This window comes from Methanoplanus limicola DSM 2279 (assembly GCF_000243255.1).
Lineage (GTDB): Archaea > Halobacteriota > Methanomicrobia > Methanomicrobiales > Methanomicrobiaceae > Methanoplanus > Methanoplanus limicola.
The window spans coordinates 2,264,388-2,322,058 of record NZ_CM001436.1 but is presented as its reverse complement, the minus strand read 5'-3'; the positions used below and the strand labels follow the sequence as shown (position 1 = coordinate 2,322,058).

The 57,671-nt window shown below is 42.6% G+C and carries 42 protein-coding genes and 1 pseudogene (3 of these 43 running past the window's edge); 19 read left to right on the top strand and 24 right to left on the bottom strand.

Going from position 1 to position 57,671, the window contains the following annotated elements; genetic code table 11:
- Positions 1-7: the 5' end (the start) of a type II toxin-antitoxin system MqsA family antitoxin gene (locus METLIM_RS10885; RefSeq protein WP_004078500.1), read on the bottom strand. Its footprint begins 239 nt before the window's first position; the window shows 7 of its 246 coding nt (coding positions 1-7); it begins with the start codon at positions 5-7; its stop codon lies beyond the left edge, outside the window.
- Positions 1-317, bottom strand: the 5' portion of a protein-coding gene (locus tag METLIM_RS10880; protein ID WP_004078499.1) for a DUF4258 domain-containing protein. It extends 4 nt beyond the left edge of the window; the window shows 317 of its 321 coding nt (coding positions 1-317); it begins with the start codon at positions 315-317; its stop codon lies beyond the left edge, outside the window. The genes METLIM_RS10885 and METLIM_RS10880 overlap by 11 nt, the downstream gene beginning before the upstream one ends.
- Before the next feature lie 446 nt (positions 318-763).
- A pseudogene (locus METLIM_RS17430) lies at positions 764-859 on the bottom strand (type II toxin-antitoxin system HicA family toxin); the annotation flags it as partial.
- 555 nt (positions 860-1,414) lie between these two features.
- Between METLIM_RS17430 and METLIM_RS17180 the strand changes: the two are divergent.
- Positions 1,415-1,627 carry a DUF1016 N-terminal domain-containing protein gene (locus METLIM_RS17180; RefSeq protein ID WP_217177975.1) on the top strand — a complete coding sequence of 71 codons (213 nt, stop codon included), beginning with the start codon at positions 1,415-1,417 and terminating at the stop codon, positions 1,625-1,627.
- Positions 1,627-2,499, top strand: a complete 873-nt coding sequence (locus METLIM_RS10875; protein WP_342633017.1) for a PDDEXK nuclease domain-containing protein — start codon at positions 1,627-1,629, stop codon at positions 2,497-2,499. The genes METLIM_RS17180 and METLIM_RS10875 overlap by 1 nt, the downstream gene beginning before the upstream one ends.
- 584 nt (positions 2,500-3,083) lie before the next feature.
- Here the strand turns inward: METLIM_RS10875 and METLIM_RS10870 are convergent.
- Positions 3,084-4,526 carry an ATP-binding protein gene (locus METLIM_RS10870; RefSeq protein WP_004078498.1) on the bottom strand — a complete coding sequence of 481 codons (1,443 nt, stop codon included), beginning with the start codon at positions 4,524-4,526 and terminating at the stop codon, positions 3,084-3,086.
- A 673-nt stretch (positions 4,527-5,199) separates the two neighbouring features.
- The gene (locus METLIM_RS10865) at positions 5,200-5,559 is read right to left on the bottom strand and encodes a hypothetical protein (RefSeq protein ID WP_048145918.1); all 360 of its coding nucleotides are present in this window, start codon (positions 5,557-5,559) and stop codon (positions 5,200-5,202) included.
- A 198-nt stretch (positions 5,560-5,757) separates the two neighbouring features.
- Here METLIM_RS10865 and METLIM_RS10860 point away from each other — a divergent pair, with 198 nt between their 5' ends.
- Positions 5,758-6,051 (top strand): hypothetical protein, encoded by a 294-nt coding sequence (locus tag METLIM_RS10860; protein ID WP_004078497.1) that lies wholly within the window; start codon positions 5,758-5,760, stop codon positions 6,049-6,051.
- On the opposite strand, the gene METLIM_RS10855 is transcribed toward METLIM_RS10860, so the two are convergent.
- The 4 genes from METLIM_RS10855 to METLIM_RS10845 all read right to left on the bottom strand — a co-directional run bounded on the left by METLIM_RS10855 (position 6,048) and on the right by METLIM_RS10845 (position 8,008).
- Positions 6,048-6,272: a hypothetical protein gene (locus METLIM_RS10855; RefSeq protein ID WP_157202296.1), complete on the bottom strand. Its 225-nt coding sequence runs from the start codon at positions 6,270-6,272 to the stop codon at positions 6,048-6,050. The two genes, METLIM_RS10860 and METLIM_RS10855, sit on opposite strands and share 4 nt — an antisense overlap.
- 227 nt (positions 6,273-6,499) lie before the next feature.
- On the bottom strand, positions 6,500-6,676 hold the full coding sequence (locus METLIM_RS17720; RefSeq protein WP_083824960.1) for a type II toxin-antitoxin system HicA family toxin: 177 nt from the start codon (positions 6,674-6,676) through the stop codon (positions 6,500-6,502).
- Between the two features lie 34 nt (positions 6,677-6,710).
- Positions 6,711-6,932 (bottom strand): type II toxin-antitoxin system HicB family antitoxin, encoded by a 222-nt coding sequence (locus tag METLIM_RS10850; protein ID WP_004078495.1) that lies wholly within the window; start codon positions 6,930-6,932, stop codon positions 6,711-6,713.
- A 290-nt stretch (positions 6,933-7,222) separates the two neighbouring features.
- Complete coding sequence (locus METLIM_RS10845) at positions 7,223-8,008, bottom strand: hypothetical protein (protein ID WP_004078494.1); 786 nt, start codon at positions 8,006-8,008, stop codon at positions 7,223-7,225.
- Between the two features lie 224 nt (positions 8,009-8,232).
- Between METLIM_RS10845 and METLIM_RS16210 the strand changes: the two genes are divergently transcribed.
- Both METLIM_RS16210 and METLIM_RS10835 read left to right on the top strand, forming a co-directional pair.
- Positions 8,233-8,433, top strand: a complete 201-nt coding sequence (locus METLIM_RS16210) for an antitoxin VapB family protein (RefSeq protein WP_083824992.1) — start codon at positions 8,233-8,235, stop codon at positions 8,431-8,433.
- Positions 8,430-8,843 carry a type II toxin-antitoxin system VapC family toxin gene (locus METLIM_RS10835; RefSeq protein WP_004078492.1) on the top strand — a complete coding sequence of 138 codons (414 nt, stop codon included), beginning with the start codon at positions 8,430-8,432 and terminating at the stop codon, positions 8,841-8,843. Before METLIM_RS16210 ends, METLIM_RS10835 begins: the two co-directional genes overlap by 4 nt.
- A 130-nt stretch (positions 8,844-8,973) precedes the next feature.
- Here the strand turns inward: METLIM_RS10835 and METLIM_RS10830 are convergent, their stop codons facing one another.
- The gene (locus tag METLIM_RS10830) at positions 8,974-9,624 is read right to left on the bottom strand and encodes a hypothetical protein (protein WP_004078491.1); all 651 of its coding nucleotides are present in this window, start codon (positions 9,622-9,624) and stop codon (positions 8,974-8,976) included.
- 350 nt (positions 9,625-9,974) lie between these two features.
- Between METLIM_RS10830 and METLIM_RS10825 the strand changes: the two genes are divergently transcribed.
- From METLIM_RS10825 to brxL, 9 genes are all read left to right on the top strand, one after another.
- Positions 9,975-12,455 (top strand): hypothetical protein, encoded by a 2,481-nt coding sequence (locus METLIM_RS10825; protein WP_004078490.1) that lies wholly within the window; start codon positions 9,975-9,977, stop codon positions 12,453-12,455.
- Positions 12,456-12,641: 186 nt separating this feature from the next.
- Positions 12,642-13,331, top strand: a complete 690-nt coding sequence (locus tag METLIM_RS10820) for a hypothetical protein (protein ID WP_157202294.1) — start codon at positions 12,642-12,644, stop codon at positions 13,329-13,331.
- Positions 13,328-13,876: a BREX protein BrxB domain-containing protein gene (locus METLIM_RS10815; RefSeq protein WP_004078488.1), complete on the top strand. Its 549-nt coding sequence runs from the start codon at positions 13,328-13,330 to the stop codon at positions 13,874-13,876. Before METLIM_RS10820 ends, METLIM_RS10815 begins: the two co-directional genes overlap by 4 nt.
- Before the next feature lie 2 nt (positions 13,877-13,878).
- On the top strand, positions 13,879-17,346 hold the full coding sequence (gene brxC, locus METLIM_RS10810) for a BREX system P-loop protein BrxC (RefSeq protein ID WP_004078487.1): 3,468 nt from the start codon (positions 13,879-13,881) through the stop codon (positions 17,344-17,346).
- A 71-nt stretch (positions 17,347-17,417) separates the two neighbouring features.
- Positions 17,418-20,756 carry an Eco57I restriction-modification methylase domain-containing protein gene (locus METLIM_RS10805; protein WP_004078486.1) on the top strand — a complete coding sequence of 1,113 codons (3,339 nt, stop codon included), beginning with the start codon at positions 17,418-17,420 and terminating at the stop codon, positions 20,754-20,756.
- Between the two features lies 1 nt (position 20,757).
- Positions 20,758-21,789 (top strand): PDDEXK nuclease domain-containing protein, encoded by a 1,032-nt coding sequence (locus METLIM_RS10800; RefSeq protein WP_004078485.1) that lies wholly within the window; start codon positions 20,758-20,760, stop codon positions 21,787-21,789.
- Between the two features lie 68 nt (positions 21,790-21,857).
- A complete protein-coding gene (locus tag METLIM_RS10795) occupies positions 21,858-23,552 on the top strand; it encodes a DUF2254 family protein (RefSeq protein ID WP_048145914.1) in 1,695 nt (564 codons plus the stop codon).
- Between the two features lie 32 nt (positions 23,553-23,584).
- Positions 23,585-25,942: a BREX-1 system phosphatase PglZ type B gene (pglZ, locus tag METLIM_RS10790; RefSeq protein ID WP_004078483.1), complete on the top strand. Its 2,358-nt coding sequence runs from the start codon at positions 23,585-23,587 to the stop codon at positions 25,940-25,942.
- Between the two features lies 1 nt (position 25,943).
- The gene (brxL, locus tag METLIM_RS10785) at positions 25,944-27,995 is read left to right on the top strand and encodes a protease Lon-related BREX system protein BrxL (protein WP_004078482.1); all 2,052 of its coding nucleotides are present in this window, start codon (positions 25,944-25,946) and stop codon (positions 27,993-27,995) included.
- 41 nt (positions 27,996-28,036) lie between these two features.
- Here the strand turns inward: brxL and METLIM_RS10780 are convergent, their stop codons facing one another.
- A complete protein-coding gene (locus METLIM_RS10780) occupies positions 28,037-29,422 on the bottom strand; it encodes a hypothetical protein (RefSeq protein ID WP_004078481.1) in 1,386 nt (461 codons plus the stop codon).
- 333 nt (positions 29,423-29,755) lie between these two features.
- Here METLIM_RS10780 and METLIM_RS10775 point away from each other — a divergent pair, with 333 nt between their 5' ends.
- Positions 29,756-31,099, top strand: coding sequence for an ATP-binding protein (locus tag METLIM_RS10775; protein ID WP_004078480.1), 1,344 nt, complete (start codon positions 29,756-29,758; stop codon positions 31,097-31,099).
- A gap of 310 nt (positions 31,100-31,409) precedes the next feature.
- Here the strand turns inward: METLIM_RS10775 and METLIM_RS10770 are convergent, their stop codons facing one another.
- Both METLIM_RS10770 and METLIM_RS10765 read right to left on the bottom strand, forming a co-directional pair.
- Positions 31,410-31,877 (bottom strand): hypothetical protein, encoded by a 468-nt coding sequence (locus METLIM_RS10770; protein ID WP_004078479.1) that lies wholly within the window; start codon positions 31,875-31,877, stop codon positions 31,410-31,412.
- A 124-nt stretch (positions 31,878-32,001) separates the two neighbouring features.
- The gene (locus tag METLIM_RS10765) at positions 32,002-32,454 is read right to left on the bottom strand and encodes a hypothetical protein (RefSeq protein WP_157202293.1); all 453 of its coding nucleotides are present in this window, start codon (positions 32,452-32,454) and stop codon (positions 32,002-32,004) included.
- Between the two features lie 13 nt (positions 32,455-32,467).
- Here METLIM_RS10765 and METLIM_RS16675 point away from each other — a divergent pair, with 13 nt between their 5' ends.
- The 3 genes from METLIM_RS16675 to METLIM_RS16670 all read left to right on the top strand — a co-directional run bounded on the left by METLIM_RS16675 (position 32,468) and on the right by METLIM_RS16670 (position 35,531).
- Positions 32,468-32,755: a hypothetical protein gene (locus METLIM_RS16675; RefSeq protein ID WP_157202292.1), complete on the top strand. Its 288-nt coding sequence runs from the start codon at positions 32,468-32,470 to the stop codon at positions 32,753-32,755.
- A gap of 182 nt (positions 32,756-32,937) precedes the next feature.
- On the top strand, positions 32,938-34,446 hold the full coding sequence (locus METLIM_RS10760; protein ID WP_004078477.1) for a PEGA domain-containing protein: 1,509 nt from the start codon (positions 32,938-32,940) through the stop codon (positions 34,444-34,446).
- Positions 34,447-34,616: 170 nt separating this feature from the next.
- Positions 34,617-35,531 (top strand): tetratricopeptide repeat protein, encoded by a 915-nt coding sequence (locus tag METLIM_RS16670; RefSeq protein ID WP_004078476.1) that lies wholly within the window; start codon positions 34,617-34,619, stop codon positions 35,529-35,531.
- 537 nt (positions 35,532-36,068) lie between these two features.
- On the opposite strand, the gene METLIM_RS17425 is transcribed toward METLIM_RS16670, so the two are convergent.
- The 11 genes from METLIM_RS17425 to METLIM_RS10695 form a co-directional block, all read right to left on the bottom strand.
- A complete protein-coding gene (locus METLIM_RS17425) occupies positions 36,069-36,194 on the bottom strand; it encodes a YgiT-type zinc finger protein (RefSeq protein WP_245543523.1) in 126 nt (41 codons plus the stop codon).
- Positions 36,195-36,326: 132 nt separating this feature from the next.
- Entirely contained in the window at positions 36,327-37,994 is a 1,668-nt protein-coding gene (locus METLIM_RS10745) for an AIPR family protein (protein WP_004078475.1), read from the bottom strand.
- Positions 37,995-38,098: 104 nt separating this feature from the next.
- Positions 38,099-39,847, bottom strand: coding sequence for a sensor histidine kinase (locus METLIM_RS15720; RefSeq protein ID WP_052300909.1), 1,749 nt, complete (start codon positions 39,845-39,847; stop codon positions 38,099-38,101).
- Positions 39,840-40,877, bottom strand: a complete 1,038-nt coding sequence (locus METLIM_RS10735; protein WP_004078473.1) for a uroporphyrinogen decarboxylase family protein — start codon at positions 40,875-40,877, stop codon at positions 39,840-39,842. The genes METLIM_RS15720 and METLIM_RS10735 overlap by 8 nt, the downstream gene beginning before the upstream one ends.
- Positions 40,874-41,563, bottom strand: a complete 690-nt coding sequence (locus tag METLIM_RS10730; protein WP_004078472.1) for a cobalamin B12-binding domain-containing protein — start codon at positions 41,561-41,563, stop codon at positions 40,874-40,876. The genes METLIM_RS10735 and METLIM_RS10730 overlap by 4 nt, the downstream gene beginning before the upstream one ends.
- Positions 41,564-41,673: 110 nt before the next feature.
- Positions 41,674-42,282, bottom strand: coding sequence for a response regulator (locus METLIM_RS15715; RefSeq protein ID WP_004078471.1), 609 nt, complete (start codon positions 42,280-42,282; stop codon positions 41,674-41,676).
- On the bottom strand, positions 42,279-46,607 hold the full coding sequence (locus METLIM_RS10720) for a PAS domain S-box protein (protein WP_217177971.1): 4,329 nt from the start codon (positions 46,605-46,607) through the stop codon (positions 42,279-42,281). Before METLIM_RS10720 ends, METLIM_RS15715 begins: the two co-directional genes overlap by 4 nt.
- Before the next feature lie 320 nt (positions 46,608-46,927).
- Complete coding sequence (locus METLIM_RS15710) at positions 46,928-49,096, bottom strand: hybrid sensor histidine kinase/response regulator (RefSeq protein WP_004078469.1); 2,169 nt, start codon at positions 49,094-49,096, stop codon at positions 46,928-46,930.
- A 2-nt stretch (positions 49,097-49,098) separates the two neighbouring features.
- Complete coding sequence (locus METLIM_RS10710; RefSeq protein WP_004078468.1) at positions 49,099-52,617, bottom strand: PAS domain S-box protein; 3,519 nt, start codon at positions 52,615-52,617, stop codon at positions 49,099-49,101.
- Positions 52,618-52,840: 223 nt separating this feature from the next.
- Positions 52,841-56,566: a PAS domain S-box protein gene (locus METLIM_RS15705; RefSeq protein WP_004078467.1), complete on the bottom strand. Its 3,726-nt coding sequence runs from the start codon at positions 56,564-56,566 to the stop codon at positions 52,841-52,843.
- Between the two features lie 82 nt (positions 56,567-56,648).
- Positions 56,649-57,068: a universal stress protein gene (locus METLIM_RS10695; RefSeq protein WP_004078466.1), complete on the bottom strand. Its 420-nt coding sequence runs from the start codon at positions 57,066-57,068 to the stop codon at positions 56,649-56,651.
- A 382-nt stretch (positions 57,069-57,450) separates the two neighbouring features.
- Here METLIM_RS10695 and METLIM_RS10690 point away from each other — a divergent pair, with 382 nt between their 5' ends.
- On the top strand, positions 57,451-57,671 hold the 5' portion of the coding sequence (locus METLIM_RS10690) for a SulP family inorganic anion transporter (RefSeq protein WP_004078465.1). Its footprint extends 1,219 nt past the window's final position; 221 of the gene's 1,440 nt are visible here — the first part of the coding sequence; its start codon is at positions 57,451-57,453; its stop codon lies beyond the right edge, outside the window.

The following is a 57,671-nucleotide window of genomic DNA, read 5'->3' as shown; positions in this document are numbered from 1 at the left end:
GAATCATTATTTTTTCTCCTTATTTTTGGGTTAATCCAGTGTAACTCATCAGGGAGGTAAACTGTAATTATCCTTAAATGGTCTTCACATATGCCTGTAACTAAATGGTATGGCTGGTCGTATATATATCCTAACATGAGAACTGATGGGCAGGGTTCATCATCAGGGTATTCTTCAATTATCTCACCTTTCATTAATAATTTAATTATGCCGGCGGTAGAAACTCTCCTTTCAAACATCCTTGTTCTTGCATGATTTGAAATAATGAATGAGTCCTCTGTTAGAAATCTGTTTATTTTTGAAGAGTAATCCGGCATCCCATCTCCTTTATTATACTATATTGTATTGAATATGTGATAAAATCTGTCATTATCAAAATTTTTGTTTCCCGTTTTCCGGACTATTGGTATCTCTGACAGACTCATTTTATTAAAGATGATTTGAGAGCTATAATTTTGTGGTGATGTATGTATTTCGATCATTTATCCGGTTAAAACCCCGTATGTCTTCTTCCGGGTCTGTTTAAGTCCGGAGATTTCTCAGGGGTTTATAAGGATCCTGGTGCCTGTCATATCTGCGGGAAGAGACAGGTGAGGTTTTCTGTGTGAGGAGTTTCGGGTTAATGTCTGTGATTCCTGTCTGGTGAGGATTATGAAGGATAAGGGATGGTACAGGGGGAGATGAATTCCGGCTTAAATTTTGTGTTTATAATAGTCACTCATGATCAATGGCTCACAGATGATGGATGAAAAATAGAAGTTTTTCATAGGATTTTTAGGAATTGTTCCTTTGTAAGCCCGGCCTGTCTGAGAATACTCTTTAATGTTCCCTTTGCGATTTCCCTGTGGTTAGGTATGGTGAGCCTTCTGTATGGTTCTTTATCCTATCTCAGGATAATATGGCTGTCGGTCTGATGGTCTATATTATACGATAATAAATTTCTGATGCAGACATTATTGCCGGAAATCTGAGCGGGTGGAGGAGAATAAGCCGGTATTGGGAAGTAAGATTGCCCGGAAATTAAGGGCTAAACTATGGGATAAATGACTTGGAAGCTATAAGTCGCCGCATATATATTCATACAATCTGAGGAAGAACCAAAATTAATCCTGCGGATGAAAAGAATTATTTTATGATAACGTCAGATATTTACTATATCAGGAGGAATGATTGTAGCTGCTGCAATCATAAGTCCGGGTGTCCTGAGATGGGTACGTTAACATCCTGACTATTAAGGTTTAGTTAATAGTGCGGGTGTAAAAACTGAACAGATTCTTTTATGGGGGAAGGCAGGAAAAAACCCAACTTTCAGGCAGACAGAGGAAACGGCAAAATAAGTGGTCTCCCGTCAGGTCTTATTTTTTGCCTGTTCCTAAGCGAAAACTGCAATAAAGAGTATTGGATTTGAAGAAATATGACTGATAAGGAAGATAAAATAGTATCCCCGGGTTTATACTCAGAGATTAATAATTGTGCTCTGTTGGATGATTTAAGGGATTTAATTATTGATGCAAAACAATCTGCTTATTCAGTTGTTAATGCCACCCAGACTTTACTTTACTGGAAGATAGGCAGACGAATAAATAACGATATTCTTTCAAACGAACGTAATATGGCCGGCAGGTAATTTATGAACTCTCTCTTCCTCTGAGTGCTGAATTTGGCAGGGGTTTTTCGATGGGGAATTTAAGGAGAATGATACAATTTTCAGAGGTATTTCCGGATGAAGAAATTGTCGCATCACTGATGCGACAATTGAGCTGGACTCATTTTACAGTGTTAATTCCGATAAAAAATGATATTCAGCGGGATTTTTATTCTCAGATGTGCCGTATTGAAAACTGGTCTGTCCGCACACTCAGAAAAAAAATTGATTCTATGCTCTTTGAAAGAACTGCAATATCAAAAAAGCCTGATGAACTGATTAAGCAGGAATTAGAAGCGTTAAAAGAGAAGGATGAGATAAAACCCTGTCTTGTATTAAAAGATCCTTATCTTTTAGATTTCCTTGATCTAAGTGATACATATAGTGAGAGTGACCTCGAACAATCAATTCTACGTGAAATAGAACATTTTGTACTTGAGCTTGGTTCCGGGTTCACATTTATTGAACGGCAAAAGAGGATGATCATAGATGGAGAGGATCATTATCTGGATTTATTATTCTACCACAGAAGACTGAAGCGTTTAGTTGCAATAGAGTTGAAGATTGGGAAATTCAAAGCAGGATATAAAGGTCAGCCTGAATTATATCTCCGCTGGCTGGAAAAGTATGAGATGATTGATGGTGAAAAAACACCGCTTGGAATAATTCTCTGCTCAGAGGGTAAAAAAGAATCAATTGAACTTTTAGAACTGAATAAATCAGGTATTCATGTTGCAGAGTACCTGACGGAATTACTTCCACCAGATATATTAAAACAAAAGCTTGATAGTGCAATAGCGAATGCAAAAAACAAATCGTTGCTTAAATCGCACCTGGGCCTGAAAGGAAGATGAAATCACAGTAATTAGGAGTTTTTAGAAGATAAACTGTTTTGCATCCGGATAATGCCGGCACTTATTATAGTCATCCGCAGAGTTCTTAAAAAGGTAATTTTGGCATAAATCAGGCTGTTATCTCTACGGTTTCTTCGTAGATTGATGGCGGAATTGGCTCGTTATTCTTCTTTAAGCTTTCTAAGTATCCTTTGGCGGCGTCTTTAATATTTTCGAGCGCTTCAGTTCTGGTTTTGCCTATGAGATATGCATCCCGGAAGTGACGGACATTTTGGCTACAAAGATTTTAATCTTCGTCTTCTTCTATGATAATTCTGAATTTCATTATATCTCTGATACTCCTTTTTCATTTTCAGGTCGTTTGTGATTTAGAGTATGTTTTTCCGGTATGTGTAATCAAACACATTTTCTGTTGTAAATGTATTATTATGACTTATATGATAATAATTTTCTGATGCAGACATTATCGCCGGAAGTCTGAGCGGGTGGAGGAGAATAAGCCGTTATTGGCTTTATTTGGGTCTTAAAAAAATGAGGTTATTTCGGGACTTCTCTGTATTATACATGAATTGTCCCGGAAAAAACTACTCTAAGGCCTTTCTGCATAAAATCTCAATGTCGTTTATGTCAAGGAGGATTATGTTTTCAGCCTCTTTTTCTCTCCCGGAAATTTCGGTCTGTTCTGATGTTTCCCATGTCCCATTATTAAATGACCGGGCAACGATACAGAAATATTCTGTCCGGTTATCTCTGTTCCATGATACTTTCTGCGATTTCTCTTTTAGTTTCCGGATGAGAACATCTGCTTTTACATTGTCCTGCCATTTGTATTCACAGAAGAGGATTTTATTTTCAGTCTCTGAGTAATAGATCCCGTCAATCTCTTCGCCTTTGTGCCACCAGCTGCCCCATCCGGTGAAGAAGAAAGGCAGGACATCTCTGCCGTTTACTGAGAGGAAAATATCTTCTGCTATCTCTTCAAAACGGAGTCCTGTGTAATCGCTGAGATATGGCATGACCTGTTTTTTAACCGCAGCATCGCCTAAATCACGTTCGATCAGCATAACATTTGGGTATGCAAACCGAAACCAGAATAAGAATAGGTTATCTTTGATGTAGTAAAGTCCTCTGTGACTCCTTTTAGAGACTGTTGCCGGAACTTTTCTTGTTACGAGGTCAAGGTCGATTAGTGTTGAGAGGTATTTGTTTACAATTCCTTTTGAAAGTCCGGTGTCATTGGTGATCAGACCCTGTGAGTGATTTCCGTTTGAGATCGAGAGGAGTATTGAGAAGTAATATCTTGGTTCGCTGAGTTCATTTCTGAGTACGAATTCAATATCCCTTAAGAGGTAGGAGTCCTTTCTGAAGATATTATCTGTTATGCTCTTCTCTATACTCTGACTGATGTTAAGACCGGTGATGTAAGCCGGAATTCCGCCATATACTGAGAAATAATTTATGGATTTTTTTATGTCTTTGATATAATCGTATATGTGGATGAAATGGAGTGGTCTGAGCAGGATCTGTCCTGTTCTTCTCCCGTAAAGGGGACTGCTGTATTCCATGACCATTGATTCCATCATTCTTATTGATGACCCACAGAGTATCAGGAATATTTTTGTGTATTTAAGTTTTAGGTCCCAGAATGACTGCAGGATGGAGGGCAGTGCATTATCTTCCTTTACGAGGTAGGGGAATTCGTCTATGGCAATTATTATTCTTTCATCAGATTTTTGGTACAGGTATTCAAAGAAGGAGTCCCAGTCTGAGAATCCTGTTTTTCTGAGGAAGTCATCGTTGAAGTAGTCTGCAACTTCTTCTGAAAACCGTCTCAGCTGAAGTTCTTTGGCTTCTTCCCTTGCAAGCAGGCGGAGGCCTTTTTTTTTGTTGAGGAATCTGTCGATAAGTTCGGATTTTCCAACTCTTCTTCGCCCGTAGATGACGATGAATTCCGGACTTTTGCCCTTCCATCTGCTGTTTAAGGATGACATTTCAGACTGTCTGCCAAGGAAAGGTGGTTTTGCCATGTGTGTACTTTAAAGTTTTATACTTTAAAGTTTTTTCTCTGGCTCTGGTGGACTTTCCAGGGGTGGATCGCCGGTGTCCTGAACTATTTGTAATCTGAAGTTTTAAACTCTGAAGTTTTTTTTGATGTTAGAACCGGAAAGATAACAGGAAAGGGCCGGATGGTTATTTTTCAGAGTATCCGGGATAAGTCTTAAGTCCGGAAGATAAGGCTGCACTTCCTTTTATATGATGAGATAATTTCAGATAAGGCATCATGATGAGACTGATACGACTCTTTCATCTGGTTATGCAGGTTAAAAAAGTCACCCATGAGCCTGAGGGTTCACAGATGATGAATGAAACAGTTATTGTTTCATAGGAGACTGGCAGAGGAATGACTTTTTAAAGAAGCAATACCAGAATTAGAAGAAGCTATAGAACTTCATCTGAAATCTCCTGCAGAAGAGGGTATCCCATTAAGGCCTGCAAAAGGGATGACTGAAACTTTTGCTGCAGTAAATGTATGAGTGCTAAAATTCCTGTATTGTCAGGAGATCAGGTCATTAAAGCCTTTTTTAATGCCGGATATTACATTCACGATCAGATAGGGCGTCATATTCATCTCCGGCAGCAATATGTTCTGATGGTCAGAGTCTTTTTTATTCATCTCTTCAAAAGATGATATTTGAGTATTTACTTCAGCAGACCACAGGCCAATTGTTCTGAATTGTGAAGGGAACTGTTGCAACCTTTTTGTTGCCGACCTGGGCCTTTGTGCAGAATTTTTATTCCGGTTGTAAACCCTGCCGGAAGTGGGCCTGTTTTGGAGATTGCCGGTGTTTCTCCGGACTGAACGGCTGAGGGCATCTTGAAGTTTATGATGTATGCCGGGGCAGTGCCGGCTGTGATGAGGGGTATGAGGAGGATTGCTGAGGTTATCTGCATCTTTTTCATCGTTTTTATTGATTCTCCTGATTTTCCCGTTTTATTTTCAATCGTCTTTTGGTTGTTTATCATGTGCTGATTTTTACCTGTCTGTTGATTATTTTCCATCTGCTGAGGTTTGGGAATACTCCGGTTGTTATTCATATGCTGGTTAATGACATCCATCTGGCTATATAATTTGTCCACACCACAGAGCACGAAGAAGATTAAACCGGCGGTAATATTTATGAAAAAGACTATAACAGGAACATTTGAGAAGACACAGGGGAACCTGACAGGCTACCCTTTAATTTTTTGAGGGGTAATATGACAGAATATGAAATGTCTGAAAAAGCTGAAAAATACCTGGCAAAAAACAGATCAATTAAAGAACTGATTCTAAAAAAGCTTAAGTACTGTTTAGAGGAGCACCTGTTCGATGTCCTTGGAGAATGTGATAAACACGAACTAAAAGGAAATCTAAATGGGTTATGGCGTTTAAAAGTGCCACATAAAAGAGTCGTTGTATATGAACCTGTAGGGGTCCGGCCATATAGGCACGCAAAAATATATTTTATTAAATCAGAAGAAGATTACCATAACTGGTTAAATTCTGCTTAATCCTTTAACATTTTCTCGACTTGTGTTCTTGTGTAAAATTTACCTTTTCTGATCTCGTTTATTTCCTGTAAAGCTTCACTCTTATTGTCTGTTGATTGTAATGTGTATTCCGATTCATTTGAACGCCAGTTCCGTTCTATGACTTTACTGATGGATTCACCACCTTTTCTTTGTGCGATAATTTCTTTGTACAGTTTATCTGTTATCTCTATGGTCTGCATGTACATCTTATCTATTCTCTGAAATAAAATATATTTTGGGGTCAGTGCAAATCACAGGGCGATGCTCTGAATTGTGAAGGGAACTGTTGCGACCTTTTTGTTGCCGACCTGGGCCTTGGTGCAGAATTTCTGTTCCGGTTGTAAAACCTGCCGGAAGTGTGCCTGTTTTGGAGATTATCTGTGTTTCTCCGGAATGGACGGCTGAGGGCATCTTGAAGTTTAAAGTATCACTCAAATTCAGTTCTTTGAATTCCCGACTGTCTTATAATTGATTGCAGTGTTCCTGTATGTATCTCATCATGGTTTGGGACCGGAACTGTAATTGTTGAACCGGGAATCTGTTTTTGCATTATTATGTGGCTGCCCTTTTGCCTGACCTCTGAAAAGCCATGCTGAGAAAGTATTTTGCAGACTTATTTTCCTGATAAGATACGAAGTTTAGCCAAGGGCTACATCCACCCGTGTGATATAAATTTCTCCATGGAAACGTGACTGGATCTCCTGAGGTGAGGCTGTTTCAAAGAAAAGTTCGAGAGCTTCCTGAAGATTTTTGTGTGCTTCTTCTACTGTTTCACCCTGGCTTGCTATGTCATATTCAGGGCAGAATGAGACATAACCTGTGCCTTCCCTCTCAATAATGGCTGTAAGCTGTTTCTGCATAATTCAGTCTCTCCTGACTTTCTATAACTATATTATCTTCCTTTGGTATCATATAAATTACTGAGTGTTCCGGGAATGCCCTGAAATGATCGTGAAAACAGAGAATTTAATAAATATCCGGCATCAATACGTTCTGATGGTCAAATCCTCCTATGAAAAACTTTGATTTTTCATCCGCCATCTGTGAACCCGCAGGCTCATGTGTGACTTTATTTATTGATTTCTTCAAAAGATGATATAGGGGGTATTTACTCTGGTTACAGTTGGTTGTTCGTTTTTTGTTTTTAATTTTAGTTTTTTGTTTTTATCCGGAATGTTGCTATACTAAGTGCCAGGGCGAATATCCAGAGCGGTATGGGTGTGCCCTTTGGATCGGCTGTGGTTGCAGTGGTTCCGGCGGCGGGAATGTTTTCAGGTGTTGTTGTGCTCTCTGTGACTGTTGCTGTTGTTGCCGTTGGAGGTGCTGCTGTGCTCTCAGTGACTGCTGCTGTTGTTGCCGTTGGAGGTGCTGCTGTTTCTGTCGATGCAGGGGTTATTTTGCTTTTGATGACTGTGAAGGACTTTTGTAGTGTTGATGATGATCCGTATGAATATTCTGAGTTTTTCAGTATGGTTACTGTATATTCTCCGGCACTCCATCCTGTGGTATCAACTTCAGCGGACCACAGGCCGTTGTTCTGAATTGTGAAGGGAACTGTTGCGACCTTTTTGTTGCCTGTCTGGATCTTGGTGTAGAATTCCATTCCGGTTGTAAACCCTGCCGGAAGTGTGCCTGTTCCGGAGATTACCAGTGTTTCTCCGGACTGAACAGTTGATGGCATATCGAAGTTTATGATGTATGCCGAGGCAGGGCCGGCTGTGATGAGGATGGTTATGACGGTTATGAAGAGTAATGCCGTGATTTTAGGGATTTTAGGGATTTTAGGGATTTTTGGGATTTTAGGGATTTTAGGGATTTTTGGGATTGCCGGGATTGTTTCTGTTATGTGCCGGTTTTTGCTCTGATGCTCTTTTATGTCCGGAGTTTTGTTTCTGCTATTTTTCCGGTTCTGGTTTATATCCTGAGTTTTAATCATATGTTGATTGATGATCCCGTTTGGTTATATACTTTATCCGGCTTTCAGGTGGTCCGGGCAATTCAGCTGTCGTTGGCATTCCTGCACGATACACAACCTGCATGGGTATTGCAGAATTTCTTACGGCCGGATCTCCGGTACAGCAGCCGGGTAATATTTCCGTTTTCACCTCATTTTGTATCATCAAAATAATTATTAACTACACGCAGCTATATATTGCAAATATGACAAAAACAGTGAGCCTCTCAGATGAGGCATACGAACGAATGAAGCACTGGAAGAAAGAAAATGAAAGTTTCTCAAGTGTGGTTATGAGGTATTTGCCGGATACAAGACCATTTAAAGAAGTGCTAAAGGAGTATGAAAAGGATAGAAAAGGCCTGACTGATGAAGAAGCTGATCAAATGTTAAAGGATATAGAATGATTATTTTAGACTCGACTATTCTAATAGATTTGATCAGAAGTCAAAACAGCACTAAATATAAAAAAGCAGTAGCATTTTTAGAGGAAATTGAAGAGAATGGAAATGATAAAGTATTTATAACCTTTGTGAGTGTCCTTGAACTAAAAAAAGGCGCTTATAAATCATCAAATGCAGCAAAAGCAAAAGAAAGTGTTGATAAAGTGCTTAAGATGCTCTCCGTCATTGAATTTGAAGATGCTTACTATGATGCTTACGGTGAAATATCAGCAGAATTAGAGAAAAACGGAACGCCAATCGGAAAATTTGATGAACTGATTGCAGCAATTGCCATATATAACAAATCAAAGCTTGTCACCAATAACGCAAAGGATTTTTCAAGAATACCAGGTCTTGAAATCATCAGCCATTAACCATTTTTTCATTTCATCCTCAGGCTCTTATGTATAGTTTCATAATTTCAATTTTAAATTAGTCCGTTGTGCTGAACCGGGTAATTATCTCTGGATTTCTTTTGGTACATCCTTTCAGTTCCGGATATTTTTACTCTCGGTCTCCTCCCGGAATTACTCTTTTATATGACTCATCAACGCTGATGGTTGCAGTAACTGTTTTGGTATCGTCTTTATTCTTTTTGATTATAAGCCCTGCTTCAATCCATTCCGGGATTTCGAGCTTTTTTTCAACTTCTTTTAAGGAGGCACTGCCTGTAAGGCACTCTTCATTGAATGGGATATAGAACTTATAACTGCCTCTCGTCGTAATCAGGAGCGCGAACGGGTGGCGCTTCATGTCTTTATGGGGTATTTCGCCCTTGCGATAGAATGTTACGTAGAGTTTCTTCTCTTCAATTCCGGAAGAATCAGTGGTGACCATCTCGGCGGTTACATATGTTATTTCGTCTTTTTCAGAGGTTTTTTTGAATTTTTCGATTTCTTCGATCTCTTTTTTTAGATCTTCAATAGCCTGGTTATTACTGTTATTGTCATTGAAAAAATCAATATAGGTTTTTAAAAAATCCATGTTGGTCTTGTGAAAATGCTCGGCTGCTGCTTCCCAGTATGTTATGAGATAATCTATTTTTCCACTGAGGGAATCTGAATATAATTTATTGTATTTAAGCCTCTGAAGTGTACTGTTTTTAATTCTGATTGTGGTGTATCCGCTTAAGTCTGAACTGTCTTTTCCTGCCATAGTTGTACTGTATGTATTCTTTCGATTGGATATTAATCTTGCTAATAAACATAAGTCAGCATTTGAACATTTTTTGGAGTATTATTTATATATTTTGAAATACAATTGAAATTATTGGTAAAATAATCATCTGACTCTAATATGGTTGATGAATTTTATAATATTAATAGTGGAATTCAAAATATAAAATTCTAAATAGGTTTGACACATTAACTATATTTGTCACATTGGCTATATTATACACTTAAACTATATTTTAAACATTAGCTATATTTGTTGTATTAGGCACATAATTTATATATGATCGCCTCCTATGAAGTAGTATAGAAACTACAGGGAGAAGATCAAATATGTCAGAAATTACAAACCGGAATTTTGGCAGAGAGGGTTTAAACAGCGATATGGGAAGAAAATCTTTCCCTGAAAGAGGAATGCCGGGGTCTTCCCGGAGACCGGAAGTACCTGAAAGAGATTATTCTGAACGGAAAAATCTTCACAGGCACCGGGAGAGAAGGGAAGAATTTGTTGATGAGTTTGTACGGGAGGTCATAAAGGACTGCCGGACTCCAGAGGAAGAGTTGGTCGAAGTCCTTCGTGCCAGGGGATTTTTAATTGATGAATTGGACGGTGAGTATTACCTGAGTGACAACTCCTGCCTGAGAAATCCCGGTGCACACTGCTCTAATGATGACCTTGACCAGGTGGTCCTTTCAGGTTTCCTTGAGGGTAACGGTCTTGGCACTCTTGATGTTATTGATGACCGGAGACCTGGTGGTGTGGTAAATCCGGCTCGTGGCCGTTATAGCCGGAATTTTTGTCCGGGGCCAAATGACCGTGCAAAATACCGGCTGAATATTGTGCATGACCCAAAGTTCAGGCACTTAACAGCGGCAGTGAATATTTTTCAGGGCCTTGAGGGATCGACTATTCAGTATTTCAGTCACAGCCAAAAGGCGAAAGAGGAGCATTTCTTTGGGCATGAGCACGGGATAAAAGTGCCGGTCTGTGTAATGGACTGCGCCATTGCACGTCTGTGTAAGGCTGTCTCGGCATGTGGGATTACGACTGAGATGGCCTGTGACGGTCATTTTGGTCAGAAGGACGCTGCCTGGATTAATTTTTATAGCCGTCAGGACCTTCAGTGGTTTAGGATTTTAAATGAGTGTGTTATACAGCCGCTGCTACATCCAAAGATAAGATTTGATTACGGGAAGCGTGGCCACCTTTCCGGGGATGTTAATGTTTATTTCTCCGGACGGAGTCCTGTTCCGGATTATATGGAAATCCAGAGGATTGCGGCATTTCTGTATGAGCACAGGGTCCTTTTAAGGCAGGTCAAGGGAAAGGTCTGTGAGGACCATAAGAGACTTGCTTTCTTCTCCATTGAACTGGATAATTTAGATAAGCCGTGTGATATTCCGGAGGAGAATATTGACCGGCTCCGTAAGAGGGCAGGAAGTCTTATAAGAGGTGGCCCGGAGCCGGACCGTTCTGCTGTTGGAAAATCTCTTTTGAGCCGGCCTGCTGCCGGAAGGACTGGCCGTGGTGTCTGTAGTGAAAAGAGCGACTGCATTGAAAATCCTAAGGTCTTTTTCAGGCGGTACAACAGGATTCTTGAGGACCTGGTGAGGATTTACAGTCCGTCCGGACGGGAGCAGGAGCTTGCTGAGTTTATCGTCCGGAAGTACGGGAGGGGGAGATGGGTGGTCTCATCCGATGAACTGTGCAATCTGTACATCAGGCCGAAAGGTTATGGTGAGGGTGATAAATCTTTAAAGAGATCTGTTGGTCTGGAGGGTTTTAAATCCGGGAGGTCTGAGTGCTTTAAGAGTTCAGCAGGTCCGGATGGTTTTAAAACTTCTAAGGGTTATCAGGCCTATGCGGACTGCGGGAGTGATGATAGTGATGAGGTCTACGCAGATTACGGCGGTCATGTGGACCGTTATGGCAATGATTCCTTTGAGATAGTGCCGGCGGTTGCCTTTGGGGAGATAGAGGCTTTTTGTAAGGGTGGCAGTGGTGATGTTAACTGTAAAAATTATGGCCGGAATGAGGTTGAGGGTTATCGCGGCTGTGATATTGATGAGGGCTGTGAGAGTTATGGCTGCCCGGAGGACCTGCCTTTATTAAATGTGCATCTTGACACTTTCCCGCATTATTATAAGGGCCATGAAGATGAGGCCGGTTTTATTGAAAAACTTTCAGGTTACCGGATTTCTTCTGAGTTCTCCGGGTCTTCCGGTTCTGCTGTGGTCTCCGGTTTGTCCGGTTTGAACAAGATCATCCCTGGTTTTAATGCCGGATTTGACGATAAGGCCGGGGTTGCGATGGTGCTTTACCTGATGAAGTACACTTCCCTGAAATTTAAGGCTGTGTTCACTGTGCAGGAGGAGCAGGCAGTAACTTATCCGGCGAAGTACGGGCGTGGGGGCGGTGGCGGTATTGATTATGCCATTTTGAAGAACCCGGAATTTTTTAAGAATTCTGCCTGTGTCCTGACAATTGACCGGCAGGGTGGCAGGGATATTATTGCTTCTTATGGTTTTGGCTCCGAAAGTTCGCCCAGGCTGAAGTTATGCAGTGATGAGTTTCTTGAAAAATTCATTGACGTTTCAAAGAAGGTTTATCACCCGATGGCGGTTGCAAAGGGAAGTATTGCCGATGCTTATAATATCCGTGCGGCTTTCCCTAACCTTGATGTGTTAAATGTCTCTGCCGGATATTACAATGAGCACCGGGAGAGTGAGTGGCTTGACTTAAATGACGTTTTTGGCGTGATGAGGGTTGTTGTTGGTTTTTTGAAAGATGAGAGTAAATCCCTAAGTTTATGATGAATGCAGAAAGCTTCAGCAAAAAGGCATATTTCAAACGGAGGATAGAATTAAATGAAATTCATAAATATTATTTGTTATAAAGATAACAGATCAATAGTGGAACAGTCTGATTTTTTTGTTAAACAGGATTATCCCGAAAACTTTGGATTTTATTCAAAAAGTTCTCATACGGGGCGTACAGTCATGCTTTCTGAATTCATAACTGTAATGGATAACGCACCCGGCTTTAATGATAAAGAAATTCTTAAAAAAATATTTGTTGAAGACAACTTACTTAAAAAAGAGAGTATTTCCGGGAGGAAAATATCTTTCTATTATTTAAAGCACCTTTATGGTCTGGACTCTGAAAATAAAAATTTTCAGGGACTTTTGAAGTACTGGAAGGAGAAATCACCTGATAATAAAATAATGGCACTCCTTTGTGCATTATCCCGTGATGAAGCATTAAGATTATCATCCGGGTATATACTGTCAGTTAAAGCCGGAGATTCTGCTGATAAATCCGGTTTAAAAGAAATAGTTGATAATTATTATCAGAACATTTACAGTGAAAAAGTCCGTGAGTCGATGGTCAGGAACCTGATGTCATCATGGACTCAGGCAGGGTATCTTGAAGGCAGGTCCAATAAAATAAGGATTATACCTGAAATATCTGTATATTCGTTTGCATATGCCTGCTATCTGGCATATCTTTCCGGATTTAGGGGAAAGAGAATATTTCATTCTCCCTGGGTTTTGGTATTATGCCTGAGTAACTTAGAGATTAAAGAATTTATCAAAGAGTCAAACAGAAAAGGTTTGATGTCAGTAAAAAAAGCCGGAAGTGTAGTTGAGATAACATTTCCGGAAGATTTGATTGGGGGTACTCAATGACTAAACTACAGAATCTGTCAAAAAAGTACAAAGATCACGTAGAACTTGAATGGCAAAGGAATATTTCCGGACCGGAAAAAGTCTGGTTCTGTATTTATGATCCAAATTCCGAGAGAAAAATCCGTGCAGGCATAAAGGAGTTTGAGATTTATACTATACAGTCCGGGCATAAATGGACTGAAATAGATTTAAGCCCGTTTTTTGAGGAATGGTTGTCTGCAAATGAATATCGGGAAGAGTATTTTTCCGAACCGGAATATCTGCTGGATGATTTAACTGAATTAAAGGAATTTCTGGTTGGAAAGATCAGGGAAAAAACTACTGATTCAGATGAGGACACAGTGATTGCTGTTCTTGGCATTGCATCAATGTTTGGAATATTAAGGGCAAGTCAGATTGTTGAGCTTATTATTGATAAAATTAAAATCTCAGGAAGGCTTTTGGTCTTTTTCCCAGGAGAACGGGATAAGAATAACTACAGATTACTAAAAGCCAGGGATGGGTGGAATTATCTTGCATATCCGATTGAAGCGGAGGAGGATTGATCATGGTAACAATAAAAAATAGTGAAGTATTTTTCAAAGATCCAACAACATATACAATACCTAATGATGGTGTCGCAAAGGTAGCACCATTAAGCAAAAGTGATAAAAACGACTGGATTGTAGCCAGATATGAACTTGAAAATTTTGTCTGTAAGGGTTCATATCATGAAGGGCTTAGAAGAATTCTCCAGTCATACCTTGACCATCTGGATAAGGCAAGTCAGCCTGCGGTCTGGGTAAGCGGCTTTTTTGGCTGCGGTAAATCACATCTTGTCAGGATTCTGGACTTTTTATGGAGAAATATCGAATTTTCGGACGGGACTAAAGGAAGAGACCTCTGTAACCTCCCTGATGATGTGAAGGTGCTGTTAAAAGAGTTATCAACCGAGACCAAAAGGAGTGGAGGAATATGGTCTGCGGCAGGTACAATGAGTGCCGGAGGCGGAGACGGGCCAAGAACAGATCTTCTTCAGCTCGTTCTTCGTTCAGCAGGGCTTCCTGAGAATATTGAAGTTGCAAGAGTTCATCTGTGGCTTGAAGAATGCGGGATTCTTGATGATGTCCGTGAATATCTGATCTCAATAGATAAGGAAAAGGACCTGCTCCATCCTTTTGTTTCTCCAAAGTTTATTGAGGCTGTTATTAAGTTTCATCCGGATTATTCCGGAGATGAAGATCCAAAGGATGTTAAAAACGATTTAAGACGGGAATTCAGGACAAGTTCAGGGATTTCCAATACAGAGATGGTTTCCATGCTTAATCAGATCTTCCTGATGCAGTCTGAGAATAAGGATAAACTGCCTCTTGTGCTGATTATCCTTGATGAGGTCCAGCAGTATCTGACTATTGGTGATGGTTCGGATAAACTGCTTGATTTTCAGGAAGCTGTTGAAGAGTGCTGCAGAAGGTTTAGCGGGAAAGTCCTGTTTATTGCGACAGGACAGGAGGCCCTTCAGGCAAATACCCAGCTTCAGAGACTTCAGGGCAGGTTTTCTGAAAAGGTTATTTTAGAGTCAAAGGATGTGGATACTGTCCTTAGAGAGACTGTATTACTAAAGAAAGAATCCATGAAACCGGAACTGAGATCAGTTCTGGACAGGGTTAACGGTGAGATTTCAAGGCACATCTCCAACTCAAAGCTGGCACACAGACAGGAGGATGACAGGTTCATTCTCTCTGATTATCCTCTTCTTCCGACAAGGAAGCGTTTCTGGGAGAGGGTTTTGGCATCCGTTGATCCGGACGGGATGGGTAATCAGCTCAGGAATCAGCTCAGGCTTGTCTTTGACGGACTAAAGGACTATGCCGGCTGTGATATTGGACATTTTATTCCTGCGGATTACATTTATACTCAGAATAAGCGGTATCTGAGGCAGAATTATATTCTTACTCAGAATGTCGATGACCTCATCAGCAGAGAAAATGACGGAACAGAAAAAGGTGAACTCCGCTCACGTATCTGTGCCACGATATTTCTGATACAGCATATAGACCCTTCGTATGGGATTAAGGCTGAACCTGAGACTATCTGCGATCTTATGGTAAGCGATCTTGTTTCCGGTAGTGAATCTCTCAGGCAGTCTGTGCCTTTACTTCTTGAGGATATGCATACAAGGGGAGTGCTTGCACATATAGATACGGAGTATCGTATTCAGACAGAAGAAGGTGGTGTCTGGGAAGGAGATTATCAGAAAAGAAGAGCGAAATTTAAGGGTGATGATACAAGGATTATTGATGAAAGGGTGAAGTTCATCAAAAACAGAATGTCGGGTATTTTAGGCAGTGTGAATCTTATTCAGGGTGAAAGCCGGACTCCCCGTAATGTCAGTGTTACATACTTTGGAGACGAAAGGCCAAGAACCGGTAAGGAAATTCCCGTCTGGGTACGGAACGGATGGGACATCCCGGAAAAGGATGTTATTAATGAGTGTGCTGCTGAGGGGAATGAGAGTTCTATTGTTACGGTATTTATTCCGCTTGAGTTTAATGATGAACTGAAGAATGAGATTGCTGGTTATCTTGCAGCAGACCGTGTTATTGACAGAAAAGGGACGCCAAACACTCAGGACGGTATTCAGGCTAAACAGAATATTGAGACCAAACGTGAAAGGCATAAGGCAAGAGCTGAGAGAATTGTTGATGATATTTTAAGGGATGCAAAGGTTATTCTTGGCGGCGGAACTGTTGTACCCGGTGATTCTGTTTCTGAATGCATTAAGGATGCTTCAAACCGGGCAATGGTCCGGATGTATCCAAAATTCGACGATGGGGACGCTGCCGGATGGGATAAAGTAATAAGAGCGGTAGCTAAGGGGGAACAGTCCCCGCTCTCAAAGATTGGTTTTAGCAGAGATCCAAAGGAGCACCCGGTCTGCCGGGAGATTTTAAAGAGGCTGAATAGTGAGAAGAAAGGCAGTGAACTTCTTAAGGCCCTGGGTGAACCTCCGTTTGGATGGCCTAAAGATGCAATAAATGCCGGGCTGATTGTGCTTGTTGCTTCTGAATATGTCAATGTTAAGTTAAATAACAGACCCGCAGGAGCGGTGGACTTAAACGCCAGAAATATTGGCAATGCATCTTTTGAAGTTGAGGATGTGGTCCTTTCCACTAATGAGAAATTTGGTGCAAGGAAGATGTATGCTGAACTTGGCCTCTCCGGGAAGAGCGGGAAAGAGACTGAGGAGGCAGGTCTGTTTCTGGAAAAGCTGAATGCTCTTGCAAAAAGTACAGGCGGGGATGCACCTCTTCCTTATGCTGCAGAACCTCCTTATCTCTCTGAACTTGCCGGATATTCGGGGAACAGTCTTGTTAAAGAGCTGAATGAACGAAGAGAGATTATTCTTTCTGATATTAAGTTATGGAAGGCGACTGCTGAACTGATAGATTCCAGGAGTAAGGAGTGGGCTACTTTTTCAAGGCTTCTTGATCACTCTGAAGGTCTGCCTGATTATGACCTGTTTGATGGTGAAGCAAAGAGTGTTATTGCCGGGAGATCACTGCTCAGTGATCCTGATCCGGTTGAACCTCTGCTGTCTGATCTGAGAAACAGTATCAGGGATTATTATACTGCCGGTGCTGGCAGTGTCAATAAAGCAAGGAAGGAAGTAACGGACTCACTTGAGTCAGACAGTTACTGCCGGGAACTTGCAGATGATAAAAGAGAGAGTCTGTTAAAGGAATACGGGCTTGATGATGAGTTTACTGTCACTGTCGGGAGTGATGAGGAGATATTTACTCAGCTGAGAAAAATTCCGGTAAACAGCCTTAAGTCCAGGGCTGAACTTACGAGGTCTTATCTTCCCAAGATTAAGGAGAGGATTGCCAGAATGCTTGAGCCGGAGACGGTTGTTATTTCACTTAAATCTCCGGTTACGATTAAATCTTCTGAGGAACTTGAGGATTATCTTCTTTCTGTTAAAGAAGAGGCAGAGAAGGCTTTGAATGACGGAAATCCGGTGATGCTGAGATGATTAAAACGGGTGTTTTTTTTCCGTTAAAAATAAACCAGTTTTTTGGGATTTTTGAATGAAGGGGTGTTTTAATGACTGTTCTTACTGATACTGAGAGGAAGGGCCTTGAAAAGTCTGTTCTTGATGCCCACAGGAAGGCTGAAGCCGGTGCTGTTAATGCCCTGAATTATCTTGGCGTTGAAGCGGATAAGAAGCCTTTTCATCTGAGTGATGCTGAGGCAGAGCTTAGAAGGAGATTGCGTTCTGAGATGAGGAGGCTTGGGAGTTATGATGTCCTTATCTCTTCGGTTGCCTATGAGCAGTGGCACAGGATGCTTTTTGCCCGTTTTCTGCTTGAAAATGATCTGCTGATTCATCCGAAATTTAAGGTTCCTGTCTCTTTTTCTGATATAACTGAGATTGCGGATGAGAAAGGAAGTGAGGCCTGGGAGGTTGCAGCGGAATTTGCTTCTCATATGCTGCCCGGAATTTTCAGGCAGGATGACCCTTTTCTGATGGTTAAGTTTAGTCCTGAGGACAGGATTTCACTTCAGGGTGTGCTTGACGGTATTTCATCTGAGAGTTTTATGGCTGAGGATGCACTTGGCTGGACTTATCAGTTCTGGCAGAGTGAGAAGAAAAAGGAGGTCAATGATTCGGAGAGGAAGATCGAAGGTTATGACATCTGTGCTGTGACTCAGCTTTTTACTGAGCCGTATATGGTTAAGTTTCTGCTTGAGAATACTCTTGGTGCATGGTGGCTTTCTTTGCATCCGGATTCAGGTCTTAAGTCTGAGTGGGAGTTTTACAGGTCTGAGGTTGAGCATGACTTTTCCGGGTGGCCAAGTGATATTGATGAGTTAAAGGTCCTTGATCCATGCTGTGGTTCGGGGCATTTTTTAGTCCGGGCTTTTCATATGCTTCTTTCTATGAGGAGGGAGAAGGGCGAGGAGGACGAGGCGGCTATTTCTGCGATAATTTCAAAGAATCTTCACGGGCTTGAGCTTGACCCCCGCTGTATCCAGATTGCAACCTTTGCCCTTGCCCTTGAGGCATGGAAGGAGGGTTTTTCCCCGACTGATTCCTATCTGCCTGTTCCAAATCTTGCCTGCACCGGAATTCCGATTAAGGCTGAGAAGGAGGACTGGCTTAAGCTTGCCGGCGGTGACGGTATGCTTGAGTCTGCCCTTGAGAACTATTATGAGTTATTTAAGAACGCCGATTCTTTAGGCAGTCTAATCCAGCTTGACACCAGTCAAAATAACAAATCCGGCAAAACCGGTAAATCAGGAAAGCACAACATTTCAGACAAATCCGGCAAAAAGTTCAGTTCCGGAACAGATAACTCCTTTACCCAGAGCCTTATCGATCAGGATACCCTGATGGAAAAACTTGAGCAGGCTTTAAAGAAAGAAACAGCAGCCGGAGATCCCGTTGCAGAAACCTTCGGAGAAACCGCCAACGCCATCATGAAGGCTGCCCATCTCCTAAACTCCAGATACGACTATGTTGTGACGAATGTTCCTTATCTTGCAAGAGGAAAACAGAGTGAAATAATAAGAAATTTCTGTGATTTAAATTATCCCCTTTCCAAAATAGACATATCTACTGTATTTTTAGAAAGGTGTTTATCATTAGTAAAAAAGAGAGGAAGAGTTAGTATCGTACTTCCTCAGAATTGGCTGTTTTTAACAAGGTACAGAAAATTCAGAGAAAATCTATTGAAAAATGAGATTTGTGAGATGATCGGCAAGCTTGGTTCAGGGGCTTTTGAAACAATATCTGGTGAAATTGTGAAAGCAATTCTCATAAATCTGATACACATTTCTCCTCCTAAGGATCAGATATTGTTTGGATTTGATGTGTCTAATAAAATTTGTGCTTCTGATAAAGCAGCTTCTCTGATTTCAGAAAATATTATGCATATTGAACAGGCAAAACAGTTGGAAAATCCTGATTCAAGAATTGTATTGTGTGAAAAATCTACAACTGGTAAATTACTTTCTGAATATGCAGAATCCTATTCTGGATTGTTTAATGGTGATTCTCCCCATTTTTTGAAGTTTTTTTGGGAAATATATCAATTAAATGAATTGTGGTGCTTTCAGCAAACAACAGTAAATAAAAATGTAACATTTGGTGGATTAAATTTGATAATTTATTTCAATTTTGCTGAAGGTCATCTTAGGGAAGAAGCATGGATTCGAAGAGAAAAATTACATGATAGTGACAAAAGGGGAAATAAAGTATGGGGAAAGATTGGCATTACAATAAGCCAAATGAATAAATTACCAATTTCGCTATATATTGGTACAACTTTCGATTCGAATAGTGCAGTAATTTGCCCATTTAATCAAGATCTTGTTTTGCCTATTTGGACATATTGTCAGACAGAAGATTATTATAATGAGGTTCGGAAAATCGATCAGGCTTTAAAAGTTACCAATCAGACACTTGCCAAAGTCCCCTTCGATCTTGAATACTGGCAGAAGGTGGCTGCTGAAAAGTATCCGGATGGACTTCCTGAACCATATTCAGATGATCCTACACAGTGGCTGTTTCACGGGCATCCAAAACCGTCAGAAAGTCCGCTTCATGTGGCAGTTGCACGGCTGCTTGGTTACAGATGGCCGGCTGAAACCGATACTGAGATGGAACTCTCCTCTGAGGCACGGGACTGGATAAAAGAGAGTGAGAAGCTTCTATCGTTTGCAGATGATGACGGGATTGTCTGTATTCCTTCTGTCCGTGGTGAAGGGCGGATGGATGAGAGGGTACGTGAAGTGCTTAAGGCTGCTTTTGGCAGTGAATGGTCTGCGAGGCATGAAGAGAAGATGCTTGCTGACCTTGGTTATGTAAAGAAGGACGGCAGTCTGAAAGGAGACCTTGAGAAGTTCCTCCGGGATGAGTTCTTTAAATCACACTGTAAGTTATTCCATAACCGTCCGTTTATCTGGCATATCTGGGACGGGGAGAAGGACGGTTTTTCTGTTCTTGTCAATTATCATAAGCTTGATCGCCGGAATCTTGAGCGGCTTATATATTCATATCTTGGCCCCTGGATTTCACAGCAGGAGAGGGAGAAGGCAGACAATAAAGCCGGTGCTGAAAAGAGGCTTGTTGCAGCCAAAGAGCTTAAGAGAAGACTTGAGCTTATTCTTGAAGGTGAGGCTCCTTATGATATTTACGTCCGGTGGAAGCCTCTGCATGAGCAGGCTGTCGGCTGGGAGCCGGACATTAATGACGGAGTGAGGCTTAATATCCGGCCTTTTGTCGAAGCTGAAGTTTTGAGGTCCAAAATTACTGCGATTAAGTGGGGCAAGGACAGGGGTAAAGATGCAGTGCCTAACTGTTCCGGAACGGTAGAAAGGCATAACGATCTGCACTTTACTCTTGAGGAGAAGAGGAAAGCGAGAAAAGAGGCAGAGTGAGATGGAAATCGCAGATACAAAAGAGTACAATGAGCTTATTTATGAAATAAAGTCCATTGTCCGGACATCAAGGACACAGGCAGTTGCTTCTGTTAACCGTGGATTAATCAATATGTACTTCCGGATTGGAAAGAACATACTCTTAAAACAGGAGACAGAAGGCTGGGGAAAATCTGTTGTTGACTGTATTTCATCAGACCTGCTGAGAGAATTTCCGGAAATGAAAGGATTCTCTGCAAGAAATCTATGGAGAATGAGGAAGTTCGCAAGGGAATATATAAAGTTTATTGATCTGCCACAGCCTGTGGCAGAAATTCCCTGGGGTCACAACATAGTGATAATTGAGAAAATTAAATCCACAGATGAACGGGAATTCTATATAAAAAAGACGATTGAGAACGGCTGGTCAAGAAATGTCCTTATACATCAGATTGAGAGTGATTTATACTCAAGAACTCTCAATGCTCAGAAAAAAAGTGTAAATAATTTCAGGAGTACACTACCGGAAAAACAGTCTGAACTTGCAGTATCAATTATGAAAGACCCCCTCTGCCTTGAGTTCCTCGGAGTATCTGAAGATGTAAAGGAGAGGGAACTTCAGAGATCATTAATCTTTAGACTGAGGGATTTCCTTATCGAACTTGGAAAAGGCTTTGCATTTGTCGGCAATGAATACAGGTTGTCAGTTGGTGGGGAGGATTTTTTTATTGACCTTCTGTTTTACCATACGAAACTTCACTGCTATGTGGTAATAGAACTGAAGATTGATAGTTTTAAACCGGAATATGCCGGGAAATTAAATTTCTATCTCTCAGCCGTTGATGACCTGTTAAGAGACCTTCCGGCTGACAACCCGACAATCGGATTACTGCTCTGTAAGGAAAGAAATGATATTGTTGCTGAGTATGCACTCCGGGATTTATCTAAACCTATGGGAATTTCAACATATTACCTAAAGACACCTCCGGAAGAGATGGAGAAACTACTTCCTACTGTTAAGGAGTTGCAGGGTATAATTGAAGATGATGAATGAGTGTATCTTTTAGGTTTTTAGTTTTGTGATTGGGGATTTTGGGAAATATTATGTCCGGATTTAGGTTATTGGAGTATATTGACGAAAAAGAGGCGGAAAATCCGGGTGAGTTCTGGACAAATGTTTACTTTTTGGTTTTTTTTGTTCCTTTAGTTTTAGCGGCCGGATTATATCTTCTGCTAAAAATTTTCAAATTTCCAACAACTCTGGATGATGATACAACAAGGTACCTCTTAAGTGCGTTTATCCAGAGTCTTGCTGCTGTAATTGCTATTGTTGTATCCTTAACACTGGTTGCAATTCAGTTTACTGCCTCGGAATATTCTTCAAGGGTCATTGAGGTTTTTAAGAAAAACCATGCAATGTGGGCGATAATTGCCGGATATATCTCCGGGATATCTCTATTTGCATTTATTCTGATGAGTATTTCAGATTCAGAGGTAGTTTACGGAATTAAATCATATGCTGTTTTTTATTCGTTTTTCCTGTTTATTGCTCTCCTCGTTACATTAATTCCACATATCAGAATTACTCTTAATAGTATGAATGCGGAGAAGGTAATTGATAATCTATTTGACGATCTGACTTCTGAGAAACTTATCAGTTTGCAGCCTAAAGATGATCCATTCCATGATCTTTTTGTGATAATTAACAGTTCTGCAATTAAAGGTGATATGGTAACCTTTAGTTATGGGCTTAAAAGAATCAGAGAGAAATTTATTGAGATAGTTAATTCTTCAGAGCAGGAATTAGACTCAAATTCTATCTGCTCTGGATTTTATGATAATGTCAAAAGAACTTCGTTAATTCTCTTTGAAAAACGGGAAGAAAAGTTTATTTTTGAGATCATTATCAATATGAATAATATTGTAAGGAGAATTGATTGTAATAATATATTAAAATTTAAAGAGGATACGTTAAATCTGGATGAAAGTATTGAGATTAATATTCATAATATTATAGCATTTTTAGGAAATAATGCAATTGATCATGAATTTGAATCAATTTATTCCTATAGTATTAATTTGATCTCAGGAAGAATTGCTCACTGTTTGGGTTTATATTACTACAAACATGATGATGATTATATTTTTATTATGAAGAGTAAACTATTGTCTCTTAACAAAATGGCTTACAAATTTATGAAATCTGGAAACAGTCAAAGTTATGATGAAATAGTTTCTGAAATTAAAAATATTAACCAAAGTTTTATTGACAATAGTAAAGAAGTTCCAAATGAAATTATAAATTTACTGGTTGATAAGTGGAATGATCTTGTTTATAGGTATATGAAATCACCTGAGTGCCAAAAAGGACAATACTACTTAGAGCCAATATGGGAATTAGTATCTTATTCCAAAATTAGTCATTTAAATAAAGAAGAGATAGAGAATATTTTGGAGATATTGAAAGATATAGGAAGAGATGCTTATCGGAAATATAACCTGCCTGAAATAACTATTCTGATAAAAAGGGAATTATTTGATTTAGGTCTGCATTTTATGGATAAAGACAATTCTGAATTAAATGATATTGTGGTTGATTATCTTGCTAAATTACACTATTTATGTGACGGGCTTGAAGAAATTGAAAATGATTCAAAAAACAGATTTGCCTATAGTTCCGGGGTTTATGCTGGTGAAGAGGAACTTGAAAATCGCTGTGGCTTAATAATTACTGATATGATAAACACTTTGGAAAGACCATATTCGTGCAGTGATGAAGAGGCTGAATATATAAAAAAAAGGATTTACATTGAATAAATGAATTTAGGAGTTAACAGGGAGTAAAAATCATGCCGGGGAAATTTATTGAGGAAGTGAAGAAGGCTATTTTGAGTGCAGCGTCTGACTATGACAGGGAGAGGTTATCCGCTCCGGTTGCACTGATATGGACAGATCATAACCGGGAATGGGAGCCGGTTGTTGAAAAACTTGTAAAAGATCACGGGATGCCGATTGCAACATTTGGCAGTTATGATCCTGAGGAATTTAAAGGCCCTGCAATTTATATCCGGTGCTTAATTTCGCATAATCTGAACGGTGGCAGTTTTGGGGTTGCTGATGTTTCCCCGGATTCCGGAGTGTCTGATGAATCAGGCGTACCGGAATTTCCAAAAGAAGGAACTCCGGTCATATACCTTCCCGGATATTCAAAAGATGTTTTAAGAAACCCGGAAAACTGCCCGGAAGAACTGCTTCAGCTCTTTGAACTTCAGTACAGAGGGATAGTATGGTCACAGAAAAATAACAGGGACTGGACAATACCCGCCTTTATCAAAAATATCCTTGATATTGACATAATAATGGATAAAGAGACAAGACAGGCCGCTATAAATGCAGTCGGTGCTCTCTGTGACGAAGATGTAACATTAATCAAAAACAGAGCACCCTTAAACGCCTCTTACTTTAACTCCCTCATTCACCCCGACACAAAAAAACAGCTCCTCCTCTGGATGAACTCTCCAAAAGAAGAAAAAGAGAGAATGGGGCCGGAACAGTGGCGGCCATTCTGCTCAATCTGTAAATCCGAATATGAATTTGACCCGGAAAAAGATACTCCTGTAACAGCCGCAGAAAAACTTGGCTCACTTAAGAACAACTGGTCAAATGTCTGGGAGAGATACTGCGAAAATCCGGACAAATACGTAAACATTCCTACCCTTCTTAGAAATTCAAAAATGCCGCCTCTGGTTGTATATCAGGACTCATGGCCTCAGAATAATGATAAACTGGAGAAAAAAGTCAAAGAAGAGCTTCTTCACTTGCAGGAACTAAACCGGAATGATGCAGTCAAAAAAGTCCTAACCCTGGAGAAGAACCATAAAATCAGAAGAGACTGGGTCTGGGCAAAAATTGGAGAAAGCCCTTACGCATGCACATTAAAATACCTTGCAAAACTCGCAGAAATAGTCCGGGAGAACAGATTTTCCGGAACAATACAGGAGCAGGCAGAAAGATACACAGAGGAATACTTCACAGCCGATGATGCGATATTAAAGGCAATAAGGGAAGCAGGAAAGGACAAAGAATGCCTCCGGATAACATCAGCAGCAATTGCAGCAATATCAAAATCATGGTTCTCTTCACTTGCAGAAAGTTTTCAGAAAGAATGGACCAACAACCCGCCGGAAATTTCCAAATCGGGTTATAAACCGGAAAAAGGAACGGTTTACCTCTTCGTTGACGGTCTTAGATTTGACCTGGCAAATGAACTTAAAGAAATAATCAGCAAGGACCATCCTGAAACAGACCTTAATTTCAGCTATGCAGCACTTCCGACATTAACCTCAACTGCAAAACCGGCAGTAATGCCAATAGCCGGAGAACTAATTGCAGGCAGTGAATTCACTCCGTTTACAAAAACAGAGGCAGCAGCAAACATCACGGCCCTTAGAAGAATAATGGAAGAGCATAGTATTCAGGTTCTTGATGATAATCGAACAGGAGATCCTGACGGTTCAGCATGGACGGACTGCGGAAATATCGACCATGAAGGGCATGACAAACAGATTGAACTCCCGCTGATAATTCCGGCAGAACTTGAAAGAATAAGCAAAAGAGTACAGGAACTGATAAATGCAGGCTGGAGTGAGATAAAAATTGTAACAGATCATGGCTGGGTTTTCATGCCCGGAGAAATGGATAAGACTGAACTCCTCCCGGCCCTCACAGAAGTTAAAAAGAGCAGGTGTGCCAGACTTCGCCCGGATGCGAAAACCATCTTCCCGACTTCAAAGTGGCATTGGGACAGAAATGCAACCGTGGTTTTCTCACCCGGAATTACCTGTTTTGACTCCGGAAAGGTATATGAACACGGCGGACTAAGCCCACAGGAAGTAATAATCCCACAGATGACAGTAAAGGGCAGGGAAAAAGCCAAAACCGGATTAGTAAAAATAACAGAAATGACATGGAGAGGACTGAGACTAAAAGGAAAGACCGAAGGCTGTGAAGGTCTGTCTGCTGATATAAGGACTCAGCCGGGAGATGAGAATTCCTCCCTTATTGATTCCGTTAAGGAAATATCAGATGAAAAACTCTCCCTTTTGGTTTTAGATGACAGTCTTGAAGGTTCTGAGGCATTTCTGGTTCTCATAGACTCAGATAAAACTGTATGCTATCAAAAGGAAATCACAATAGGAGAAGAATAATATGTCTTTTGAACTTGACTCCCTTGATGAAAAGACCACAGACCTTTTTGAGGGCTATGTAGTCAGAAAAGACCTTGCAAGAGAGTTTGCAGAAAAATATCCGGTTCCAAATTACGTAGCAGAGTTCTTAATCGGAAAATTCTGTGCGACAACAGATGAAGATGAGATTGCTGAAGGTCTGGAGATAGTTCATAAACAGCTTAGGGATAAAGTTGTAAAAGCCGGAGAACAGGAACTGTTTAAGGCAAGGGCCAAAGACAAAGGGACTGTAAAGGTTATTGACTTAATCACGGCAAGACTTGATGCAAGATCAGACAATTTCTTTGCCGCAATTCCCTCTCTTCTCATCAATGATGCCTTTATCCCGTCTGAATTTGTCTATGAGCATGAAAGGATGCTCACCGGAGGTTTTTATGCGGAAATTGAGGTTGAATACGGGGCTACGCAGACAGAAGGGCAGAGATCATATCCTTTTACTGTGAAAAATCTCCGGCCTATCCAGCTTTCAAAAAGAAATGTACTCGATGACCTTGCTGCCGGCAGGGAAAAGATGACAACAGAAGAGTGGAAGGATTTTCTCTGCCGGAGTGTCGGGCTTGAACCTTCTGTATTATCCGAGCGTGCAAAAGCCGTTCTTTTTCTCCGGATGATACCCTTTGTTGAAAAGAATTATAATTTTATTGAACTTGGTCCGAGAGGAACGGGTAAAAGTTACTTATTCCAGCAGATAAGTCCTTATTCCCATCTGGTTTCCGGCGGAAAAGCAACCGTTGCAAAGATGTTTGTCAATAATTCATCCGGACAGAGAGGGCTTGTCTGTCAGTATGATATAGTCTGTTTTGATGAGGTCTCAGGAATCAGCTTTGATCAGAAAGACGGCGTTAATATCATGAAAGGCTATATGGAGAGCGGGGAGTTTTCCAGAGGCAAGGAGAATATAAGGGCAGAAGGCGGCATTGCAATGCTTGGTAACTTTGATGTTGATGTTGAGCATCAACAGAGAATCGGGCATTTATTTGGTCCGCTTCCAAAAGAGATCAGGGATGATACTGCGTTTATGGACAGAATTCACAGTTACATCCCCGGATGGGACTATCCAAAAGTCCACCCTGACCTTCTGACTGAGCATTACGGCTTTGTCAGTGATTTCCTTGCGGAATCATGGAACCGACTCAGAGGTGAGAGCAGGCTGCATAAAATTAATGGCAGGGTCTTCTTTGGTGATGCACTAAGCGGCAGGGACAGGCGTGCAGTCAACAAAACCATTGACGGGTTGTTAAAACTGCTCTATCCTTCTTCAGATATGGACATTGAAGAAGAGGATATTGAATGGGCTGTAAGAACTGCACTTGAGTGCAGAAGAAGGGTTAAGGAACAGCAGAAGAGAATAGGTTCTGCCGAATTCAGAAATACTATGTTTAGCTACCGGCTTGGTGTTGACGGTATTGAGCAGTATGTTTCCACCCCGGAATTACACAGTGAAAATGAGATCAGTTCAGATCCTCTTCCTCCAGGACAGGTATGGGGGATCGGGCCGGGAGATCAGAATGAGGGAAGTGGTCTTTATAAAATTGAAGTCACCACAACACCCGGTTCAACAATCCGGCTGATAAATGTCAAGGCTCCGTCAGGGTTAAGAGAGAGTGTAAAGACTGCTGAACAGGTCTTATATACACAGAACAGAATTCTGATTGGCGATCACAATCCTAAAGAGGCTGAATTCTCCATTCAGGTGAGATCTCTGACTTCAGCAAAGGGCGGAAGCTCGATAAGTATGCCGATTCTTCTGGCTTTATGCTCGGCATCAATTGGAAAGAGCCTTAAGGGTGGAATAGTTATTGTCGGTGGTATGAGTGTTGGCGGTACAATTGAGCCGGTTTACAATGCACTTGATATGGCAGAACTTGCTGCTGAGAACGGAGCCGTTGCAATACTTCTTCCGGTTGCCAGCAGGAAGCAGCTTATTGATATGTCAGATGATCTTGCTTCCCGGCTTATGGTGATTTATTATAAAGATCCAAGGGATGCTCTGTTTAAAGTTTTAGGGGAGTGAGTTCTTTGAAAACAGGCATCCAGATAATTAAAAAAGTGAGATTATTTAAATATATTATTGCATAACAGACCAATATATTGTGTTAGTTCACTCTCAAATTCCCTTGAATGATCTCCTGCACCACTACTTGCATGAGCAATTTCATGAAGAAGAGTTCCCGCAAAGGAATTTATGTTTCTCAGTTGGTCTCTTTTGATAATGATTCTGTTATTTTTTTCTTCCCATAAACCTTCAACCTCTTCATCATTTATAATATCCTTACGCATGGTTTCGGAAATCAGTATTTCTTTAACGGATTTAGGTTTCCCCCCAATTAAATTAATTATTTCATATTTCTTTGAGAAAATTTTCCTTTCACTTGATGATAAGGAATCTTCATCAATAAACTTGAACTGAAAACTTTCGTTATATTCTCTGGTATATTCTTCGATGTCTCTGATTTTATTCCCTTTTATATCGGTTTGACCCTTTATTTTTGATTTAACATTATCCGGAATTATATTAATCTTATAACCCTCCTTTTTTGAATCTTCTATTACCGAGTGTTTATTCAACAACTCACGGGGAGTTAAGAAAATAGTTTTTTCATAGGAATTAAGTATTTTACAGGCATGGGCCGAAATATCTGTCCATTTTAGTTCATCATGTAAATCCCCGGATTCAAATTTCTTCAGGTCATCAACAAGGTATTCAGCTACCTTCTTATCCGTACATTTTAATAAAATAGATTTGACTCTGTCAGTGTATGCACCTCTTCCAACATTGGTCCTCTCCCTGTTCAATGCCTTTTTTATTTGTGTTGTAATGGATGTTATATTATATGAAAAAAGAAAATTCTCTTCTTCTGCAACTTTTAGCCCGTTTATGTATATTCTTGATACTGGTTGTCTATTCTCTAAAACTGAGCCATATTGTGTTTCCTCCAATAGCATTTCATTTGAAAATTTAAGGAAAAAACTTTTGGCTAATTCAATATCTCTATTATTTATTCCTTCAATAATAAAATCTGTACCTGTCATGCCAGGTTCTGACGGTTCAGAAATAACTGCATGTAATGTAATAATTTCATCAAAATCTGCTTTTGAGGATTTATCAAGGGTAATATCTCCATATCTGGATTTTATCAAAATTTTGATTCTTTTTCTGTCAAAAGTTGCAAAAGCATCTTTTAATCCCACACCAAATTTTCCTATGACTTTTTCCGGATTTTTTAATTTTTCTTCACATTCATTTTGAGTTAAATGTTCATATTTCAATCCTCTTCCAAAATCTCTGATATGCCATTTGTTGTTTTCACTAAATATCTGAACTTCAGATGTATTTGTAAGTGCCTGTTCATCTAAAGCATTAGCAATTACTTCTCTTATTGCATGATAAATTTCCCAATCCTCTAATACTTTTTCAACATTTAAATCAAACTTTTTCATATTGAACACTTAATACTTAATGTGGTATTAATCTTTTCTCAAATCACTAATTTCTCATTTGTACTGAATTATTAACTATCACTGCGGGTTGTTGCGGAAATTGTTAATGCAAAGTCGGTATTATTAGCATATCTTTACCAGATATGGCATAACCAACTGTTGATTTTAATAAAGGCAGGAAGTTAATATGGGCCGGAAAGTAAGATTTGGTCTGAAAACCTCTGTTATAGTATAGGTAAATGGACAATCCGGTTATGCTCCAATATAACTTATTCCTGGAATAACTTCTATTGCACTATAAGTTTTTTAAGGATAGAATCATATTAGATTGTAATGGCTCTGCTTACCAAGATTCAGGTTATGGAGATCCTGAGTGACTGGAATGACTGGAATGACTGGAATGACTGGAATGACTGGAATTACCGGAAAAAAGATTACGATGCGTTTGGCAAATATCTGAACCGGCCAAAATATCAGGACAAAATAGAGTTATTCAGAGATTCTGGCGAGATAATTGTACTTACTGGTATCAGAAGAAGTGGCAAGTCAACACTGCTTAAGCTGGAGATGAAGGCCCTCTCTGAAACTGTGGATAAAAAATGTCTCCTGTATGTAAATTTTGAGGATTTAAGGCTCTACAATTGCGATAATGAAGATATTTTGTCCTTGATTTTTACCACATACCGCGAAAATATTAATCCTGACGGTGAAGTTTACTTATTTCTGGATGAGGTTCAGAATGTTTCCGGGTGGGAAAAATGGGTCTATACTCTCTATGAATTAAATCAGGCAAAGATCTATATTACAGGTTCATCATCAAAGATGCTTTCAAGCGATATTGCCACTGCACTGAGCGGCAGGCATCTCAGTATTGAGGTATATCCACTGACATTTATGGAATATCTCTCTTTTAAAGGTGTAACCTGCGGCAGCCTTCTTGACTACACCTCTAAAAAAATTCAGATTAACCGTTTGTTTAATGAATATATAAAATCAGGTGGTTTTCCAAAGATTGCTAATCTAAAGACAGAACTGAAGCATGAGGAACTGATCTCTTATTACAACACAATTCTGGTGAAAGATATTGCAGGAAGATATAATATTGACCATAAAAAACTTGAAAATCTCACTTATTACCTGCTCTCAAATGACACCAAAAAAAACAGCATTAACAGTATTTCAAAGGCATTGGGATATAATTACGCTACTGTTGAGAGTTATGTAAATGCACTAAAAGAAGCTTATATGTTCTTTAGTATCCGGAATTATGACTACTCTTTAAAAAAGCAGCTTAAATCCGACAATAAATATTACTCTTTCGATACCGGATTTGTAAATGCAGTCTCATTTAAGTTTTCTGAAAATATTGGGAGGCTGTATGAGAATGTGGTCTTTAATGAACTTAAACGGCGTGGGTATGAGATATTTTTCCTGAATCAGAATAATTCTGAGTGTGATTTTATAATTAAGAAGAGAGATGAAGTTGTGGGGGCCTGTCAGGTATGCTATGATCTGAATAATCACAATATGCAAAGGGAAGTGGATGGACTGATTATGGCCTGCAAAAATTTCGGGCTTGATAAGGGGTATATCATCACAGAAAGTCGCAGTGAACTTATGAGTTTTAATGGTATTGATATTGAGGTAATGGCTATTACGCAGTTTCTGCTTTTTTAGGTCTGTCGTAAAAAAGCCTGTCCGGTAAAAAAAAATGTCAATGACGGTTCACAAATCCCCACTTGTGACGGGGAGAGTCTCCCCGGTTGTATCGGGATAAGATTCCTCACTTTAGCCGGAATTAAATTCCCCGGTCCATTGCCGGAAGTTCGGTTGAAGCGGAATGGCAGACAGGGAGGATTATTTAATGCTAAAAGATCCCGCCCGTGAAAACAAACCGGCACTGAGATATTTGTTGAATGCAGCAATTCGGCAATCTCTAAGAGATCAGACCAGTTAAACGACATAATTCAGAAGTTAAAAATTTAATTCAGACCTTCTCAAAATCAGTTGTTATCAGGAAATATGCAGACTTTCCGGCAGGTTCGCTCCTGTAAACATTTGAAATCTCCTTTATCATGTCCATAAAATCATCCGGGTAGGTATTTTTCCGGATAACAAGAGTCAGATATTCATCTCCGTCTTCTTCATCATGAAAGACTTCAGGATTCAGATTTCCATTATTATTAAATCCGGAGCAGGCAAGGGAACAGCCAGTCAGGACAATTTCGATAATATCCTTATGTTTGCAGAGAAATTCAGCAACTTCACCGATATCCGGATAGTGGATATGGTTTAAGAAATCAAGAGAATTCAGGTATGTATCAGTTGCAGTGACATTTTCTGCATGACTGCTTAAAGATGAATAGTCATAATTTCCGGCATCCGGAGAGATTACTGAATTAATGAATTGTATCAGTTCTTTTCTCCTCTCAATGATTTTATCATCCCCCGGCATATACACAAACAACCATTCAGGAAAATACACAGAGATAAAAAAGAGAACAGACCGGTATTATAGATTACAAAAGACAGTTAATCCTATAGTCCCAAAATACCGCCTGAATTACACATCCAACCCTTCAGTACCCGTTAAAACCCATTGTTTCGTCATTTTCCGGGAATAAATAACCTATTCTTTTGTCAGTATCCTTGATGTAGATATATACATGCTGATTACTGCTCACCAGATTAGGATACATCTTCTCAATAGACTGCACATAGTCATAATCTGTCCCAAGCTCTTTAAAACTCCCGTCTTTATATGCATAGTAATAAGAACCGGAGTAATGAATGGGCTTAGTACAGTATTTATTTGAGACCTCCTTATACACAGTGACAAGCATCTTATCACCATCATCATTAGAGATTATTGCTCCGGCAGTGTACTTCGGACCTTCCGATGAAGAACCTGATGACGAAGAACCCGAATCAGACCTCAGATCAACCACCGTCTTCTCTGAAGTTCTGGGAACCGGTGTCCCGGCTGCAATCGTCTCTTTTGGCACCGAAACATCTGAATTTTTCTCTGCCACGCCGGTATTTTTATTGGCAGAACCTGAATCTGTACTTAATTTCTCAGAAACACCCGATACACAGCCCAGAGTGAAAAAAATAAAAAGCAGAGCTATAATTACCCCCACAGTCTTCAATCCATTACCCATAGTTTTCAATAGGTTTACAATAATAAAAATATTTCTTATTGTCCGTCTGATGCCACCCGGCACAATACAGTTTTTTTCCGAAAAAATCAAACCCATAAGTTCTAAACAAAAAACCGCAGAATTCAGCAGAGAGACACTCCACTATATTTTTCCAGTAAACACCGGTGATTAACAGCAGATATCTTTGGCACAAAGATTATTCATTTCATCACCGGATATATTAATGAGGACCGGCACAGAAAAGATCTAAAACGCTTTTCCGGATCATTTAATAATACATTCTTCCGGAAGTGAATAATATCCTGCTTAAGAATGAGATACTACCGTTAAACAACCCAAAGCAAATTTCCGGCAATGAATACTCTAAAACTCATAATTCTGATAACCTTCATAACGGCAATAATCGCCCCCGCAGCAGCAGGCCCTGTCGGTTCAATCGATATAACGACAGATCCTCCCGGCGCTGAGATCTACTTAGACCGGACAAAACTGGATTACAGAAGTGACGTCCTGATAAACGGCGTTGATGTGGGCATCCATTCCCTCGGACTGGAGCTTAAAGGCTATGACACATATTACATCAGTAACCTTGAAGTGCTGACCAACACCAAAACCTATGTACGGCATACATTTGAAAAACCCGAAGACAACATAATAATCTCATCCAGCCCAAAAGGGGCAGAAGTATACATAAACGACATCTATTATGGCAAAACACCTGCCGGAGTATCGCTCGAAGCCGGCAGATATAATCTCAGGATAGAACTTGAAGGCTACCTGGTTCAGGAATCGACCTATGACGCCGATCCTGACTCCATATCTGATGGCGACACCTACTTTGAACTTGAACCTGTCCCGGATAAAGGCAGCCTCATTGTAAAATCCGTCCCCGAAAATGCCCGGATATACCTGGACGGAAAAAGTGCCGGCACAACCAGCTTCAGATTAAACGATATAGAACCTGGTGAACATACAATAAGACTTGAAAAATCCGGCTTTGACAGTCTGGAAGAGACAGTTGTCATATCTGAATATGAGGATAACATTGCTGAGTTTGTAATGCACCCGAAGGCCGGCATAATCAGCATCGACTCAGCCCCTGCCAAAGGTCAGGTTTACATAAATGAGAGATATCTTGGGAAAACCCCGTTTTCAGATTACTTTGAACAGGGCAGTTATGAAATAACCATAAAATCCGAAGCATTTGAGGACTACACAGAAGAGATAAAACTTGGACATGACGGTGAATCCTTACTTGCCATTTTGACCCCCTCGGCAGAAAGACTGATTATCTCTGCTGAAGAAGAGATTGAAAAAAACCTGGATTACGAACCGGAAACAGCCATAAATTATCTGAACCGGAGCAGAGAGGAACTTGCAGATGAAGATTACATCTCCTCTGAAGAGTCGGCAAAAAAAGCCATTGATTATGCAAAAGATGTTGACGGAGACGGCCTGCCCAACAGAATTGACATCCAGCCAAAAATCCGGAACCCGTACATATACTTAATTCCGCTGATAATCCTCCTCATAACTATCCTGATAATTTACATAGATTACAGAAGATGCAGCATAAATGCAGTTGTCGAAATTCCGGAGATAAAATCCCAAAATAAAGGAGGCATAACTGCGGCTGTAAACCTCACTCTGGATAATTATTACAAAGGATTTGTATGCCCCGTATATCTGGATGATAAATTATCAGACATAATTACCAGTCCCGGAAGAACAGAAGTCAGCATTGAAAATATCTCCTCTGGCACTCACGAACTGAAATTACATTTAGTCATCAACAAAAAAAGATATGGGACAAAAACGGTTGAAAAAAGCGTAATCTTTGATCAAAATGATCCGGTTAAATAAAGCCCGTTAAATCTCAGAATTCAACAGATTAAATATTCACAGCAGAACTACTCTTTGAAATGTTATCTTTCCCGTTATGACATAACTAAAGTTTTTCAAAAAACTCCCATCCCTCACAATGATTTTATCATCTCCCGGCATATTAACTAACAATCATTCAGGAAAATACAATGGAATCAAATATAATAACAGAGAACTCACCGGCAGAAGGGATAAAGGATGTCCTTACCATCAGAGATGCCCTTATTAAATGTGCAGAATGCCTGGACAGAACCGAAGACTGCATATCTGAAAAAGATATCAAAAAAGCTGAAGAAGCCTTCAGCAAAAGTTCTGAATCATTCAATGAAGCCTTCATAACACTTCAGAACATCCACACCGACCTTCTGCGGTCAGAAGAATACGGGGAGATAACAGCTCTCTGCGACGAAATAAACAAAAATCTGCAGAGAATCAATAAGACCGGCAGAAAACTCGGACTGAACATGCTCAGTATGGTCAAAGCGATAGAGTCAGAGACTGAAACAATTCGGGCATCCTGCTTCATTGCCAGAAAAGACTACCTCTCAGCAGTAAAAATCTACGATGCCTCCATAAAAAAGAACAAACATTCAGCGGCAGTATGGGTTGCCAGGGCCATGTGCCTGACAGAACTTGAAAAATACAAAGAGGCGATAAGGTCGGCCGACAAAGGCATAGCCTCTGAAGAAGACTCACAGAGAGGATGGCTCTGCAAAGGCATAGCGTACCTGAGATCCGGCAGATATGAACGGGCACTCGAATCATTTGAAGAGGCAGTACTGGCAGACACATCAAAGCAGTGTTCCTATTACTATATGCTCCTCTCCTACCTCGGACTGAACTCGGAAGATGAAGCAAAAAAACTGATAAAAAGACTCTTAAAGAAAAATCCCGGCCCGGAAGACTATTACATAATATACCTGATACAGGCAGCCTTTAAAAACGAAGCCGAAGCAGAGGATGCAAAAAGCCATGCCCTTGAGATGGAGCCGGATATCGCGTCCTGGCAGTCAGTTGCAGATATAAAATCAGAAATCGGGAGGATAACAGCAAAGAAAAAGTGACGGACTATAGACATTGTCCGGCAGGTTATACATTGATCTAAATCCCGCCGGCGGCAACAAAGACGACAGCAGATTTTGCCTTTATGGAAGTCTTTCATTATTTCATCAATTTTACGGGAAATTTCGGGTGTGAAATACGCCTCACCACATTGGCTGCATACATGACACCGGGATATCTCTTATGAAACAGCGCACTGTTTTATTCATCATCTGTGAACCCGCAGGCTCATGGGTGACTTTTATGACAATTATTTGCTCTCCGGCTCCTGCGATAAATCCAGTCTTCCAATATTTTCAGCTTCCCCCTGCAATAACTGCACCTGTCAGGAGTCATCATCTCTCCTCCCTAAATTTTTAGATTAATCCGGAATTATAGCTGCCACTACTGACGGACTATTAATATTGTCCGGCAGGTTATACACTGATCTCAATCTCTCCGGCAGCAACAAAGACGACAGCAGATTTTGCCTTTATGGAGGTCTTTTCATTATTTCATCAATTTTACGGGAAATTTCGGGTGTGAAATACGCCTCACCGCTACTTTCTGCATACATATGCCGGGATCTCTTTTATGACAATTATTTTCTCTCCGGCTCCTGCGATAAATTCAGTCTTCCCATATTCCAGCTTTCCCCTGCAATAACTGCACCTGTCAGGAATCATTATTTCTCAGAATTATGTTTTGAAATCCACCAATAAATAATATTTGGCATCCTGCAATAACTGCACCTGTCAGGAATCATTATCTCTCCTCCGTAATTTTTTGGATTAGTCCGGAATTATAGCTGCCACCTATCAGACCCCAAGCATCTCCAGGAGATCACCACGCCGGAAAGTTGCAGAGAGCTGCTGAAGTGAAACCGGCCTTTCGCCATAACATTCTCTGAGTGCAGTTGATATCGAATCAAGGGCCTCCCTGTAATATCTCTCCTGATCAGATTCAAATGCCGAAGCAATGGACTTAAAATTCCGGTGTGAAAGCTCACTTTCTTCTGTATTATTATCTTTCAGCAGATTTCTCCCGATGAGCATTGATATATAATGTGAGGCATAAGGAATAAATTCAGGAACATTCTCATCGACCGGCCTTTTTCTCCGGTTCTCAACAGCCCGGAATATCAGAACCGCAAGTATAGCCTGTGATGCGCTGAGGTCTTTGAAGATATCCTGATAGAGCTTTCCAAAGTGTTCTTTTCTCCGGAATTTTGCCTGGTTGGGCTTCTCTCTCCAGATGGCCAGGACCGATTCCGCAACAATTGAACTTGTTATCACATTTGAGCCACTGCCACCTTCTTCTCTCTGGCGCTTATACACATATCCAAGATCTGACATGCCGATCTCAAGTGATTTCTGTATCTCATCGTTTGAATGTAAATCACGAAGATCAACAGGATTCTGGCTGTTTGTAGAGTAGGTAATGTCCTGCACAAAATCCCTGTGCATCTCCGGCAGCTGATAAATCCGGATCATAACATAAGCTGATTCACCTGCTCTGCCGGACGGGTACTGATTGAGCGTCTCCTGAATCGTTCTGCACGTCTGACCTCCGTTTATCACCTGCATATTTTTAATCTGTACTTTATAGTCAGAAGTCTGAAAGGCATTGTAGTCAAATTTGTCACAGACGACAGTAATTCCGTTATTGTAAAAGTAAAATTTGTCAGATTTATCAGTATTTATGAGAGTTTCATGAATTGCCGTATTTACGCGGTTTGAATGGAGGCCTAAATAACGCCGGATGTTACGCTCAAGCAGTTTATCTCCGTATTCATTAAAGAGGCGCTGAATCTCTTCTACAGATACCCGTCCGACAAGGACCCGCATATAATTCATATCCTCTGCAATCGCCTTGCCGTTCATCATCAATGTTACATCAACTTTTTTACTGCTCTGGAGAATATTTACTATGGAATCATGATTGAAGTGGATGAAATCCACACGGTCGCCGTACTCCTTCTTTGCCTCGTTTATCCAGTTATCTGCCTGTTCTTTCCATTTAAGCCCGTTATTGCAGAGGATAACACGGACATTTGGTATATATCCATCCCGGATTAATGAACGTATCTCCTCGATCATTGGGGCAATTTTTTTATTAAGTGAGACTTTACGGTAAGGGTTAAAGAGAACCTGCACTGTATTGACTGCCTTTTCAACGCCGTTTTCCGGGAAATTTGATCCGCCTTTCAGGTTACTGACCTTATATTTGCCCTGAAATATCGTAACCGGAAATTCACCGTCTTCAACCTCTCCGATATGAAGACCGTCAACACCGGCATCATTGCCGCCCTCTGTGAGGAGTTCTGCTGCTTCTTTCAGAGGGATGTCCAGGCAGGTTGAGATGCAGAGAAGAACAAATGCAGATGACTTCTTTTTGTTGATGTCACTGTCGGCAGGCAGATATTCGGGATTATTTTCAATAATGCCTGTAACCCTTTGAATAACAATACCTGCATTGATATTCATAAAAACCTCTATGAGATTAATTGTCACTTCTGTTATATGTCAGTTTATATCCTGAAAGGATCCCATTCATCGTCATTGATTTTTCCGGCAGGTTTTTTTAGCATCTATGCAGTCCGCCATCCACCTTTCTGCACATACATCTCAAACCTCACGCCCTCGCCGTAAACCCCCGTCTCCTTAATCGTAATTCCGGTGATCGCAAGAATCTCGCGGATTAAAAACAGCCCAAGGCCTGTATTTGAGCCAATACCACGTTCAAATATCCTCTCCTTCATACCCTCCAAAACTCCGCCCCCGTCATCCTCAAAGACAATAATTAACCCCTCAGATTCCTCCTCCGGCAGACAGAAAACCCGCACCTCAGAGGCACCCTCACCATGCCGGAGCGTATTGTCATAGAGGTTGTAAAATGCCCTCTCAATCATCGGGTCTGCAAAGACCTCATACCCACTGCATTCACTGACCACAGGAATCCGTCCCTGACCAATCTTTTTAATAATCATGCCCGGATCAAACCAGGCCGGCTCTTCAGCCCCAAGCTCCTCATACTCACGGGTGAACTCGATCTGACGCTGGATTGCAGAAGCAGCATTACTGACATTTAATAAATACTTCTCAAGCAGAGAACTTTTATCAATATCAAGAGCATCCACCAGTTCCAGATAACCCTGAATTATCATCAGATTATTTAAGATGTCATGCCTGGTAATCCCGGATAAAATCCCAAGTTTCTTATTGGAATGCTTAAGTGCCATCTCGGCCTTCCTGCGTTCACTCAACTCATAATTCCTGTCCGATACAGTCTGCAAAAGGTCACTGTACGTCTCAGCGACAGTAATCGAAAGGCCGGCAATCCTGCATATAAAATGTGCAAGATTCAGATACTTCTCCAGGTATTTTGGGAATAAAACACCCTTTACCGAGATGACGCCCTTTATATGGCCGCCGTAAGATACCCTGACAGAGAAACCGTCCAGAGAAGAGAAGACCGCCGTATCTGTATCCGAACTGAAAAATTCCATCTCGTCCCCGTCCAAAAAAACCTCACCGCCGGTGATGCTCACAACCTGACCCGGAACTCCGCCGTCAGACCTGATATAATATACCGTCTCCGGCGAAAAGAGCATCACAAAGAGGTCTAAAACCTCATGGATGATCATCTCCTCATCATAGCTGCCGATAATTTTGTCAGTTAGATCAGCGACCATCGAATAATCGGCAGCCTTCTTCTCACACTCCCGAACCCTCCCTTTAAGTCCGGCCCTCTCATTCTCAAACTTCCACTTCAGATATTCCGGTTCTATCCTGAGACGGAGATACTCAGTCCCTGCCGGAATAATCCGTCCCGGAAGCTTAGTAAATTCCGAAAAATCCTTTAAATCGCCGGAAATTCCGGGATGAAGGCCGGTATCAATGAGCAGGACCTCAGATAAAGCCTCACCGTATAACTCCGCCGCAGTCCTGCTGTCAAGACCGTCACAGGATGCATTCTCCCGCCACTTAAGCAAAAATCCGGGCAGAACAGCCATACATCCCTTCCTCTCATAACTCCTGACAAGAAATTCCGGGAGGAAAAGCGACGCCCCATCCCCTCCGGATATGAAATCCGGACTTTCTCTCACCTCATCCGGTATGTCTAAAGTATTCTGGCATCCACACCCGCAGAAAAATACTCTGCTGCCGTCTGAGACGGCCTCCTCATAATAACGGCTCACAGTATCCCAAAATGATCTGACATGCCCGCAATGGGGAGGATAAGATATGACAGATACACCTTCAAAACCCGCGACTGCCTCATCCGCCTCTGCCCTTATATTCCCGCAGCAGAGGACGACAAACCGCTTCTCAGTCAAGCGGATACTGCCCCCACTTCCGGACTGCCTCACCAATAGCATAAAGAACAGATTCCGGAACCTGATACGGAATCTCACCGTGATTATCGGTCAGAATAAATCCCCCACCAGCCCCTGCCGCTGATATCGCCTCCCTGACCTTTCTTTCAGCCGTTTCAGGAGTCCACCTCCTCATCTCAACCCCGTTTAAATTGCCCATAACCGTCATTTTGCCATAGCATGCCTCCTTAACGGCAGCGAGATCGTCAAAGGCGCTCACACCGATACCCACACAGCCGGTCTCAGATATATAGCCGACAGCCGGAAGTGCACGCCCCGAGGCAAGGTGCACAGCCATCGGGCCTTTGACCTTTGAAATGACCCTCTTTGCGGTTAAAAGCCCGGTCCTGCGGAACAGTTCAGAGTCAATAATATCCGGGGATGCCAGCGGGTCAAAGTATGCAACCGCCGTTGCCCCGGCATCAAAGAGTGCATTGGCCCATGAGATGCAGAACTGCTCATTCTTCTTCATAAGCTTATCAAAGAGAGGACTGCCCGAATAGATGAGGTCGAGATAACCTTCAAAGCCCATCTGCATGACCGGCAGGGAAAAAGGCGAGACTGCGGCAGATATTACCGGAATATCGCCCGCAGAAATTTTATTCAGCTTCTCAACTATACTGAGGGTATTTAACAGACACGGAGACTCTGATATCTCAGGGACTGCTATATCATCTATATCCTCAGGTTCATGGATGACCGGCCTTCCGGCATTGGGTGGGCCGTTATCAATGAAGATGACATCACTGCCCCATGCCTCAGCCTCTAAAGCTGCATAGGTAAATCCAAAAAAGCAGTCGCCCCCAAACTTCTTCTGAAGCCTCACCTGCCCCTCTGCAACATATTCCGGTTCTGAAAAATAGTCCTTAACCGAAAGACCAAGCTCCTTTGCACCGTGCATCGTCAGCAGGAGAAAGAGCGGAACCCGGTCAGGCTCACGAAACTCCATCGCTGTGAGCGTTCTCTGCATCGGAGTCATATATTCGCTCATATTTCCACCTCTCCTGCATATCTCCTGACAAGTTCTAAAGACTCAATAGCAGAACGCCCCATAGCGTCCGCCCCGACATCCTTCCAGAGCACTTCATCGAAACTGAAAGGTGCCCCTCCGACAATAATGACAGTTCCGGGCTGCTTCTCCCTGATAACTGAAACAGCGTCCTTAATACTGAGAGCAGCCGGGAGCATAAGGGCAGAGATGAGCATAATTTCAACCTTATCCCGGACAACCATGCCGGCGAGATCAGCAGCAGAAATCCCATGGCCGTAATCTGTAATCTCATACCCGCCAGCCCTGAGTACAGATGCAACAATCCGTTTGCCAAGTGTATGATGGTCTTCAATGACCGCTATGCCAATCTTTGGCTGATAAGTCCTCTGCGGGTCCTTTGGCGGCAGAATTGTATCGACAATCTCTTCGCATATCCGCCCGCTCATATAGACCTGTGAGAGTGACAGCTCACCTGACTCCCAGAGCCTGCCGACCTCCTCAAGTGCCGGCATTATAAGTTTTTCAGTGCAGAGGATGGGAGAGCCGTGACCGCATGACTCTTCTGCAATTCTTCCCGCACGAACCCTGTCAACAGCGATAAGGGCGGCAACCATATCGTCTGTATCCGGAGATCTTATCTTTTTATTTCCGTCAGCCCCCTTCCCCCGGGCACTGAAATCGCTCATAGATAACAGTTAATTTTATATTAATTAAATGTTGCTGCTGAGATTAAACCGGAATATTTAGTAAATGGTTATTCCCCGGAATTATGGTTGGAAATATGCTCTCCGGGAATTCACTTCAGAATATTCCCAAGTTCATGGAGGCGCTTCTCCTTCTCTTCCAGAAGTTCACGTACCTTCAGTACCTCCGGATTCTGTTCATCGCCCGGCTTTGGATTTGAGATTATTATCTTCTCAAGATAGGTAAACATCTCGCCAAGCACCCTGACATTATTGCGAAGAGCAGCATATTCACTCACGGCCTCTTCGTCAGCCCCGGAATCAAGCGCCTTCTCACAGAAAGCCGCAATATTATCATCTTCTCTGAAATACCCGGTGACGATATCCTCAAAAGCCTTCCTTCGCAGAGGCTTCATTGCAAAACCGTGCAGAAGCTTCCCATATCTGTCAATTTCCTCCGGAAGAGGCATCTTTCCGGTGAAGACAATCACAGGGACATCCTTTGTCCGTTCGTCCTCCCTAATCCGGCAGAGCACCTCCCATCCGTCCATCGGCTCCATCATAATGTCCAGCAGTACAAGATCAGGCAGTTCTTGGGAGAGAGCCTGAATTGCTTCACTGCCGCTTTCTGCAACAGTTACCGAATATCCCATACCTTCCAGTATTTTCTGGAAAAGGCCTCTCACAGACCTGTCATCATCACACATCATAATTTTTTTCATCTCATCTCCTCCGGATTTATGCCTCCAATCCCGTAATGCGTCTTTAAATACTCCCAGATCTTCTCTGAACGTATCCATCCGGCATCAAGCCTTGCAACGATATCATCAATAAGCTTTACCTGCTCATCTATCTCTGTTGATATATCCGGACATTTAATCTCCACATAGCCCGATATAACGGCAAGCGGGTTTCTGATCTGGTCATTCAGGGTTGCAAGCTGCTCCATATTCTCCTCAATCTGCTCAAGGGCTTTTCTCTCGCGTTTCTCCGTCTCCTTTCTGTCAGTAATATCCCGGATAATGAGTACCCATCCTGAAATTTCTCCGCCGGAATCATACAGAGGGGTTATCGAATGTTCGGCAGGGAAGACGGAACCGTCCTTTCTTCTCATCCGGAACTCAAACCTGGGTATCTTCATCTCATCCTTTATATATTGATAAATATGCCTGCCATACTCCTCAGATGATGCCTTATCCACATGCAGGAAATCTGTCGTCTTCCCGACAGTCTCCCCGCGGTTGTAGCCAAAGAGCGAGACGGCAGCACTGTTTACAGCCAGAATAACGGCAGGTTCGGCACCGAGGACAAATCCTGCATCCTGGAGCGATTCAAAAGTCCGTTTGAAAAGCTCTTTTTGTTTTTTGAGTTTCTCTTCTGCCTCCTTTTCCTGGGTAATATTGACAGACAGCTCTATCACGCGGTTGATCCTGCCGTCCGGGTCTCTAAGCGGCGCCATCTGCACAAGGAAGTCCTGTCCGGAGAATTTCGCTTCGGTTGTGACATTTTCACCTCCATCAAAGACAGATTTCAGGGCAGAGGCTATGATTCCGGCATTGTCCGGGTCAAGGACGTCATATAATGACTTTCCGGCGAGGAAGTCATTGGAGAGTTTATTCTTTTCAAGTTCAGGCCCTGCACTGAATACATAGCAGAGATCCCTGTCCATGATATGGATGGCACCACGCGGCAGATTGTCAACGATGGCACGCAGGCGGCTCTCACTCTCTTCGATCTTCTCCTGTGCTCTTCTGTTCCGGAATATCTCCCACATCATATTGCCAAGACTTACAGCGGCATTGACGTCATCTTCCCGGTAATCGTCCTCTTTGTTCGCAACCGCAATTACCGCTGCAATCCTGTTGCCGTCAAATATCGGAACGGAAAGGAAGCGGGTTACCTCGACATGCCCTTTGGGGCAGCCGTGTTTTTCAGGATGGGGGGCCGAGTAGTCATTGACTACAAACGGGGCACGCTTTCTGACACATTCACTCCAGATTCCGGCAGATGCGACTGGGAAATGTATTGGTCTGTCCTTAACACTGCATTCCTGCATAACACTCCCGGACCACCTGTGTATGGACATCCCGGATTCGTCCGGTGATATAATGCCAATAAATGCGTAACGGCTCTCCGTCATGGAAATACTGTTTTCAAGTGCATAGTCCAGTATCTCCGCATCCTCCCGGTCAGAAATTCTGTGAAGGCCCAGTAGAGACTTTACCCGTAAGAGGTGCAGGTTGATCTGATCCTTTGACCTCTTCTCTTCCGTTACGTCCCAGACCATTGAGATGAGAGAACCGTCTTTCTCAAGCGGAATGTTTCCTGCGTTAATGTAGGTGGTCTCCTCTCCGGGACGTGTTATGGGTATCTCTTCCCAGTGCATCCGGTTCTGGTCACCGCTTTTTATATCTGTCAGGACTCTGTTTTTTATCTCATCTCTGAAGTCCGGATCTTTATATACACTCTCCCAGAATCTGTCCGGTTCATCAAGGTCCTTTGCAGTAATCCTGTAATATTTCAGGAAGTTTTCATTGTGGTATTCAAACTTAACCTCAGAGGTCACTGAATTTACAGCTATCCCGACCGGGATATTGTCAACTACTGCTCTTATGTATGCCTCCCTCTCTTCAAGCCTCTCCTGTGCCTGCACAAGTTCGTCAAGCTGCTGGCGCAGCTCCTCCTCGGCGGCCCCAAGCTCTTCGTTCTTTCTTTTCAGTTCGTCTTCGGTCTCTTTAAGTTCTGTAATATCTGAGCAGAACCCTATCAGGCGGTCTTTGTCCAGCGCAACTGCCTTTAGCATTGAATAAAAATCAGTCCCGTCCTTTCTTCTGAGTAGTAATTCGCTCTCTACTGAGCCTTCATCTCTCAATTTTATAAAGGACAAAACAGTCTTTGGCGGGGCATTGGGTGAGGCAAGGTCCCGGACTGTCATATTCAGCATCTCTTCCATGGAGTAGCCGGTCATCTCAGCCGCAGCGGGATTGACGTCAATGTAGCGTCCCTCTTTATCTGTAATGAAAACCCCTACCGGAGCATTTTCGATATAGCTCCTGAACTTCTCTTCGCTTCCCTTAAGTTCCTCCTCTGCCTGTTTCAAAGGAGTGATGTCGTTATATACTGCGACTATAAGGCCGGACGGCAGCCTGTACACTCTGTTCTCCCGCCAGCCGTAGATCCTGTCGTCCCTGTACTCTCCTGTCGGGTGAAATGCCGGTCTGCCTGTCTTTGCAACTTCTTTAAAAATATCAAACAGTCCCAGGTCCTTTACTCCCGGAAAAATTTCTGTTACTTTCTTTCCGATTACATCCTCTCTTTTAATTCTGTCTATCTCCTCAGCAGCTTTATTTATATCGACAAAGACGAAATCCTCACCGTTGTCATCCGGACGTAAAACTGCCACCCCGCTGCTCATATTCTCAAAGAGCTGCTTAAATTTCTCTTCACTCTCTTTAAGCTCAAGCTCTGCCCGCTTGCGTTCAGTGATGTCCTGCCCCTGTGCGATGACTGAAATCAGTTTTGAGCCGTCCCGGTTCAGAATATTTGCAGAATTCCAGATGACGTTTTTGACATCTCCTGAAGAGAGGTTCCGGACGGGAATTTCTTCTCCTTTCAGCCATCTGCCTGCCATAGCCTGCCGGACAGTCTCCATGGACGCTTCCCTCTTCTCTTTTGGGAAGAGTATCTGAAGGTTTTTGCCGAGAGCGTCACCGGCTAAAATTCCGGTGAGGTACTCTGCGGCCTTATTGAAGCGTGTGATTGTGAGGTCAGCGTCCCAGACTATTATCGGGGCATTTGCATAATTTATAAGGCTGTTTAGATATTCGTTTGTTTCAGAGAGTTCATTGCGGGCATTGACAATCTCGTCAACCTGCTGTCTCAGCTCCTCTTCGGCGGCCGAAAGCTCTTCGTTCTTTCTTTTAAGCTCTTCTTCAGCCTCCCACTTGTCGGTTATATCACGGATAAGTGCGAGAATCTCATCTTTGAGGTACGGGATTATCCTGGCTTCATAATATGATAGTCCGGCGGGTGTTTCAACCGGATATTCGATCTTTTCAATATTTTCATTCTCCAGTGCCGACCTGATCTTTTCCATCAGTATTATGCCGAGTTCGCCGGGAATCACTTCGGTTATGGCCTTTCCAAGGCTCTCTTCTCTTGGTACAATCAGGCGGCTCTCGTCAGGTGTCCGGATGTCAGCCAGGGTTCCGTCCTCTTTGCACCGTATGAGTATGTCGGGGATTGCATCTATGATATGCCGGTTCAGGTGCTCAATTTCACTGAGTTTGTAAGATACCTCTTTTATGTCAGTTATGTCCCGGATTATTCCTGCGACTCCTGTCCTGTTATGGGCGATTTTTATCGGGAATTTTGTGGTCTCATAGATTCGTTTGCCGTAAGTCTCCTCTGAAACCACCTTTTTTCCGGTAAAAAGAGCTTTTTTATCTGATTCGAGGCATTCTGCAGCAGCGTCCGGCGCCATCAGGTCGTAATCGGTCTTATTCATGAGTTTGTCGTGGCTGATGCCAAAAAATTTCAGGTTTGCATCATTTGCTGTGATATATCTGAAATTTTCATCTTTGACAAACATCATATCGCTGTTTGTATAAAAGAAGGACTGGGCCAGTGCCTCACTTCTCTTTCTGTCAGCGAGATGTTTGACCTGTTCTGTCAGTTTTTTAAACTGCCCTTTTGGATCTCTTCCTTTCTCAAGGTAATAGTCTGCACCGCTGTTTAAGGCTTCAATAATAAGTTCTTCGCTACCTTTGCCGGTGAAGATTATAAACGGCGTATTGTCGCCGCGTTTCCGGATATGGCTAAGGAAGGATATCCCGTCCAGTCCGGGCATCTGGATGTCGGATATTATTGCGTCAAATGGTTTTTCTGATATCAGTTTTATAGCATCCTCTGCGTTATCGCAGGTTGTAACTGTGATTTCTCCGCTCTTTTCAAGGAATATTTTCCCGCCCTTCAGAAGTATTGCCTCGTCATCCACGTAAAGAACAGAGATTAATCCTTTTTCCCCCGATATATCTTCTGTATTCATATCTGTATCTGCAATCTGACCTGATCTCCTCCCGGTTAGTGTTATTGTCCGCATATATTATATATTCTCGGCATGGCGGACTGGCATAAGCGGCAGATGAGAGGCAAAAAAAGGGCTGCTCTCTCTCTTACTTCAAAAAAAAAGTTATTCCGTCTTGCCAAGTGCTTGCGGGGTGCTTGCGGGGTGCTTGCGGGGTGCTTGCGGGGTACTTGCTGACTGAATCCGGCTATATCAGAAAGAAGTTCTTTCTGACTGTTTCTCTTTTTCACCGGATAAAATGTTGCGTTAAAAATTCCGAAAAATACAGTCCCGTCTGAAGATCACTCATATTTCCATGCACCGGCAGGAACAGTCATCTCAAAGCGTGCACCTTTTCCGTGCACCCCGTTCTCCCGGATAGTAATTCCTGTGATGGCAAGGATTTCTCTAATAAGGAATAGACCAAGTCCCGTATTCGCACCGACACCACGCTTAAAGATCTTCTCCTTCATATCGTCCGGCACACCGCATCCGTCATCCTCCCAGATGATTACAAAGGCTGAATCTGCCGGCCTGCATGATACAGAGATCCCGGTTGCCCCTTCTGCATGCCGGACAGTATTGTCATATAGATTGTAAAAGACCTTCTCCACCATCGGGTCTGCATAGATTAAGACCTCGGGGCAGCTGCATGTTATGGGGAACTGTCTATCATCTATCTTCTCAAGAAGAGCGGCTACTGGGAGCCACACCGGTTCATGAACGCCAAGCTGTTCATACTCGCGTGTGAACTCAATCTGGCGCTGAATTGCAGAAGCTGCATCAGAGGCCTTCTTCAGATGCCCACACCGGGTATTATCGGCACAGTTCTCACCGGCGAATTCAAGGAATGCCTGAAGCACCATGACCTTGTTGAGGATATCATGGCGGGTTATGCCGGACAGGAGGTTTAGCTGGCGGTTAGTACGTATAAGGGCCGATTCTGCCTGTTTACGTTCGGTAATATCATGGATGATAGAGTACAGCAGAGTTTTTTTGTTTATTGTGATTTTTGTGCTGTACACGTCAACATCCCGGACCGAACCGTCAGCACGCCTGTGGCGGAACTCAAAATGAATCTTCCCCTCTTCTGTTGCTCTCTTTATCTCCCGGTCTATCTCTTCAGGTGTGAGGGTATTGATATCATGAATTCTCATCCGCTTAAGTTCCTCCTCACTCCACCCGTAGAACTTTACCGCTGCCGGGTTGGCGTCAGTTATCCTGCCGTCCTTTGGATCAATGACCATCTTGACTGCGGCGTGATTTCTGAAGAGGTCCCTGAAATGCGCCTCGCTCTCCCGTAGTGCCCTTTCTGCCTGCCTGCGTCCTGTAATATCCCGGCAGAAGCAGATTACCTCTCCGCCGTGAGTATCCAGCCAGGTTGCCGAGACTTCAATATCGATGAGACTGCCGTCTTTCTTTTTGTGGGCAGTTTCAAAAAGCTCAGATCTGCTCCTGATACTCTCAATCCTTGCCAGGGTATGTTCGAAGGTCTCCTCTGCATCGATATCAGTGATATTCATGTCCAAAAGTTCCTCCGGCGAATAACCCGTCATTGCAGAGTAGGCCTCGTTTACATCCTTAATTCTCCCCTCCCCGTCAATTACGACAAAGCCGTCCCTTGCCGTATGCAGAACTTTCTTCAGGTAATCCTCGCTCTCCTTAAGTTCCACATCTGCCTTTACCCGGTCGGTTACATCGTTATATACCGAGACGATCTCTCCGGTTTGGAGACAAAAGACCCGGTTGTCGTACCAGCTGGCATATTTGTCATCAGTATATGCCTTCTCGGGGTAATATTCCGGGACACCTGTCTTCCAGACCCTCTGAAAGACCGGAATCAGCCCGTATTCGTCAATATTCGGGCGGAGGTCTAAGAGGCTCTTTCCCACCACTTCAGATTTTGTTCTGCCCTCAATCTCAAGTGCCATCCGGTTAAAGTCCCTGACAATGTAATCTCTGCCGCATCTGCCATCGTTTTTGACCTCATAGATGGCAGAACCGCTTGTGATTGTATCAAAAAGTCCCCTGAAGAGTTCTTCGTTCTTCCGGAGCGCCTCTTCCCCCTTCCTCTTTGAGACCGCATAATGTATCTTATTGGTGAGTTCGGCAAACTGTGACCTCGGTTCACCGCCCTTCTGGAGATAAAAGTCTGCGCCGCTGTTTAAGGCTTCAATTACTATCTCTTCGCGGCTTTTCCCTGTGAAGATTATAAACGGAGTATCATCTCCGCGTCCGCGGAGTATTTTTAAAAATGAGATGCCGTCACATTCCGGCATCTGGTAGTCTGATATTATGGCGTCGTATTTATTCTCTGTCAGCAGATTTAAGGCATCAGACGCATTATCGCAGGTTGTGACAGTAAAATTTCCGGTATGCTCAATATATAACTTTCCTGCATCAAGAAGTACCGGTTCGTCATCCACATATAATATTGATACCGGCTGGTCTGAGGACTCTGAACCGTTCATTATTAAATGTCCGGCGAGATTGTATTAATATCTTTCTCAGTTCTCCAAGCACCGGCAGGAACAGTCATCTCAAAGCGTGCACCTTTTCCGTGCACCCCGTTCTCCCGGATAGTAATTCCGGTAATGGCAAGGATTTCACGGATCAAAAAGAGGCCAAGTCCGGTATTTGCACCGACACCACGCTTAAAGATCTTCTCCTTCATCTCATCTAAAACTCCGCACCCGTTGTCCTCCCAGATGATGACACAGCCATCTCTTTTATCTCCGGGTGCTGAATAATCTGCTTTAATATCGGTATTTTCATCTCTGACAGGTTCTTTTGGCAGAATTACTGATATACATACTTCATCCACTCCCCTGCCATGCCTGAGGGTATTGTCATAGAGGTTGTAAAAGACCTTCTCAACCATCGGGTCTGCAAAAATCTCAATATCTTTGCATTCGGATTTCACAGGTACAGGGCCAACAGCCGCATCTTCTAAGACTTCAGAGAGCCTGAACCATGCAGTGTCACCTGAGCCAAGCATGTTATATTCACCTGTAAATTCAATCTGGTTCTGAATTGTCATGGCGGCCTCTTTCATAATCGCCAGATATTCAGAAATAACAGGTTCTGAATTTTTTCTCCCGGTCAGATCGATAAAAGAATGCAAACCTGTAACCTGATTGAGTATATCATGCCGGGTTATCGAATTGAGCATCTGAAGTTTATTATTGGCAATACGCAAAGCCTCTTCATTTCTTTTTCTGTCAGTGATGTCGTCAAGAATTATCCTGACTCCGGTAACATCTCTATCTTTCATTACCGGAATTACATGCAGCCTTAAATACAGCTCATTTCCGGCTGGGGAGAGATGCTCCATCTCAAAATTGAATATGCCCTCTCCGCTCTCAATAACGTCCCGTAACAGCTTTGAAAAACCTGATTTTATGACGATATTATTTTCCAGCAGATTCAGGTCATATCTCATATCAATACCGGTAGAGCCAAGGATCTCAGGAACCCTCCGGTTCGCATAGAGAATTTTCCCATTCCTGTCTGAGGCAATTATACCCACAGGGGCATTATCTGCAAGGTCCCGGTACTTCTCTTCACTCTTCCGGAGTTCCTCTTCGGCCCTCTTTCTCCGGGTAATGTCAAGATGTGTCCCGTACATCCAGACAGGTCTGCCGTCATCTGTCCATTCTGTAACCTTTCCGCGATCAAGCACCCATACCCAGTGGCCGTCTTTATGCCGCATCCGTGATTCAAACTGGTAATAGTCCGTCTCTTTCTTAAAATGCCTCTCCATCAGGCGGTTGCTCTCTTCAAGGTCGTCAGGATGGGCATATTTCATCCATGTCCTGATAGATACGGGGGAGATCTCCTCAAGGGTATAGCCGATAATCTCTGCCCAACGCTCGTTGAATATCGCCTCTCCTGTCATAACATTCCATTCCCAGGTTCCAACGTTTGTTCCGGAGATTATGGCACTAAGCCTTCTTTTCTGGTCTGCAAGTTCTATCTCGGCCTTCTTTCTTTCAGTTATATCCTGCAGTGTCCCGTGAAGCCCGGTGACTGTGCCGTCACCGCTCTTCTTTACGCCGCCAAATGCATGAACAAAGCGTATTGTCCCGTCCGGCCTTATGAGTTCAAGTTCTGCGGAATATGACTCCCCGTATTCAAGCGCTTTTTTAACGGCAGAACTGAGTATTGCCTGGCTTTTCTCCGTGTATATATCTGTAAGGTCGGGATATGACGGCGGCTTCACTGACGGGTCAATGCCGGTTATGGTGTAAATCTCCTCTGACCAGGTTATAGTGTCGGTTTTAATATCCCAGTCCCAGATACCAATCTCTGAAAGCCTGTGGGCTTCCCTTAGATCTTCCCGTGTTTTAATCAGTTCTGCCTCAGTAATTTTAAGCTCTGTAATATCAGAACAAAATCCCATATAGCGATCTTCATCCAGGGCAACCGCCTTGAGCATTGCATAAAAATCAGTCCCGTCCTTTCTTTGGAGAAGCAGTTCACCCTGCACTGAACCTTCTTCTTTCAGTTTTATAAAGGACGCAACTGTCTCCTGCGGGGCATTGGGTGAGGCAAGGTCGGAGACTGTCATATTAAGCATCTCAGACTGCGTATATCCGGTCATCTCAGATGCGGCCGGATTGACGTCAATATACCTGCCCTCTTTGTCGGTTATGAATATAGCGTCCGGAGCATTTTCTATATAGCTCCTGAACTTCTCCTCGCTCTTTCTTAATGCCTCTTCGGTCTCTTTTCTTCCGGTAATATCCCGGCAGAAGCAGATTATAATGCCTCCTTTATCTTCGAGATAAGATGCAGAGATCTCTACATCAAAGATACTACCGTCTTTTCTCTGGTGTTTTGCTTCAAATATCTCAGAACCATTCTCAGTTATGCGCCTGATACGTCTGGCGGTCTCAGCCGGATTTTCATATGCGTCAAGGTCGTTAATACCCTGGGCCAGAATTTCGTCCCTGGTGTAACCTGACATTGTGCAGTATGTCTCATTGACATCGGTCAGTCTCTTCTCCGGAAGTCCGATTGTCCAGAACCCGTCCATTGTGGTCTGGATAATTGCCCTGTGGCGCTCTTCGCTCTCCTTTAGTTCAGACTCCGCCTGCCTGCGTTCTGTAATGTCCTGGCCCTGTGCTATGAACGCCTTTGCTCTGCTTCTGCTATTCTCTTTTATTTCTGCTGTATTCCAGATGACGGTCTTTATAATGCCAGGGCGGTTTTTCACCGGAATTTCGGTCATTACCGGTTCTCTTCCTGCTACAGACTGGCAGATATTTTCTGTATATTCCTCTTTTTTATCATCCGGAAATATTATCCCGATCTCTTCTCCGATTGCTTCATCGGCCAAAATTCCGGTAAGCTCTTCAGATGCACGGTTAAAACGGGTAATTACAAGGTCACTGTCCCAGACGATTATCGGGGCGTTTGCGTTTTCAATCAGTCTGTTTAAGTAGTCATTTAATTCTGAAAGTTCATTTCTGGCGCTGATGTTCTCTTTGAGCTGCTGCCGGAGTCTCTCTTCAGTGGCTTCAAGGCGGCTGTTTGCGGCAAGGAGTTCTTCATTTTTTATTTTGAGTTTATCCTCATTTCTCTTCTTTGATACTGCGTATCTCACTTTATTGGCAAGTTCTGAAAACTGTGATTTAGGTTCGCCGCCTTTCTGGAGAAAAAAGTCTGCACCACTGTTTAAGGCTTCAATGGCGACCTCTTCACGGCTTTTTCCGGTGAAGATAATAAACGGGGTTTTGTCACTTCCGGCTCTTATCTGCCGGAGTAATTCTGTACCGGACATCCCCGGCATCTGGTAATCTGATATTATTGCGTCAAATTTCTCATCTGACAGAAGCTTTAGGGCTTTAGCAGCGCTTTCGCAGGCTGTAACTTTAAAATCATTGTTGAACTCCAGATATATCTGTCCTGCCTTAAGAAAGATCAGTTCATCGTCAATATAAAGGACTGATATTATCTCCTTTGCCACTTTGTTCTCTTCCTTATTCACAATAATCCCTGATCTGTATTATTCATGTTCAGACTGTGCTGTCTGTTATATTGTCCTGCTTAGTTAATAAAATATCATTATTGATGTGCGCATTGGTCTGTCAGATTGCGACTTGTCTGTAAAAGAGAAGTTCTGCTGATGAATTAACAGTGAATGGGGTGGTAATTTTCTATTGTGCTGAATGCGGTAAAAACAGAGGGTTTTAAATGTTTAATGGATATTTTTATGGCTGATTATCAATATCCGGGCCTTCCTGGATTCTCCATGCACCGGCAGGAACAGTCATCTCAAAGCGTGCACCTTTTCCGTGCACCCCGTTCTCCCGGATAGTAATTCCTGTAATGGCAAGTATTTCACGGATCAAAAAGAGGCCAAGCCCGGTATTTTCACCGACACCACGCTCAAATATCCTCTCCTTCATCTCATCTAAAACTCCGCACCCGTTGTCCTCAAAGATAATCAGGCAGTCCGGATGTCCTGTTTCACCGGTCTTTCCTCCTTTTGGTCCGCATGAAATTCTTATCTCATCCGCACCTCTGCTGTGCCGGATGGTATTGTCATAGAGGTTGTAAAAGACCTTCTCTATCATCGGGTCGGCAAATATCTCAATATCTTCACATTCGCAGGTTATATTTACCGGCCCTCTCCCGTTTTTATCTGCTGACGGGCATGGGCTGTACCAGTCCGGCTCTTTTGCACCAAGTTCATCATATTCCCGTGTAAATTCGATCTGCCGTTTTATTGCATCGTTTGCTATACGGATATTATTGCAGTATCCCTTAAGTTTCTCCCCCATCTCCTTATTCCCTGCGAGATCAAGATACCCGCCGATGACCATAACATGGTTGAGGATGTCATGCCTGGTGATTCCGGAGAGGAGCTGGAGTTTTTTGTTTGAGATGAGCAGAGCTTTCTCAGTCCTTTTTCTCTCAGTGATGTCATCTATGATTATCATTGCCCCTCTGGTATTTCTGCCGGTCTGGAGCGGAATTATATGAATTCTTAGATAAACTTCCCTGCCCCAGACGGAGATGTACTTCATCTCAGTTTTTAAGACCGGCTTTCCTGTATCAATGACATCTCTTAAAATATCTGCAAAGCCTGAAACTATCAGATTTTTAGTGTGCAGGAGATTTATCTCAGCCGTCTTCTCAATTCCCGGAGAGCCGAGAATCTCTGCAACCCTTTGGTTCACATACGTAATTGTGCCCTCTCTGTCACAGGTGAGGATGCCAACCGGAGAGTTCTCTGCAAGACTGCGGTATTTCTCTTCGGATTTTTTTATTGTATCCTCCACAACTTTCTTATCTGTTATGTCCTGGACGTGGACAAGATAGCCTGTAACTGTACCGTCATCTGTTTTTAGGGGTGTTATCAGGACGTCCAGCCAGGCAGAACCACTCTTTATTGTCGGATAGAGATTTAGCGAGATGACCGTATCAAAATCAAATTCAACTTCGTAGCGTACAGTCTCACCCCTGAGCAGTTTTTCCTTATGCTCATCAGTGACATTGGGGTCCTCAAAGAGCGGGAAACCTTTGATATCTTCAATGTCACTGACGCCGAATATCTCAAGGCATGCCGGGTTTACATGGATGAGCCTTCCGGCTGAATCGAAAAGCTCGATTGCAATCGTGGAATTGTCATATATCGCCCTGTACTGCTCTTCGCTCTTCCGGAGTTTATCCTCGGCCGTGAACCTCTCAATTGTACTGCCAAGTGACTCTCCGGCAGAGATGAGAGTCTCCCTTTCTTCGTCTGTAATCTCATGCCGTTTTTTGCCGGCGACATTCAGTGCACCTATTACCCTGCCTTTTGATACCAGGGGGACACTTGCCATGGAAGAAAAGCCGCTTCTTTCTGCATGTTCCGGTGATATCTCTTCGTAATGGTCGGTGATTATAGTCTCACCTTTCATAAACAGTGAGTAGTAGGGTTCTCTGTCAGCCGTTATTTTTCCTGCCTCCTCAAGCAGGAATTGTGGGACATTTCTGGAGCAGACGACTGATGCTGTCCCGCTCTCCTCATCTATGATATAAATCCCTCCTGCATCGAAATCAAGGAGGGAGAGAGTCCTGTCAATAATATTTTCAAAGAGTGAAGGGAGGTCTTTAGCCCTGTTTGCGGCTGATATCATCTCATTTACCGCAGCAAGGGTTCTGGAGTGATGTTTTAGCTTCTCTTCCATCATCTTCAGGTCTTCGATCTCTGTAAATATTCCCTGAATTCCGGAGAGATGTCCGTCTTTTATTGCCGGACGGGCTTCTGTTCTTACCCAGACTGAACTGCCGTCTCTTCTGAGGAGGCGAAATTCAGTCGGTCTGATCTTTCCGGATAATATCTCCCGGAAACGGTCTTTTCTCTCTTTTCTGTCATCCGGATGGACAAATTCGTAGTATGGCCTTCCTGTATATTCTGAGGGAGGATATCCGGTTACACTCTCTATATTTGGCGATATCTCTATGACTGTCCCGTTTTCGTCAAGTATGTAGTATATCTCCTTAAGGTTTTCAAAGAGGGAGCGGAGTTTTTCTTCACTGGCTGACAGCTCTGTTCTGGCTGCTTTGAGGTCTCTGATGGTCCGTGCCTGTGAGACGTTCTGGAATGCGAGATCTGAGAGTTTTTTTGAGAGGGTATAGATGACCTGTGCTATCTTTCTGAACTGCTCTTCCGGCACAGAGGCAATTTCCCGGTATGCAATAACTGCTTTTTCCCCGTCTGCACCAATTTCCTGTGCATATTCACGTATTTTATCTTCGGAGTAGTTTTCGTTTCTGACCTGACCTATGATCCAGCTGGCGATATGCCTGTTGTTTACGGTAATTCCTGCTCCTGCGCTCATAAGTCCGCAGGGGCACTGGCTGATAGTCGGGCCGTTTTTGTCCGGTCTGCCGGTGACTGAATTGGATTTATTGCAGTTCTCCACTCCTTTTTCTGTTTTCCGGAGAATTTCGCTGCATAACCGGGTGGATTTGGATGCTTTTGTAACCGGTGTTCCGTCCGGGCGTATGATTACGGAGGCAACGCCGGTCGCTTCCGCAAATTCGTCCTGGAGGCGCTGGATCTCGTCCCGGCTGAAGAGGTCTTCAAATGATATCTCGCCGTTGCTCTCAAATGGTCTTGTCAGGGCAATTATCCGGCGCTCAAGAGCTTCCATTGAGGCTCTCTGCTGAGTTATCTCTTCGATTGTCCCTTCGTAGTATATTTCCTCGCTGCTGTCATCTTTTATGGCAGTGGCATTGATGGAGATCCAGATGCTGTGGCCGTCACGATGTCTGTTTTCCGCTATGAAATTTTTAACCTCTCCTTTGGTATCGAGGATATGCCTGAAGGTGTCTCTCACCTCCGGATTTACATATAACTGGTCGCGGATATTGTGTATGTCATCAATCATCTCCTTTGGGGTGTTGTAGCCGTAAATCCGGGCAAAGGCCGGGTTTATATCGAGATAGACTCCTTTCGGTGTTGTCCTGAATATGCCGAGTATTGCGTTATTGAAGAGGCTGAAGTATTTCTCCTCGCTTTTTATCAGTGCTTCTTCGCTCTTTTTCTTTGAGACTGCGTAGCGTATTTTATTGGCGAGTTCTGCAAACTGCGGTTTCGGGTTGCCGCCTTTCTGGAGATAAAAGTCTGCTCCGCTGTTTAAGGCTTCAATTACGACATCTTCACGGCCCTTTCCGGTGAAGATGATGAATGGTGTATTGTCGCCTCTCTCGCGGAAGTGGCGTAGAAATGAGAGTCCGTCGCATTCCGGCATCTGGTAGTCTGATATGACTGCATCGAATTGTTTCTGTTTCAGCAGTTTTAAGGCATCTACAGCATTTTCGCAGGTTGTAACCTTAAAATCCCCAAATCTCTCAAGAAATATCTTTCCGATATCAAGCAGTGACGGTTCGTCATCCACATAAAGAACGGAGATCTTTGAACTGCCGGAGGAGGGGTCATTCATAATATACTATAGATTTAATATATGGTAAATATTTTCTGTTATGCGGTTGTTTTTTTCCTTCCGGAAAAAACCGGTGGAGTTTTTATTTTATTATCATGACGGGGCATTCTGCACTGTGGGTGACTTTCCGGCTAACACTCCCAAGAACGACGCCTTTTATCGTTCCAAGTCCGCGGCTGCCGAGTATTATCAGGTCGGCTTTCTCCTTTTCTGCAATTCGTATTATCTCATCGGCAGGGTCGCCTATTGCAACTTTGAGTGTGTATGGGATCTCTTTTTCTGTCAGCGCCGATATTGTCTGTTTTATCTTCTTTTCTGCATCGTCTTTCAGTACTTTGTGGACATCGAAATTGTCCTTTACAAGTTTTGACTGGGGTGGTGTGCCGGTGATATATGTAAGAATTATCTGTGATGACAGTTCTTCTGCAAGTCCGGCAGCCTCCTTTGCTGCACGTTCTGCGTTGTCTGAGCCGTCTGATGCCAGGAGTATTTTTTTATACATTTAAATTAAGTCTCCCTAAAGGTCTTATCTGCAATAGTGTTTAATTTTTTGTTTGTTGTTATGCTTTAATTATTCATGCTTTTATGCTCTCTGTTATACGGGTGTCCGGAATATTGTTTGTCTGTCTGGTTTAATGTGGTGCGGATCGTATGTCTGGGTCATTTAATAATATGTTTTTTCTGTGTTTGTCCGGAAATGTTATCTTTTTTGGTGATAAATATATTACAGTTTCAGGAAGTCCCGCCGTGATGGGATTTTCTGCCGGATTTATGAATTTCTGCCCGGTTTATGCAGTATATTTCCGGTTATGAATATAAACAGATATTCTTTGGATTAATGGATTATGGCTATATGTGAATTTTTAGAGAGGTTGGAGGTTTAGGTGTCATTCGCGCAGAGATTAAGGGCTGAGTGGTTTTCAAATGTCAGGGGCGACTTCCTCGCCGGAATTACAGTAGCTCTGGCTCTTATTCCTGAAGCTATTGCGTTTTCCATCATTGCAGGGGTTGATCCGATGGTGGGCCTGTATGCATCGTTCTGCATTGCTGTTGTTATTGCTTTTGCAGGCGGAAGGCCGGGTATGATCTCGGCTGCGACAGGTTC

Excerpts from the sequence above, each read along its gene's own strand:
- METLIM_RS17180 (WP_217177975.1), top strand. The coding sequence starts at position 1,415 with ATGACTGATAAGGAAGATAAAATAGTATCCCCGGGTTTATACTCAGAG.
- METLIM_RS10870 (WP_004078498.1), bottom strand. The coding sequence starts at position 4,526 with ATGGCAAAACCACCTTTCCTTGGCAGACAGTCTGAAATGTCATCCTTA.
- METLIM_RS10865 (WP_048145918.1), bottom strand. The coding sequence starts at position 5,559 with ATGGAAAATAATCAACAGACAGGTAAAAATCAGCACATGATAAACAAC.
- METLIM_RS10860 (WP_004078497.1), top strand. The coding sequence starts at position 5,758 with ATGACAGAATATGAAATGTCTGAAAAAGCTGAAAAATACCTGGCAAAA.
- METLIM_RS10855 (WP_157202296.1), bottom strand. The coding sequence starts at position 6,272 with ATGCAGACCATAGAGATAACAGATAAACTGTACAAAGAAATTATCGCA.
- METLIM_RS10850 (WP_004078495.1), bottom strand. The coding sequence starts at position 6,932 with ATGCAGAAACAGCTTACAGCCATTATTGAGAGGGAAGGCACAGGTTAT.
- METLIM_RS10845 (WP_004078494.1), bottom strand. The coding sequence starts at position 8,008 with ATGATTAAAACTCAGGATATAAACCAGAACCGGAAAAATAGCAGAAAC.
- METLIM_RS16210 (WP_083824992.1), top strand. The coding sequence starts at position 8,233 with ATGACAAAAACAGTGAGCCTCTCAGATGAGGCATACGAACGAATGAAG.
- METLIM_RS10835 (WP_004078492.1), top strand. The coding sequence starts at position 8,430 with ATGATTATTTTAGACTCGACTATTCTAATAGATTTGATCAGAAGTCAA.
- METLIM_RS10830 (WP_004078491.1), bottom strand. The coding sequence starts at position 9,624 with ATGGCAGGAAAAGACAGTTCAGACTTAAGCGGATACACCACAATCAGA.
- METLIM_RS10825 (WP_004078490.1), top strand. The coding sequence starts at position 9,975 with ATGTCAGAAATTACAAACCGGAATTTTGGCAGAGAGGGTTTAAACAGC.
- METLIM_RS10820 (WP_157202294.1), top strand. The coding sequence starts at position 12,642 with ATGCTTTCTGAATTCATAACTGTAATGGATAACGCACCCGGCTTTAAT.
- METLIM_RS10815 (WP_004078488.1), top strand. The coding sequence starts at position 13,328 with ATGACTAAACTACAGAATCTGTCAAAAAAGTACAAAGATCACGTAGAA.
- brxC (WP_004078487.1), top strand. The coding sequence starts at position 13,879 with ATGGTAACAATAAAAAATAGTGAAGTATTTTTCAAAGATCCAACAACA.
- METLIM_RS10805 (WP_004078486.1), top strand. The coding sequence starts at position 17,418 with ATGACTGTTCTTACTGATACTGAGAGGAAGGGCCTTGAAAAGTCTGTT.
- METLIM_RS10800 (WP_004078485.1), top strand. The coding sequence starts at position 20,758 with ATGGAAATCGCAGATACAAAAGAGTACAATGAGCTTATTTATGAAATA.
- pglZ (WP_004078483.1), top strand. The coding sequence starts at position 23,585 with ATGCCGGGGAAATTTATTGAGGAAGTGAAGAAGGCTATTTTGAGTGCA.
- brxL (WP_004078482.1), top strand. The coding sequence starts at position 25,944 with ATGTCTTTTGAACTTGACTCCCTTGATGAAAAGACCACAGACCTTTTT.
- METLIM_RS10780 (WP_004078481.1), bottom strand. The coding sequence starts at position 29,422 with ATGAAAAAGTTTGATTTAAATGTTGAAAAAGTATTAGAGGATTGGGAA.
- METLIM_RS10775 (WP_004078480.1), top strand. The coding sequence starts at position 29,756 with ATGGCTCTGCTTACCAAGATTCAGGTTATGGAGATCCTGAGTGACTGG.
- METLIM_RS10770 (WP_004078479.1), bottom strand. The coding sequence starts at position 31,877 with ATGCCGGGGGATGATAAAATCATTGAGAGGAGAAAAGAACTGATACAA.
- METLIM_RS10760 (WP_004078477.1), top strand. The coding sequence starts at position 32,938 with ATGAATACTCTAAAACTCATAATTCTGATAACCTTCATAACGGCAATA.
- METLIM_RS16670 (WP_004078476.1), top strand. The coding sequence starts at position 34,617 with ATGGAATCAAATATAATAACAGAGAACTCACCGGCAGAAGGGATAAAG.
- METLIM_RS17425 (WP_245543523.1), bottom strand. The coding sequence starts at position 36,194 with ATGATTCCTGACAGGTGCAGTTATTGCAGGGGAAAGCTGGAATATGGG.
- METLIM_RS10745 (WP_004078475.1), bottom strand. The coding sequence starts at position 37,994 with ATGAATATCAATGCAGGTATTGTTATTCAAAGGGTTACAGGCATTATT.
- METLIM_RS10735 (WP_004078473.1), bottom strand. The coding sequence starts at position 40,877 with ATGAGCGAATATATGACTCCGATGCAGAGAACGCTCACAGCGATGGAG.
- METLIM_RS10730 (WP_004078472.1), bottom strand. The coding sequence starts at position 41,563 with ATGAGCGATTTCAGTGCCCGGGGGAAGGGGGCTGACGGAAATAAAAAG.
- METLIM_RS15715 (WP_004078471.1), bottom strand. The coding sequence starts at position 42,282 with ATGAAAAAAATTATGATGTGTGATGATGACAGGTCTGTGAGAGGCCTT.
- METLIM_RS10720 (WP_217177971.1), bottom strand. The coding sequence starts at position 46,607 with ATGAATACAGAAGATATATCGGGGGAAAAAGGATTAATCTCTGTTCTT.
- METLIM_RS15710 (WP_004078469.1), bottom strand. The coding sequence starts at position 49,096 with ATGAACGGTTCAGAGTCCTCAGACCAGCCGGTATCAATATTATATGTG.
- METLIM_RS15705 (WP_004078467.1), bottom strand. The coding sequence starts at position 56,566 with ATGAATGACCCCTCCTCCGGCAGTTCAAAGATCTCCGTTCTTTATGTG.
- METLIM_RS10695 (WP_004078466.1), bottom strand. The coding sequence starts at position 57,068 with ATGTATAAAAAAATACTCCTGGCATCAGACGGCTCAGACAACGCAGAA.